Origin of the sequence: Pseudomonas syringae, assembly GCF_000737245.1 — a bacterium.
Lineage (GTDB): Bacteria > Pseudomonadota > Gammaproteobacteria > Pseudomonadales > Pseudomonadaceae > Aquipseudomonas > Aquipseudomonas syringae_J.
On record NZ_JPQU01000033.1, the window covers coordinates 1 to 57,671 of the forward strand.

The window sequence follows — 57,671 nt, forward strand, 5'->3', positions numbered from 1 at the left end:
AACCCAGTCCACGGTAGCCTAGCCAACTGCTGTCCAACTTTTGGGGCGCACTTCATTCAACTGTAGGAGCGCGCTTGCCCGCGAAGAATGATGACGCGGTGTATCTGAAGCATCGCAGTGCCTAATTCGCGAGCAAGGTGGAGCGCCACCCCGGTCGCTCCCACAGAAGATCAACGAACCCGTGGGAGCGAATTCATTCGCGAAGGCTATGGATCAAACAAAAAATACAGCGAGGCATGCACACAAAAAAACAGGCCGGCTCTCAGGCCGCCTCGCGCGCTTTTGATCTTAGGCGCCCCATCAAACCACGCTGGCCGGAAGCCGATATTGATTTGGCGGGCAAACCGGCATGGATGCCGGTTTAGCCGCGCTGGGCCAGGGATGGCCCTTCGCGGCGGGCCCGCCGAATCAATGTCGGATTACGGGTATGCCGAGCGACAGCGAGGGACCGAGTGGTGGGGCAAGAGCGTTTTGCTTACTTTTGCGCTTTTTGTATAGACCGGAGACATCGCTCACACAAGGACTGCGTAAATCCTTAAAACCTCTTAATGCCCGCTCCCAGCCGCAGGCCCCGCCTTCGCCGTAAACGGCGGCTTCGCCAGCCAGACCAGCAGAATCAAGCCCATGAACACCCAGCCCATCAGGTGAAAGTAATCCACCGTGGACATCATGTACGCCTGGCTGTTGAGCGTCTGCTCCAGCTGCGCATACGCCTGAGGCCCGGCGCCGCCCAGGTTGTTCAGCGCCTCCCGGGTCGCCGGGTCGTAGGCGCTGATGTTTTCACTCAGATACGCGTGATGCTGATCCGCCCGGCGAATCCAGATCCAGGTGGTCAATGAGGCAGCAAAACTACCTCCCAACGTCCGCAGGAAGGTAGCCAGCCCGGAGCCGTCGGCAATCTGGTTCGGCGGCAGGTCCGACAGGAGGATGCTCAGGGTCGGCATAAAGAACAGCGCTACACCCGCGCCCATGAACAATTGCACCAAAGCAATGTGCTCGAAGTCCACTTCATTGGTAAACCCGGCGCGCATGAAACAACTGGTGCCAATCGCCAGAAACGCCAGCCCGGCCAGCAGCCGCAGGTCGAACTTGTGAGCGTATTTGCCCACGAACGGCGACATCAAGACTGGCAAAATCCCGATCGGTGCTACCGCCAACCCCGCATAAGTGGCGGTATAGCCCATCTGCGTCTGTAGCCACTGCGGCAGCAACAGGTTTATGCCGAAGAACCCGGCATAGCCGCCGACCAACACCATGGTGCCGATACGAAAGTTGCGGAACGCGAACAGGCGCAAATTGACGATGGGATGCTTGTCGGTCATTTCCCAGATGACGAACACCGACAACGCAATGGCGGAGATCACGGTGCCAATGATGATGAAGTTGGATTCGAACCAGTCCAGGTCATTGCCCTTGTCGAGCACCACCTGCAAGGCACCAACGCCGATGATCAGGGTGATCAACCCGACATAGTCCATCGGCTGATAACTGGTGACCACCGGACGCTTGGCCATTTGCATGCGCACTACCAACACAGCGAACAGACCAATGGGAATGTTGATAAAGAAAATCCACGGCCAGCTGTAACTGTCGGTAATCCAGCCGCCCAGAATAGGCCCGGCAATCGGCGCGACCACTGTGACCATCGCCAGCAATGCCAATGCCATCCCCCTTTTCGCCGGAGGATAAACGGCAATCAGCAAGGTCTGTGTCATCGGATACAAAGGTCCCGCCACCACTCCCTGCAATACGCGAAAGCCCACCAGTTCGGGCATGGATTGGGAGATCCCGCACAGGAAAGAAGCTACGACGAACAGAATCGTTGCCCAAAGAAACAGCTTCACCTCACCAAACCGACGGCTCAGCCAGCCCGTCAATGGCAAGGCAATGGCATTGCTCACCGCGAACGAGGTGATCACCCAGGTGCCCTGCTCCGAGCTGACGCCGAGGTTGCCGGAGATGGTCGGCAAGGCGACGTTGGCAATCGTGGTGTCGAGGACCTGCATGAAGGTTGCCAGCGACAGGCCGATGGTGCAGAGCAACAAGCTGGGCGGCGTAAATGAAGCGGGTGCGTTGGCGCTCATCGCGAATCCCCGAAAACTTGACGGCGCCTCAGCAAAGGCCGAGGCACGTGGATTGGCGGATCAGCGCTGGGCGGTCTTGCCGGTGGCTGCGCTGTTTTCCTGAATCAGACGAGCAATCAGAGCATCCGCATCGGCCAGCTGCTGTTCGTAGACATTGGTGCTGAACGAGGCCTTTTTCGGCGGTTGTTGCGCCAGCACCGGCCCGCTCTGATCATGCAGATTGACGTTGACCACGGTGGACAGGCCGATGCGCAAAGGGTGTTCAGCCAGTTCATCGGCATTGATATGAACGCGCACCGGAACCCGCTGAACGATCTTGATCCAGTTGCCCGTGGCGTTCTGTGCAGGCAGCAACGCAAAAGCGCTGCCGGTGCCTGCGCCAAGGCTGTCGATGGTGCCGCTGTACTTCACATCGCTGCCGTACAGGTCGGATTCGATCTCCACTGGCTGACCAATACGCATGTTGCCCAGCTGGGTTTCCTTGAAGTTGGCGTCGATCCACAGCTCATTGAGTGGGATCACGGCCATCAACGCGGTACCCGGCTGGACGCGTTGTCCCAGCTGTACGGTGCGCTTGGCCACGTAGCCGGTTACCGGCGCGATCAAGGTGCTTCGGGCATTGGCCAGGTAAGCCTGACGTAACTGCGCGGCGGCGGCTTTGACGTCTGGATGGGACGAGACTTCGGTGTCATCCACCAACGCGACGCTGCTGGCCAATTGTTGTTGCACGTTGTTCAAGGCGCTCTGGGCGCTGATCAGATCGTCATGAGCGTGAGACAGCTCTTCCTGGGAAATCGCCCCGCCTGCCGCCAGATTCTTGCGTCGGTTGTAGTTGTCCTGAGCCTTTTTGACTTCGGCACGCTGGGCCGCCAGTTGGGCCTTCATGCCATCGACATTGCTGTACAGGCCGCGCACCTGACGCACAGTCTTGGCCAGATTGGCTTCGGCGCTCTGCAGACCAACTTCGGCATCACTCGGGTCAAACTGCAGCAGGACCTGACCAGCGCGGACCAGGTCGCCATCATCAGCGCCAATGCTGGTCACTGTGCCGGTCACCAACGGCGTGATCTCTACCACGTTGCCATTGACGTAGGCGTCGTCGGTGCTTTCATTCCAGCGGCCATACAGCTCGTGCCAGGCCCAAACGCCCAGCCCGCCGAGGATGACGATCAGCGCCAGACCGATCAGCAGGACTTTACGTTTGCGCGGGCTGCTGTCCTTTTTTGCGGCGTCTTGTTTGGAGGTATCTGTGTTTTCGCTAGCGGCAGTGGCCATGACGATTACCTTGAGTTAGTCAGCGAAGCAGTTGATGGGGTGGTTTCAACCGGGCTTTTGCCCTCGAAACCACCACCCAGGGCCTGCATCAACTGGATCGACAAATCGATTCGTTCGGCGTTGAGATCAGCCAATTGGCGTTGTGACTGGAGCAACTGCTGCTCGATGGTCAGCACGTCCAGGTAGTTACCGATGCCCGAGCCGTAGCGCTGGGTCACGGTATTGAAGGATTGCTGGATCACATCGGTAGCGTGCTGCCGGGCCTGAATCTGCCCGTCAATCTCGCGCAGCTGACCGATGTTGTCGCTGACATCGCCCAGCGCCCGGACCAGACTCTTGTTGTATTGCGCCACGGCCAGGTCGTAATCGGCATCCCGGGCATCCAGATCAGCGCGCAGACGACCGCCGTCGAACAACGGCAGGGAAATGGTGGGCGCAATATTGAAGAAGCGACTGGCCGAACCGAACAGCGCATCACCCAGCAGTGACTGGGTGCCGGCTGCAGCGCTGAGGTTCAGGTTCGGATAGAAATTGGTCTTGCCGGCGACGATATTCTTGCTCGCAGCCTCCACTCGCCAGCGCGCTGCGACGATGTCCGGACGACGGCCCAGCAACTCGGCAGGCAGCTGCGACGGCAATGCAACCACAGCAGGTTTGAGCAGGTTCGGTCGGGCAATTTCCTGACCGCGATCCGGTCCTTTGCCCAGCAACACCGCCAGAGCGATTTTCGCACTGCGCAGGCGCTTGTCCGCATCAATCAAGGCTTCCTGGGAGTTGGCTTCCAGGCTTTCGGTCTGTTGATATTGATACTGGCTGTCGATCCCGGACTTCAGGCGCTGGCTACCCAGATCCAGCAGCTGGCGGGTGCGTTTGAGGTCTTCGCTCGCCAGATCGTGGACGATATAAGCCTGACCCAGATCGCTGTAAGCCCTGGCAACGTCAGCCGCCAGGGTCAGGCGTGCGGCCTGCTCGTCGACCTCAGCCGCGCGAGCCTGGCCCAGCGCAGCTTCCCAGGCAGCCCGCTGGCCGCCCCACAGATCGAAGTTGTAATTGAAATTCACCGCCATACTGCGCAGGGTGCTGTAACGCCCGCCCGCCCCTTGCGGGTCTTGGTCGCGGGCCAGTCGGGAGCGGCTAACGCTGGCATCGGCGTCCAGGGTGGGCATGCGCGCCGCATCGGCAGCATAGGCCGAAGCCATGGCCTGGTGGGTACGCGCGTTGGCGACTTGCATGTCCGGGCTGTCGCGCAGGGCTTCGTTGATCAGACCGTCGAGTTGCGGATCACCGAGGTTTGTCCACCAGTCGCGCTTCGGCCAGGCCGCCGGAGACAGGTTGATGCCTTGCAGGCTTTGTTCGCTGTGCAGGCTTTTCGGATCAAGACGTGTGCCCTCAGTGGTCAGGCCACTGTAGTTGGCACAACCGGCAAGGCTCAGGGCGATCATCAGCAGGCTGTAGCGCGCCTGCAAAATCGAAGGGTTCATTCTGCACCTGCGTTTTTGAAGCTCAAGCGGGCGATGGTGATGGGGTCGTTGGCGTCGATCAGCACCTTGCTCAGGATCCGTTCCAGGCTGGCGACCTCTCCTGCGTCGAGCACGCTGAGCAAGCCATTCATGGCGTCAGCGCCAATCTGCGGCAGACGGTCGGTGATCGCCTTGCCCGCCGGCGTCAATGCCAGCTGCACCTGACGACGGTCAGACTCAGAGCGAGTGCGCTCGATGAGCTGTTTTTGCTCTAGGCGATCAAGCATTCGGGTCATGGATCCGCTGTCCAGGGACAGGTGCCGACACAATTCAGCAGGCTTGTCTGCCTTGAACTGGGCCACGATGATCAACACCTTGAACTGCGATGAAGTGATGTCGTAAGGCAGCAATTGCTGGTCAAGAAGGCGATCTTTCAGCGAGTTGGTACGACCGATGAGCATACCCATGATCGTCGACTGCTGATTATCGGGAGTGAAATGTTTCATGAATCCACCAAATTAGCTGCCTAGGCAGAGAATGTGGCGATATTACTGCCTAGGCAGCTAATAGCAAAGCTTTTATTAGCTTGCTTGGTATTTGAGTACGAACAGGCGCTAAGTCTGCGGAAAATCGTGCAGTGTCATTGGCACAACGCTGTCGTGTGGAAAACCTGAACCAGTAGGAGCGCGCTTGCCCGCGATAGCGATAATTCAGTCAAAAAATTATTGCCTGAACCACCGCTATCGCGGGCAAGGTGGATCGCCACCCCGGTCGCTCCTACAGGTCTGGGGTCATTCCGGTGGGATTCAAACAAAAACCGGCGTACCGCTGTGAAACCGAAACTCCGGATCCGGGCTTTCGATCAAGTCGCGCTCGGCCAACAGGATCTCTTCGATCTTGGCGTCTACATCCGCCTTGTCGCCGTAGGTATGGGCCAGCTTCAGGTAATCCTGAAAGTGCCGTGCTTCCGACTTCAATAACCCGGCGTAGAACTTGGCCAGCTCTTCGTCCAGATGCGGCACCAGGGCGGCGAAGCGCTCGCAGGAGCGGGCTTCGACAATAGCGCCGACGATCAACGCATCGGTGAGGCGATAGGGGTTGTGGTTACGAACCAGTTTGCGCAATGCCCCGGCATAGCGCGCCGAGCTGACGTTGGCCATCGGTATTTCGCGCTTGCGGATGATGCTCAGCACTTGCTCGAAATGTCGCAGTTCTTCCCGGGCCAGCCGCGACATTTTGCTCAGCAGATCGAACTTGTCGTTGTACTGAAACATGAACTGGAACGCCGCCCCGGCGGCCTTCTTTTCATTGTTCGCATGGTCGATCAGCAGGATATCCAGATTTTGCAAAGCGGCCTGGACCCAGCGGTCGGGGGTGCGGCAAAGGAGGAAGGCTTCGATTTCAGGGATCGGGTACATAGGCTCACAAATGGCCGGATGGGCAGGGCCGGGCATTATACGAGGGTGACCGGGTTGCGGCGACACAAATGCGCTGATCTGCATCAACGTCAGGTTCGGCGCAGTGCAACTATAGTTGTTGCTTGCATCAGGGATGCACGCCCTCAGGAGACACATCATGCAAGCGATTCGCAGCATTCTGGTGGTAATCGAAGCTGACCACGCCGACAGCCTGACGCTCAAGCGGGCGCGACTGATTGCTGGCGTCACGCAGGCGCATCTGCACCTGCTGATCTGCGATAAACAAAAGCATCCGCATACCGCCGTGCTGCTGGAGCTCAAGCGTCGCCTGCATGACGAAGGTTTTTCGGCCACCACTGAACAGGCCTGGCACGACAATCTGCATAACACCATCATCACCGTGCAGCAGGCCGAAGGCTGCGGTTTGGTGATCAAGCAGCACTTCCCGGACAACCCGATCAAGAAAGCGCTGCTCACCCCCGAAGACTGGAAACTGCTGCGCTTGTGCCCAAGCCCGGTATTGATGGTCAAAACCGACCGGCCGTGGACCAACGGCGTGGTGCTCGCGGCGGTGGACGTGGGTAATTCGGACGAGGCGCACAAGGCGCTGCATTACAGCATCGTCGACCATGGGTACGACATCGCTGCCGTGGCCAAGGCCAGCCTGCATGTGATCGCCGCCCATCCGTCGCCAATGCTGTCGGCGGCCAATCCGGTATTTCAACTCAAGGAGACCATTGAGGCGCGTTACCGCGAGCAGTGTCAGGCATTCCAGAGCGAATTTGATATTACTGACGAGCGCCTGCACATCGCCGAAGGTCCGGCCGACGTGTTGATCCCTTATACCGCCCGGCAACTGGGCGCGGCGGTGACGATCATCGGCACCGTCGCCCGCACCGGCATCCCTGCTGCCCTGATCGGCAATACGGCAGAAGTGGTGCTCGATTCACTGGAGAGTGATGTGCTGGTGTTGAAGACCGAAGAGATCATCGGGCATCTGGAGGAGTTGTTGGTGTAGCAATCCTTCCTAGCGGAGCTGCTTCTGTGGGAGCGGTGCTTGCCCGCGATACGTACACCACGGATGTCTGTTAGATCGCGTAGACCTTATCGCGGGCAAGCACCGCTCCCACAGGATCTCATTCCATTCAAAAATCAGGCTTTACGCTTCCCATCCAGCCGACGCAAATGGCAGGTGACTTCTTCCCGGTCGTGATACAGCTGCTTGCAGCCGATTTCGACGCGGATGCCACGGGCTTCAAAACCCTCTTCGATGCGTTGCAGCAAACGGCTGACTTCGGCATAGCGCTGTTTCATCGGCAGTTTGAGGTTGACCACCGCCTCACGACACAGGCCCTCGCCCAGCCAGGTTTCCAGCAAGGCAGCATTACGTGCAGGCTTCTCGACGATGTCGCACACCATCCAGTCCACTGGCTGACGGGGCTTGTAGGTAAAGCCGTCGGCCATCAGGTGTTGAACCAGCCCGGTGTCCATCAGGCTTTCGGCCATGGGCCCGTTGTCGATGGCAGTGACCAGCATGCCGCGACGCACCAGTTGGTAAGTCCAGCCACCCGGTGCAGCGCCAAGGTCGACGCCGGTCATATCACCCGACAGACGCTCGTCCCATTGGTCCCGAGGAATGAAGTGGTGCCAGGCCTCTTCCAGCTTGAGGGTCGAACGGCTCGGCGCTTCCCGGGGGAATTTCAGACGCGGGATACCCATGGGCCACATCGCGCAATTATCGGCTTCGGCCAGGCCAAGGAACACTTCGCGACCGCTTTTGAAGGTCAGCAACAGACGCGGCTTGCGTGGGTCGTCGACCAGCTTGCCCGCCTCGGTCAGGGCCTTGCGCAAGGGGGCTTCGAACTTGCGACAAAAGTTGGAAAGCTCCTTGCCGTCGTTGGTGTCCACCACCTCTAGCCACAGGCTGCCGCAGGTGGCGAAGCTGGCCATGTGCGAGAGGATAACGCTGATGCGGTCGGTTTCCGGCAGGTCCAGGAATACGCCGCGGGCCCATTGCCGAGGGAAGATCAGCTTGGAAAAACGCTGGCCCTTCATCAGCCGCTCGGCGCCGTCGTCTTCGGTGCAGACAAACTCGGCGTACGCCGCACTCGGTTTGGCTTTGGCATAACCGGAAACATTCAGTCGCGCCGCGTGCTCGGCGATCTCCGAACAGACCTCGCCTTCAAAGCCCGGACGGCAGTGCATAAACAGAGTATTCATGGGGTGCTCCTGAACAGCGACCAGCAGCGATCACTAACAGGCGGTCTCGGTGACCTATACCTGAGGGTTAATCTCAGCGACGCAAAAGGCGAGCATGATAGCCGAATCAGGAACCACTGGCTTGGCTAGTGGGTCCAGTATTACAACAGTCATTAATCGCAAGCATCGTCATGACCGGCTCATGTTCCGTAAACAACAGAGCAGATGCCCGCTTGCAAAACCCGGTCCGTACCGTGCGGACGCGTCAAAAGGAGTTACTTCATGTCCTCCCTCGATAGCCTGAAAAGCCTTAAAACTCTAGAGATCGACAACAAGACTTTTCACTATTTCAGCCTGCCCGAAGCCGCCAAATCACTGGGGGATCTGGACAGACTTCCGATGTCCCTCAAGGTCCTGCTGGAAAACCTGCTGCGCTGGGAGGATGACAAAACCGTCACCGGCGAAGATCTCAAGGCCCTGGCCGCCTGGCTGACAGAGCGTCGCTCGGACCGGGAAATACAGTACCGCCCTGCCCGAGTACTGATGCAAGACTTCACCGGCGTGCCAGCAGTTGTCGATCTCGCCGCCATGCGCGCCGCCGTGGCCAAGGCCGGGGGCGACCCGCAGCGCATCAATCCGCTGTCGCCAGTGGATCTAGTCATTGACCATTCGGTAATGGTCGACAAGTTCGGCGACGCCAGCGCCTTCGAGCAGAACGTGGACATCGAGATGCAGCGCAACGGCGAGCGCTACGCATTTCTGCGCTGGGGCCAGAGTGCCTTCGATAACTTCAGCGTAGTGCCACCGGGCACCGGTATCTGCCATCAGGTGAACCTCGAATATCTGGGGCGCACGGTATGGACCAAGGATGAGGACGGCCGCACCTACGCCTTCCCAGACACACTGGTCGGCACCGACTCCCATACCACGATGATCAACGGCCTTGGCGTGCTGGGCTGGGGTGTGGGCGGCATTGAAGCCGAAGCCGCCATGCTCGGCCAGCCGGTGTCGATGCTGATCCCGGAAGTCATCGGCTTCAAATTGACCGGCAAACTCAAGGAAGGCATCACCGCCACCGACCTGGTGCTGACGGTGACGCAAATGCTGCGCAAGAAAGGCGTGGTCGGCAAATTCGTGGAGTTCTACGGCGACGGCCTGGCTGATCTGCCCCTGGCCGACCGCGCCACCATCGCCAACATGGCACCGGAATATGGCGCGACCTGTGGCTTCTTCCCGGTGGACGAGGTGACGCTGGAATATCTGCGCCTCTCGGGTCGCCCAGACCAGACCGTGAAGTTGGTGGAAGCCTACTGCAAGGCCCAGGGCCTATGGCGCCTGCCCGGTCAGGAGCCGGTGTTCACCGACAGTCTGGAGCTGGACATGGACACGGTCGAAGCCAGCCTTGCCGGTCCGAAACGTCCTCAGGATCGGGTGGCGCTACCCAATGTTGCCCAGGCGTTCAGTGATTTCCTGGGTCTGCAAATGAAACCTACCCAGAAAGACGAAGGCCGCCTGGAAAGCGAAGGTGGTGGTGGTGTCGCAGTGGGTAATGCCGATCAAGTCACCGGCGAAGCCGACTATGAATACAATGGCCAGACATATCGCTTGAAAAACGGTGCGGTGGTGATCGCTGCCATTACCTCGTGTACCAACACCTCCAACCCCAGCGTGATGATGGCTGCCGGGCTGGTCGCCAAGAAGGCAGTGGAAAAAGGCCTGAAAACCAAACCATGGGTAAAAACCTCGCTGGCTCCGGGCTCCAAAGTGGTCACCGATTACTACAAAGCAGCGGGTTTGACTCAATACCTCGACGCCTTGGGGTTCGATCTGGTGGGCTACGGCTGTACAACCTGCATCGGCAACTCCGGACCGCTGCCCGAGCCTATCGAAAAAGCCATCCAGCAATCCGATCTGACCGTGGCTTCGGTACTGTCCGGCAATCGCAACTTCGAAGGCCGGGTGCATCCGCTGGTCAAAACCAATTGGCTGGCTTCGCCGCCTTTGGTAGTGGCTTACGCCTTGGCAGGCAGTGTGCGGGTCGACATCAGCAGCGAACCTCTGGGTGAAGGCGCGGATGGTCAGCCGGTTTACTTGCGGGACATCTGGCCTACCCAGAAGGAGATCGCCGAAGCAGTCGAGCAGGTCAATACCGGGATGTTCCATAAGGAATACGCCGAAGTGTTTGCCGGGGACGAGCAATGGCAGGCCATTGAAGTGCCGCAGGCCGCTACTTATGTGTGGCAGGAAGACTCGACTTATATCCAGCATCCACCGTTCTTCGACGAAATTGCCGGACCACTGCCGGTGATCGAGGATGTTCGCGGCGCCCGAGTCCTGGCGTTGCTGGGTGACTCGGTGACCACTGACCACATTTCCCCGGCGGGCAACATCAAGTCCGACAGCCCGGCTGGCCGCTACTTGCGTCAACAGGGCGTCGAGCCACGGGACTTCAACTCCTACGGCTCACGCCGGGGCAATCATGAAGTGATGATGCGCGGCACGTTCGCCAACATTCGTATCCGCAACGAGATGCTCGGCGGCGCAGAAGGCGGCTACACCCTGCACGTCCCCACTGACGAGAAAATGCCGATCTACGATGCCGCCATGCGTTATCAGGCCGAGGGCACGCCGCTGGTGGTGATTGCCGGTCAGGAATACGGCACCGGCTCCAGCCGAGACTGGGCGGCCAAGGGCACCAATCTACTAGGGGTCAAGGCCGTTATCGCCGAGAGCTTCGAACGGATTCACCGCTCCAATCTGGTTGGCATGGGCGTACTACCGTTGCAGTTCAAGAATGGCCAGAGCCGCAAGAGCCTGAACCTGACCGGCAAGGAGACGCTGGAAATCAGCGGTTTGACCCATGCCAATCTGCAGCCGGGCATGAGTCTGCGTTTGACCATTACCCGGGAGGACGGCAGTCAGGAACCGGTTGATGTGCTGTGCCGTATCGACACCTTGAATGAGGTCGAATATTTCAAGGCAGGAGGGATTCTGCATTACGTGTTACGGCAGTTGATCGCGTCGTAGCTATTAAGTGAGCATCTGTGGGAGCGGTGCTTGGCATGGGCGGCATTCCGACGATAGGGGCCTCGCGCTCTAAAGTGAATTGCGTCCAGCCTTATCGCGGGCAAGCACCGCTCCCACAGGATGTCATTCCAATTCAGGTTCAGATTTAGAACACAGGGGCGATAAACGAACAGATTTATCGCCTTGTCTTCCTCTAGGCTCTTCCGCAAAATTAACCATCTGGTACATTTTGCTGAAACCGCATCCTTCGATCCCTGATGCGGCCTCTAATAAGAGCCGATCGCCATGAACGCAACCCGCAAACCGTCCATCCTAGCCGGCCTTATCGGTTCGGGTATTCAGGCCTCACGCACCCCTGCCCTGCATGAACATGAAGGCGATGCCCAAGGCATGCGCTACCTGTATCGCCTGATTGACCTCGACGCCTTGAAGCTCGATATCAGCGCCCTGCCCGAGCTGCTGAACAGCGCCCAGCGCATGGGCTACACCGGGTTGAACATTACCTTCCCCTGCAAGCAGGCCGTGATCCCTCTGCTCGACGACCTGTCGGCAGAAGCCCGGGGGATTGGTGCGGTGAACACCGTGTTGTTCAAGGATGGCAAATGCATCGGGCATAACACCGACTGCCTGGGGTTTGCCGAGGGTTTCCGGCGCGGTTTTAACGATGTATCACGCAAACGCGTGGTGCAGATGGGTGCCGGTGGCGCCGGTGCGGCGGTGGCGCATGCGTTGCTGGCCGAAGGCGTTGAACAACTGAGCATCTTTGAAGTGGACCCGGCGCGGGCACAAGGCTTGGTGGACAACCTGAACGCGCATTTCGGCGCTGATCGGGCAGTGGTGGGTCGCGACTTGGCGGCCGCCATGGCAGCCGCCGATGGGCTGGTCAACACCACGCCGGTGGGCATGAGCAAACTGCCCGGCACGCCGCTGCCGCCCCAGCTTTTGCATTCGGGTTTGTGGGTCGCGGAAATTATCTATTTCCCGCTGGAAACCGAGCTGCTCAAACACGCCCGTGAACTGGGTTGCCGCACCTTGGACGGCGGCACCATGGCGGTGTTTCAGGCGGTCAAGGCATTCGAGTTGTTCAGCGGGCAGACGGCGGATGCGGGGCGGATGCAGGAGCATTTTCACAGCATGAACGGTTGATGCTGTTGGAGCGTGTGGGCGGCATTCCGACTTGCCCGCGAACGGCACACCTTGGAATGGCAGATGGACCGCGTCATCGTTCTTCGCGGGCAAGCCTCGCTCCAACAAACTCCTTCGATTCCAGGCTCCTAAGGCCGCAGGTAACGAGTCACCGAATCACACAGCATCGCCTTGTGGCGTTCTTTTATTTCGTCATTGACCAGCTCAATCTGGAAAATCTCGGAAAAAGTGTGGCGGTTGGAGATGCGGTAGAAACAGAACGAACTGATCATCAAGTGCAGATCAATGGCATCCACGCCTTGGCGGAACACTCCTTCGCGCTCACCTCGACGCAGGATCTTGTCGAGGATGCTGACAATGTTCTGGCTCAACTCGCGTATGGTCGGTGACTGTTTGACGTTCTCGCCGTTGTGGATGTTCTCGATGCAGACAATGCGCACGAAATCGACATTGCGGTCGTGGTGGTCGAAGGTGAATTCCACCAGCCGCTGAATCGCCTGCATGGGCTCCAGCGCATCCAGATTGAGGCCGCTTTCGGTGCGGCGTATGTCGCCATAGAGTTTTTCCAGCACTTCGGCGTACAGCTGCTCCTTGCTGTTGAAATAGTAATAAATCATCCGCTTGGAGGTTTTGGTGCGCTCGGCGATGGCATCGACTCGCGCACCGGACAAGCCCTGGGCGACAAATTCGGCGATAGCCGCCTGCAAAATGTCGTCGCGAGTTTTCTCCGGGTTGTTCTTGCGCCCCGTCGGCGATGCCCGAACCCGAGCAATTACAGCACTGTCGTCGATAGTTTTCATATTCGGATGGGTAACCACGGTCATATCGGGGCGGTGCTGTGTTTTCACACAGTCTCGGATCCGCCCTCGAAACTCAAAACGACTGCGCCAGGTGGGTCAAAGCCTGGCCTGACGCGCCGCGCCGCTGCGTGTCTTGGCCATCGCTGCCAGACGTACAGCAACATTGGCCGCACCGTAACCCACATAGCCATTCTTGCGCTGCAAAATCTCGAAGAAGAACCGGTCATCGAACGGCTCGGTGTAAACGTGAAACAGCTCGCCACCTTGAGCGTCACGGTCATAGAGCACGTTGTAATAGGCCAGTTCGCTAAGGAATTCGTCATCGAAATCAAAGCGCGCGGCCAAATCGTCGTAGTAATTGAGCGGGATGTCCAGCAGCTTCAAGCCAGCATCTTTGGCCCGGCTGACTTCGGCGAAGATATCCTCACAAGCAAAAGCAATGTGATGCACCCCTGAACCGCGGTAACTGGACAGCGCGTGGGAGATCGCCGTGTTGCGGTTCTCCGAGATATTGAGCGGCAAACGCACGGTGCTGCAACGGCTGCGCAGGGCACGGCTTTTCACCAGGCCATAAGGGTCGGGCAGCACCACTTCGTCGTCGGCTTCGAAATCCAGCAGGCTTTTATAGAACAGCACCCAACTGTCGAGACTGTCGGCGGGCAACGCCATGGCCATATGGTCGATGCGCTGCAAGCCACCGTCTGCCTGAGCGTTAGGGTTGATGACAAAATCGGTGTCGTAAATCGACTCACCTGGCGCGGCAGGCTCCACCAGATAAATCAGACTGCCATCCGGTGCCCGGACCGACGGGATTTCCCGCTCATTGGGGCCGACAAGCCCGCGATACGGCTGGCCTTTGAACGCCTGAGCACGCTCCAGCGCCGACGAGCCGTTTTCCACTCTCAACGCGGTGGCACACAGCGAGGGACCGTGAGCTTCGAAAAAACTGTGGGCAAACGAATACGGCTCGGCATTGAGGACAATCTTGATATCCCCCTGCCCCATCAAACTCACGGCCTTGGAACGGTGTTGACCCAGCCTGGCGAACCCGAGGTTGCCCAGCCACCCAGCCAGACGTGCGCGCTGATCGTCATCGACGGCAAACTCGAGAAATTCGACGCCGTTATAGGTGCTCGCCGGCGGCGGACTGAAGAGCAGGTCCTTAGCTACGGGTTGCTTTTCCTGCTCCAGCAACAAGCGGGTTTTTTCCTCCAGATACAACAATGAACGCAGGCCGTCGGCCGCATTGGCGCGGGGCGGCGCGGCACGGAAACCGTCATTGAAGATTTCCAGAGACAGCGGGCCGGTGTAGCCGCTTTTCAGGATCGGCGCCAGGAAGCCCGGCAAGTCAAACTCGCCCTGGCCGGGGAAGCAGCGGAAATGCCGGCTCCATTCCATGACATCCATGGCCAGAATCGGCGCGTCAGCCATCTGTACGAAGAAAATCTTGTCGCCGGGGATCTGTGAGATGGCACTGGGATCGCCTTTGAGGGACAAGGTATGAAAGCTGTCGAGCAACACGCCCAACGCCGGATGGTCGATCTGCCTGACCAGGTTCCAGACCTGCTGCCAGGTATTCACATGCCGCCCCCACGCCAGCGCTTCGTAGCCGATGCGCAGCTGCCGGGCACCGGCCCGCTCCGCCAACGCCGACAAGTCGTCCAGCAGGATGTTTTCTTCGCCCAGGGAGTCGGCGGCGCTGTTGCTGCAGACAAGTACCAGATCGGTGCCTAGCTCCTGCATCAGATCAAACTTGCGTTCGGCACGCTCCAGATTGCGCTGCAGTCGGTCGCGGCGGCAGCCTTCAAAATCCCGGAAAGGCTGGAACAGGGTGATGGCGATTGCCAGGTCCGCGCAGATCTGCCGCACATGCCGCGGGCTGCCATCGTAGTAAAGAAGGTCATTTTCGAAGATCTCGACACCGTCAAAGCCTGCGGCGGCGATGGCTTCGAGTTTTTCCGGCAGGGTACCGCTCAACGAAACGGTGGCAATCGAACGATGCATGTCTGACTCCTGTGAGATCGCGACCTCTGCGGATCGCATGCCTGATGCAGCCAAGGTACCGCTCAGCGAGGGACGGATTTGGGCTGATTGAATTATTCTCTCGCCCATTCCCAACCGCAATTCAAAATGTACCAACCGGTTAGTTTAATGTTCGATAATCGCCCAAAAGCCGGTTTGAGCGATTGACGCTGTCGCTCGGCGTGCGCACCATCTGCCTCACATTGTCGGACAAAATGAACAACCTGAAGTTGAACAGCCGTCGATAACACCCTTTGCAAGCACACCACAATAATTTCAAAAACAGGTCACGCCCATGCCTTCTCACAAAGCCCAATCCCCCGGCCGTCTCACGCCTTGCGGCCATCCTTTACCCGTTTTGTTATCGACAGAAGCCAACTCAGGCTCGCTTTTGTACGAAACGCGTATCGGATTGCCCGCAGCCTGATTAAAATCCAGCCCCTTTCAAATCAGCTCCTTGGGTTTATAGCCCCGTCGTTTATCAAGGCAGTTGAGCTCGCGACCTTCTGACGGTCGCGATAGGAGGCGCTTTTTCAGTTCGATCCAGCTTGCACCCGGATCCTTGAACGGATGGCTTGACCATGATTCACACACACTCGACGTCTGATGCAGCAAAAGAATCAGCAAAAGTCGCCACTCCCCATGCCAGCATGGGTAGCAAATTTCGCGACGCCATGGCGGTGGGTACAACCCGCTGGGGCATGCTGGCGCTGGTGTTTTTCGCCACCACGCTCAACTACATCGACCGCGCAGCCCTTGGCGTGATGCAACCGATTCTGGCCAAGGAAATGAGCTGGACGGCCATGGATTACGCCAACATCAACTTCTGGTTCCAGGTGGGCTATGCCGCTGGTTTCCTGCTGCAAGGCCGGTTTATAGACAAGGTCGGCGTCAAACGCGCCTTCTTCCTCGCGGTACTGCTCTGGAGCGTTGCCACCGGTGCCCATGGCCTGGCCACGTCGGCCACTGGCTTCATGATCTGCCGATTCATTCTCGGCCTGACTGAAGCCGCCAATTATCCAGCCTGCGTCAAAACCACACGGGTGTGGTTCCCGGCCGGTGAGCGGGCCATCGCTACGGGGATATTCAACGCCGGGACCAACGTTGGCGCGATGCTGACCCCAGCACTGCTGCCGTTCATCCTGACCGTCTGGGGCTGGCAGGCGGCGTTCATCTGCATGGGCCTGCTGGGCCTGGTCTGGGTAGTGACCTGGCGTCTGAAGTACTACAACCCGGAAGAACACCCCACCGTCAGCCGGACAGAACTGGACTACATCAACGACAACGCAAAACCCGAGCCGGTCAAGGTCCCTTTCTCGCATATCCTGAAAATGCGCGGTACCTGGGCGTTCGCAGTGGCCTACTCGCTGACCGCACCGGTGTTCTGGTTCTACTTGTATTGGTTGCCGCCGTTTCTCAATCAGCAATACAACCTGGGCATCAGCGTCACGCAAATGGGCATCCCGTTGATCCTGATCTGGCTGACCGCCGACTTCGGCAGCATCGGGGGCGGCATTCTCTCTTCCTGGCTGATCGGCCGAGGCATGCGTGCTACCACGGCAAGGCTGTTGTCGATGCTGATTTTCGCCTTGACCATCTGCAGCGTGGTGTTTGCCGCAAACGCCAGCGGGCTGTGGGTCGCCGTGCTGGCCATTGCCTTGGCAGTTGGTGCGCATCAGGCCTGGACCGCGAATATCTGGAGTCTGGTGATGGATTACACCCCCAAACACCTGATGAGCACCGTGTTCGGCTTTGGCGGCATGTGCGCGGCCATTGGCGGGATGTTCATGACCCAGATCGTGGGTGCAGTGCTGACGGCCACCAATAACAACTACAGCGTGTTGTTCACCATGATTCCAGCCATGTATTTCCTGGCCCTGATCTGGATGTACTTCATGGCGCCGCGGCGGGTCGAACCTCTCAAGGAGTGAAACACAAGCACTGAAACGCCAGCACCGATCCACTGCATGACAAAAGGCCGCTGCCCCGCCAGCGGCCTTTTTATTGCGCCCTGTATTAGGTGCAGAAACATCCCACAAACATTTCCTTCAGCCTGATCCTACAAAACACTGGAATTGCGCGCCCCCAATCAGGGAAGCTTGCCGCCCCACCGCTGGACCCAACTTCAGTGACGAGCTTGTGCAAGCGTAAATGGACTCAATGAACACTCCCATGCCAGCGATACGCTGGATCAGCCTGATCTTGTTAAGCCTGGGCTACGACCTGGCATTGAGCCATGGCGAGCTCACTCTCCCCGCCACAGTCACCTTCGGCCTGCTGATGATGGCTGGCGTCTGCGTGACCCAGTTCAAGCAGCCCGTGGTTGTCTGGTTCGGCCACGGCCTGTTCATTGCCCTGGCGATTGCACTGGCCAGTCATTGGTTGCCCGGTTTCTACAGTGAGCGGGTCATCGCTGCACAACGCTTTTCAGAACACGCAGCCCCCTTCTCGATGTACCTGAACCTCGACAAACCCCTGATTGGTTTGTGGATTCTGCTGGCCTGCCCTTGGGCCCTCAAGGCAGTACGCGCTGGACAAGTCGTGAAAACCTCGCTGCTGACGCTTACGGGCACCGGCCTTCTATGCATTAGCGCTGCAGTGATGCTCGGCATTATCGGCTGGGCACCCAAGTGGCCCGAGCAAAGCATGCTCTGGCTGTTGAACAACCTGCTGTTGGTGACACTGACCGAAGAGCTGCTGTTCCGCGCTTACCTCCAGGGTGGACTCCAGCATCTATTGCGCCGCTTTCAATATGGTGGCGCGCTAGCGCTGGCGTTGGCCGCCGCGGTATTTGGGCTGGTGCATCTAGGCGGCGGGTGGCAGTGGGCGCTGCTCGCGGGCGTTGCAGGTATCGGTTACGGACTGGCATGGCGCTATGGAGGTTTGCCGGCTGCAGTGGCGACCCATTTCGGAGTCAATCTGCTGCATTTCAGTCTGTTCACTTACCCGATGTTCGACCGTTGAGCCATTGTCTGGCGTCAACCAATCGCCATTCATTTGCTATCCCCGCTCAATAAATGGGTTAGTTTGTCGATAACGTCACAAAGCCCCAGCGGATCGGACAGCTCATGCGTAACAACCAGCCCATTACTCAACGCGAACGGACATTTCCTGCACAACAGCGATTGATTTCCACCACCGACGCCAAGGGCGTGATCACCTACTGCAACGATGCCTTTGTAGAAATCAGCGGCTTTCCCCGTGAAGAGCTGCTGAAGGCACCGCACAACCTAGTGCGTCACCCGGATGTTCCGTCCGCTGTGTTCGAGCATATGTGGACCACGCTCAAAAATGGCCTGCCGTGGATGGGTATCGTCAAGAATCGCAGCAAGAACGGCGACCACTACTGGGTCAACGCCTATGTCACGCCGATGTTCGAGAACCAGAAAGTCGTGGGCTTCGAATCCGTGCGGGTCAAACCCACGGCCGAACAGATCAAGCGCGCCGAGGCTTTGTACACCCGCCTGAACAACGGCAAGTCGGCGATCCCGAGCCGCGACAAATGGCTGCCGGTGCTGCAGGACTGGCTGCCGTTCATCCTGGTCAGCCAGCTCAGCTTCTTGATTGGCGTCTGGCTCAATACCAGTTGGGGCTTTGCCCTGGCAGCCGGTTTGTCGGTGCCTCTGGGCCTGCTGGGTCTGAGCTGGCAACAGCGCGGCATCAAACGCCTGCTGCGCCTTGCAGAACAGACGACCTCCGACCCGCTGATCGCGCAGATGTACACCGACAGCCGTGGTCCGCAAGCGCGTCTGGAGATGTCGATCCTCAGTCAGGAAGCACGGATGAAAACCTGCCTGACGCGCCTGCAAGATACCGCCGAACAACTCAACGGCCAGGCGCGGCAGTCCAACGCCCTCGCCAACGCCAGCTCCACCGGCCTTGAGCGCCAGCGAGTGGAAACCGAACAAGTGGCAACCGCCATCAACCAGATGGCCGCCACCACTCAGGAAGTGGCCAGCCACGTTCAGCGCACTGCCGATGCCACCCAGCAAGCCAACCAGCTGACCCGCCGCGGACGAGACATCGCCGGGGAAACCCGCGAGGCCATTCAGCGCCTGTCGACTGCCGTCGGTGAAACCGGCCTGACCGTCACTCAACTGGCCCACGACAGCGACGAAATCGGCGGCGTAGTCGATGTGATCAAAGGCATCGCCGACCAGACCAACCTGCTGGCACTCAACGCCGCCATTGAAGCGGCTCGCGCCGGGGAAATGGGCCGTGGCTTTGCGGTAGTGGCTGACGAAGTTCGTCAATTGGCACAGCGCACCACCGAATCTACCGGGCAGATTCACGGTCTGATCGCCAAGCTGCAAAGTACCGCCAACGCCGCCGTGCAAACCATGAACGCTGGCCATCGCCAGGCCGAGGAAGGCGTTGCCAAAGTTCTGGAGGCCGATCAGGCGCTGATCGGCATCAGCGAAGCGGTGGCCAACATCACCGACATGACCAGCCAGATCGCCGCCGCCACAGAAGAACAAAGCTCCGTGGCCGAAGAAATCAGCCGCAACATCGCCACCATTGCCACCCTGGCCGACCAGACCTCCGACGAAGCCCAGCGCTCTGCCGTCCTGAGCGGCGAACTGACCGATACCGCCAATTCGCAGTATTCGCTGGTGGAGCGATTTAACCGCTAGTTCGCACGCGCTGCAGCAAACCCCGGCAAACCTGGTTTGTCGGGGTTTTTTATTGGCCGCATGGCGGTCTGCCAGATAAACCGCCATCGCTGGCCTCGTAACCTCGGTGAGCTCCTACCGACCGAGGTGTACCTGAGAGAACATAAAACCTGAAGGAGCGCACGAGCAATGCGAGGCCGCGATAGAGGTCTGTCTGACACACCGCCATCGCTGGCCTCGTAACCTCGGTGAGCTCCTACCGACCGAAGTGTGCCTGAGAGAACATAAAACCTGTAGGAGCGCACGAGCAATGCGAGGCCGCGATGGCGGTCTGTCAGACACACCGCCATCGCTGGCCTCGTAACCTCGGTGAGCTCCTACCGACCGAGGTGTGACTGAAAGAACACAGGACTTTTAGGAGCGCACGAGCACCGCGAGGCCGCGATAGCAATCTGTCTGATACACCGTCATCGCTGCCCTCGTAACTTCGGTTAGCTCCTACACGATTGCACTCCAATTCATACAACGTCCTACAAACCCCACGAACTAAATGGAAGCACTGCGTAGGCAACTTCCGAAAGTAGATACCTACAGCAATTTCCATACTTTTCAGCGCCCAAGTGCGTTGACAGCCATATCCAGATCCTATTACTTGAGTTTCAGAAGTAGCGTTACATACAGGATTATTTCTAATTGTAGGACCCTTCCTACAAACTACTTCTGAACACTTAATTAATTGAGATTGCGCTGCATCGCGGCGTGATTCGGAGAACATAATGAACGCATCACAAAAATTCGACTTCGCTGCCCCCTTCGTTTCTGCTGCATCGCCAGAGGACGGCCTGATTCGTACGGTTGATCTGGGCGATTTCCTCGCGGTAGAAATCACTCTTTGGAGCGCCATTCGCCCCGGCTGCTACGTGCAACTGATACTGAATAAGGAACTGGTAGGCGAAGTCTGGACCATGTCCGACATTTATCTGCCGGGAGACATCATCCACCTCAGGCTCGACTCCCGACTGCTGGCCGAAGAAGGCCGCTATGAACTGGGTTATCGGGCGACCAACAGCGTCAACGGGGTATATGATGATTCGCCCACCACCCCCCTGCTCATTGATCGCGCCCCGCCAGGTGCACCGCTGATGGCGCAGATCATTTTTGCCAATGCCAGCTTCGGCGAAGTCCTCAAGGGCCGGATCCCGAGCTATTCCGGGTTGGCTTTGGGGGATTACATCCAGACCGTCTGCAACGGCACGGCCGGACCTGCCTATCGTGTCCGGGCGGAAAATTTGAGCACTACCCCCATCGAGATTTCCTTCACCAAGGAATTGATGGAGGGCTTGTTCAGCGACAAAGTGAACATCACTTACCACGTCACGGATCGCGCGGGAAACCGCTCGCTCCTGGCGCAATCGGCTGAGCTGACCATCCAGCGTTAACACTCCATCCATTTAGATACATAAGCTTTAATCCTGCATGCTTTTGCGTGCAGGATTTTTTTCATTGTTTAGAATGAAAATTCTGACACTTAGGTATTACAACGCCTCAACTTTTAAATTTTATCCCTCCTACAACAAGGGCTGTAGTACACGCCCTACAAAATAGCGAACTACGTGTAAATACGCTATCCCCCGCAAAGCCTTTAAATACGCACCTCTGCGCAGAATCCTGAACAAATCGTCTTCACCTGCAGCTTGCGCATAACCAACTATCGCTCGAACTATTACAACGGTAAGATTCGGATTTGTCCGACTTGACCTGCTCATCACAGATCAATCTAATACGCCCACCTCGCCATGGATCGGCACTGTTTAATTCAATATCAGCTGAGACAATCATTTATTCAGGACGATGAGATGGACGATAACTCCTCTGACGACAAACAACTGAACAAACCCGAGCCAATAGCCGACCTCAGCGAACAGTGCTCAGAACTGGCGCCGAAATACATCCCGGACTTGAATGCAGAGCCTGTAGAAGTGCCCGAACCAGAAAGCGATGACGAATCAGACAACGAGGTCAGAGACCCGCCGATCTGGCACCCGCAGCTGAATATCTCGCGCAGTTTGAAGCCACCCAAACTGGCGCATGTGCGGCCTCATTCCATCACCTATGAACAAGCCCATGGTGGCATCAACGTACAGATCCCTGGCACGACCGCCATGCATTTCAACGATGTGCTGGTGTTTTACTGGGGGCTGAACAAATCGTCGACCCGGTTACTGCTGCGCTCCATTACCAAACAGACCACGGTCCGGGTGCTGTGTATCAGCTACGACCTCATGACCCACCTGCATTACGGACCTGTGGAGGTGTATTACGAGGTTCATCGCGGGCCTTACCTGATGGGCATCTCCCCCATATTGCACGTGACCGTCGGCGAAGACCCAACCCCGCCCAAAGCGACACGGCCGAGAGGTCGCAAGAAAAAAGGGTGATCCGTGGCTCCTCGCCATGAGACGCGCCCAATAAAAACCCCCGATGATTGCGCATCGGGGGGAGTGGGTTGAGCTATTGGATAAAGATTTTTTTCTGTAGGAGGGCACGAGCAGCGCGAGGCCGCGATGGCGGTGTATCAGGCGGACCGCTATCGCTGCCTCGCGCTGCTCGTGAGCTCCTACAGTGACTTGTGGCTGACCTGATCCACCGCGTCATCGTTCATCGCGGGCAAGCTCGGTCCCACAAAAGATCACTGAACCGTGGGAGCGAATTCATTCGCGAAGGCAATGTTAAGACCGATAAAAATGCACTGGATGTACCGGCCTCTTCGCGAATGAATTCGCTCCCACAGATCCGACGTCAGCTAAGAATTCTATGTGTGTCCAGAATCCTTGCAGTCAGACATCGACTGGCAAATGCCCGGGGCCTCAAAACGCCAGCTTCAACCCCACATTAGCCCCCCACGGCTGCTCGACGCCTTTGCCCTTCATATAGTCAAAATCAGCATGCAGTTGCAGACGCTCGGACAGCGACACCGAAACACCGGCCCCCACTTCACCTCGGGAACCTGACAGCTGGTTGTCAAAGCGGGTTTTATTAACCTCGACCTGGTTGTTGCGGGAGAACTCGTGCGCTGCTGCCACTCGCAGATAGGGTTGCAGCACACCGCCATCCTTCAATGCGATGCTGCGACCTGCCGAAGCCCCGACTTTGCCCAGCACTGACTGGGTGCGGTTATTGTCGGCGCGCATGCCGTTGTCGAGGGTGTAACTGTCGCCCCGCACCCATACGCTGGACAGCTGCGTGAACGGCTCCAGGAAATAGCCATCGGCGAACTTGATGTGTCGCCCGAACTCCAGCGAGCCACCGATACCGGTACTTTCGTAGTTGCCCTTGGCCCTGGCCCCATCGCTCATGGCAACTTTTGATTCGTTGCGGAAGCGGTTGAGCTTCAGCACCCCGTCCAGGTAGTAGCCATCGTCCAGCAGCCAGGTGCCGTATCCACCCACGTAATAGCTGCCGACTTTACCACTGGTTCCGCGACCGATATCCAGATCGTTTTTGCTGTAACCGGTCATCAAGCCCACCGACAACTGACCGACACTCACCGGTAGCGGTGCATCGGCACCCAGCGACAGCCCGCTCTGATTGTTGCGGTAATCCACGCCTTCACTGGTGCTGGCATTGAACCGGCTGCCATAGGCGCGAATCCATCCGCCCGCCTGCTCCTTGCCACGCACCTCCCCCATGCGGCTGCGCAAGGTACTCAGCTCGCTGTTCCAGATATTCGGCGCAGCGTTGAACAAGGCCAGCACGCTCTGGGTGGAAGGGCTAATGATCTTGCCGGAACCGACGATGAACCAGTCATCCCCCTGTTGCTCCAGCTCATAGGAGTACACCCCCAGATCAGCCCGCGCACCCGCCAACGAGAACCGTGCATCACCGCCGTTGGTGTCCACCAACAAATACGGCTGCATATCCGGCGCAACCACTTCCACGCCGGTGTTTTTGACCCGCAACTGGTGATCACCGTTGGCCGTGCCATTCACCTTCAGCAAATCCCCCTCGCGTTCATCCAGATTAATGCGCATGTCGAAGGTGCCGTTGCCCGACAGCGCGTTCAGGTTCAAGGTCTTGAACGCTCCGTCCCCAGCATCCCCAAAACTTAACCGCCCACCATCCAGGCTAAGGGAATTGATCTGGGCATCCTCTACCAGCGTCCACTGCGCGCCGGAATTGATCGCTAGTTGCTTGCTGTTGACCATATTGCCGGTCAGCTGCGCGTTGTTTTGCAGGGTAATGTCCAGGTTCGTGGTGTCGTCAGCGATGAGGTTGCCTGTGAGATTGCTGTTATCCACGGTAAAGTTTGTCAGGCCTGAGCCGTCGACTTCCAGCAGTGTGTTATTGCTGGACATGAGGTTAGCGCCGTTGCGGATTTGGATATCAGTGTCGACCCTAGCAGTGGTCTCGACAAAAATCGCTGAACCGTTCAGCCCTCTGACAATGGAGCTATCAATGACGAGCTTGTTAGCCTCTTTATAGGCCGTAGGCGTCGTTTCGAACATCCGAATTGCTTGATTGGCACCCTCAATATAACTTCCTTGACTAACATTAAGCTCACCACCCACGACCGTAGCTCCAACACCAAGAAAACTGGGGTCATTTCCCCCAGCAGCTATCACAGTACTATTAGATAAGCTAATCACAGCTAGCGTCCCTGTCAGCACGCCTATATTAGCAGCTGTTATTGAACTATTACCCAAATTGACGACTGACGGATTGGGATGATCTTTAAGCGCCAACCCAACACTCAACCCCACGGACTCTCCAGGAGAGCCATTTATCACCGTATTATTTATAGTGGCAAATGCGTTCTTAACATTCACACCATCATTAACCACAGAATTATCCAGATTTAGAATGCCACGCGACAGCACTTGAACCAGCCCGAGCGTTGCTCCTTGAGCATTCAATACTCCCTTGTTTCTGACCACATAATCATCTTGTGCAACAGACCCATCAATATTCAGTTCCCGACCGTCAACCACCAGTGCATTTATCTGATTATCATTGATCAATACATCTTCACGCGGTGGACTAGGCTCACTCCGCAAGCTTTTTTCGACAGACAGGTAGCGCAGTCGATTCCCTTCAACGGCGCCAACATCTGACACCCCGCCTACAATTAATGCGATAACACTTAACGAGAAACCGCATACCGATCTAGCATCCCTTCTGAACATCTATATTTGCCTCAAAAAAAACTGAAGAGCCGAGACTTAATATTTTCACCCTTTACAAAATATTACTTCCCACCTTCCTCAAGCCTTTTGTCAGAGAAGACTCAGGCATTTGCAAGAAACGTCCTACGTACTACAGGCTCGTGTAGGAAAATATTTCTAATTGATTCAGGGCTATCTTGAGCGCATTAACCACCCATCTGAGCTGCAACCCCCGTGTTATCGGGGCCAAAACAAATTTTCCAACTTACGCTTGACACGTTTTTCAAAACCCGATTAGTTAGAAATGGAGACGACGGCAGAAGCCTTGTCTTAAAAACTTGCAGGAATAACCTGCCAAACCAAATCAGTAGGCCCCAACCTACGGACTGTGGCTCACGCTCACTTTAGTAGCGCGGCTGCTCACAGCTATCCTTACAAGAGATTGAACGCAATGAATTCATCAAAAAAATATCCAACCATTAACTTCACCCGTACATTTCCTGACAGCACCAGAGAGTTGGATGTGCCCTTTGTTCCGGCGGCGTTTCATGACGAGGACAATGAGGGCTTGTTGCCTGTCAGCGCACTGACACAACCAGTCCGGGTTGAATTGGAAGTGTGGGACGTAGCAGCACCTGGAAATACCTACCAGATATTCTGGAACACTGGCGTGATAGGTACGAAAAAGACCATCACTCAAGATCATCAACCGGGAGATCCACTGTTTCTCGAAATCCCGGTAGAAAACTTGACTGAAGGCGTACACGCCCTTGCCTATCAAACTACCAATCATGAAAACAATACGTCAGTAGAGTCGCCTTTCGTCACTGTCGAAGTGGATTTGACCCCGCCAGGTCGCCCGCAACTGGGGCCGATCAAGCTACCACCCGAGGTGGAGGGCGGCTTGACCTCGGCGGAATTGACCGAGATGGGTAATCAACTCGATGTAGAGATTGGTAGTTACACCGGGATGGCCAAGCATGATGTGGTGCGGACATTCTGGGGTGATGTGGAAGGCCCAGGCGCCGTGGTGAATGCGGACGATATGGGGCTGCAGCGGGTGATCATCTCTTACAACAGAGCCTTTCTCGAAAGCCTCGGCGACTTTAATGGGGTCGTGGGTTATTCGGTTACTGACCGTGCTGGTAATACTTCCGCACGCTCTCTGGGAGTATTAGTGCGCCTGCTGCTGAAAGATGTACCCAAGGATTTTCCCGCTCCTATTATCGACACTACGCTAGGCGACCTGATTGACTACGCAGAAGCAAAGGCTGGGGTGAATGTCGATATCCCGCATTATCCGGATGCAGCCGCACTGGATTTGATCACCCTGCATTGGGGCGACGGTAACTCTTCGTTGCCACTACCATTGCCGGCGGGTAATGAAGATGAGGATATCGTGCTGTCCGTTACCGTACCATATGACACGATTGCGGTGATCCCCGAAGGACGACCCAATATCACCTACAGTGTAAATCGTGCTGGTACAGAAGTGGGCAGCTCGCTGCCGAGCAGTATTGATGTATTTTTGACGCTACCTATTATCGAGCCATTGGATGCAATCATTATTCAGGGCACCAGCATCACCAACCCGAACCTAGATGACAACTTCATTGATGAAGACGATTACGAGCTTAACAGCAGAGCTATTATTAAATGGAGTACGGAATTTCAGATCAGCGATGACTTGGACCTGTACTGGGGTCAAGAACACATTCCCCAGTGGTATCAGGTAAAAAACACCGACGTGACTGCGCAACGGGATTTGATAATCCCGATTCCGAATGAAATCATGAAAGAACAGGGAACTGGTGTAGCGATTCCTGTACGCTATACGGTGAGCCGCTTCGGCAACCCGAATCTCGTAACTTCGCCTATGGAAAATGTCACCGTCCGTTCGAAGGAAGAAACCCCTGGGGGAGTTGAGGGTTTAGAGGGTCCGACATTCCTTACTACTGACAATGGAGTGGTCGGCCCAATTGAGAATCCGGACGGTGCACCGGTGACAATTGCGCCGTATCTCAACATTCTGCGCCACCAGATTCTGCAATTTCATTTCATTGGTTTTGATAACGATAATAACCCGGTGGAGGCGGCTAGCTTTTACGACGAGCGGGAACTGGACGCCAATGATGTCATCAATGGCTACACGTTCAAGGTACCGGGGGCTAATCTGAAGCGCATCTGCGTGGGCTGGGGTGAAGCACACTTTAAAGTAATTCCCCCTGAAGAAAGTAATCAGAGCCCGGCAACTTCACAGGTCACTCGGGTTCGGATCAACATGAGTTATTCAGACACCCACTGCAACTGGATCTAACTAACAACCCACTGACCCGTCCGCACCTTGGGTGCGGACGGACTGAAAATCAAGATAGAGAACATCAATGCTTAACCATAATGAACTACTTCAGCCCGCGACACTTTTCCAAAGCGAGTTCCTAGTACCGCCAACAGTCGCCATCAGCCTGAATGACGAAGGACTACTCCCAATCGACGCACTGACATCCCCCGTTACTGTCGCTTTTCCAGCGTGGGACGCCATTGCGCTGGATACCAGTTATCAACTGCTATGGGATGGTAATCCTATCGGCGACATCAAGCTGGTTGCAGAAGATGACAAACCGGGGGATATCCTGACCCTGGAAATACCTGTTGATGCACTTATCAATGGTGATCACAGGCTAGCCTATAGACTGGTCAATCTGGAGAACGGCGTAATCAGCGACTCCCAAACCACCCCCATCCAAATCGACCGCACCGCCCCCGGCAACCCCCTGATCGCGCCGATCATTTTCCCCACCAGCATCCAGAACGGCCTGACCTCTGCCGAGCTGGAAGACATGGGCAATGTGCTCATGGGCTTGATCGCCAGTTACAACGACATGAAAGAAGGCGATGTGGTGCGCAGTTACTGGGGCGCTGTTGAGGGGCCGGTAGCGATTGTCGATAAAGACGACATGGGCTTGAAGCGTGTGGAATTGGAGTTTTCCCGGGAGTTTTTGGAAAGCATCGGCGATATCGAGGCGGCGGTTTACTACACGGTGACCGACCTGGCGGGCAATCTGTCGATGGACTCACAGGCGATTCAGGTCAAGCTACTGCTATTGGTGCTGCCGGAACTGCCGCTGCCAGTGGTGAAGGAGGCCAATGGCGATCTGCTGGACCCGGCAGATGCGGTCAATGGCGCGACCGTGCTGATTGGCGCAAGCGCGGAGTTGCGTAGCGGTGACCGGGTGATCGTGCAATGGAATGGTCCGCGAGGCAGCGACAGCAAAGAGAAGGTGATTACTGCTCCCGATGCGGGCAAAGACCTTGAGGTGCTGTTCTCGGCGGTGTTGGTCGACGCCAATAGCGGTCAAACCGTCAGCATCGACTATCGCCTGATCCGCGCGAATGGCAGCGAGCAGGCCTCGGCGGCACTGGCATTGAAGATTCAGCCAGGGCTGGCGCAACTCCCCGCGCCGCAGATGGACAGCGTAGGCCCCGACGGCATTCTCATCCCATCCAACATCCCCGAATCCGGCGCAACCGTGCGGGTTCGCTATGAAGGCATGAGCAGCGGTGACCATGTCTTTGTCAGTTGGCAGGGTGCCGACGCTTACCAGACGCCTGGCCAGGTGGTCGGCGCAGAGGTGGAGCTGTTATTCAATGTGCCAAAGGTGTTCATCAATCAGAGCATCGGTGGTTCAGCGAGTGTGACCTACACCGTGACTCGCGCAGGCACCGGGCTGGTCTCAACACCGCTGTTTTTGCAGGTTAGCCAGGGGCTGACGCTGGATCCTTCGCCAGTCACGCTCAGTGGCAAGATTTACCTGATTCCAGCTTCTCCGGAGCTGATGCCCGCGTTCCCGGCTGGCACGACGGTAAAACGCACGGCCAGCGGTGGCCAGGCGCCGTACAGCTATCGCTCCAGCAATCCTCTGGTGGCGCAGGTTGATCACGAAGGCCTGGCCTCGGTGCGCGGCAATGGGACAGCGACGATTTCCGTATCCGACGCCACGGGCGAGACAAGGAGTTATCAGGTCATTGTGACGGGGGTGATTCATTGTGTCGGGCTGGGTAACGACAAGTTCTCGCAGACCAGTGCGGCGGCGGCGAGTCAGGGCTTACGGATTCCGTCCGCTGATGAGTTGAATCAGATCTACAACACTTACGGCAATCGCTGGCCTATGGGCAATGCTATTTACTGGTCTTCCACGGCGTTGGCGCAGAATCTGGCAGGCATGAAGTGGTATTCCACCAAGAACCTGGTCACCGGGGCGAATTTCAAGGTGTTCGAGCATAAAACTGCGCTAGGTGTCGGTATCCGCTAAACCAGATCCCGGCATTCCAACCAAGCCGAAAAACACCAACTTTCGGGGCACCGTACCTGTCCGTGCGGCGCCCCCTCGAATACCCGCCAGGAGCAAGGTTCATGAGCATGTCTTCCATGTCCCGCAAACAGTTGATTCAGTCACAGCCTTGCGCGGGTCATTTCCGGGCGCTGGTTACCCGGCAACCCTTGATCGTCACTTCGGTGCTGGCCCGCCTTACGATGCGCCTGGAGCTGGGCGAAGTGCCAAACCACTGGATCTGGAAAGTCATTGCCGAGGGCAAGATCGGCCAGACCCGAACCTGCATCGGCCTGTTTATCGATCAGGGTTTGCCGCTGGGTACTTACGAGATCCCGTCTGAGCCGCGGATCAAAGTGGTCTATAACCAGACGCCGCGCTGGAAAAACATCGTCTATCACTCGGCAAATTTTCAGGCAGGCCAGCTCACGTTACTGGAGGCCGACGTGGCCTCGCGGCGGCTCAGAGGTGAGTTTGGGTTCAGTATCTCGGCCATCGATTTTGAAGTCAGCGATGGCTCGTTCGATCTGCACTGCCAGCCCTGTTAAGCCAGCAAACCGGCAATGCGTTGCGCGGTATCCGCCAGGCATTGGTCATAACTGATGCCTGCCGACTTCAACGGTTTCAGGTCGTGGTTAGCCGCAGGTATCCACAGGATATCGATGGCTGATGACAGCTCGTAAGCCTCCACGGCCTCTTTATTACCCAATGCGTCACGCTCGCCCTGGACGATCAGGGTCCGGGTTTTCAGATCCGCCAGGTGCGCGACGCGAGGTTTTTCCGGTTTGCCTGCTGCGTAAAACGGATAACCCAGACACACCAGCGCATCCACTTGCAGCTCATCTGCGACCAGGCTGGCCATGCGCCCCCCCATGGATTTGCCGCCAATGGCCAGGCATCCAGTGACATGAGGTCGCACGCTGGCATACACCTGCCGCCAGCAGTCCAGCAACTGCGCCTGAGGATTGGGCGGCCGGCGCCGACCGTCAACCCGCCGCTGCGCCATGTAGGCGAACTCGAAACGCAAAACGTTGATGCCTTGATCCGCAAGGCGTGCCGCCATGTCGTTCATGAAGTCGCTGTCCATGGGCGCGCCTGCCCCATGGGCCAAAATCAAAGTCGCCACCTTGTCTTGCCGGCCGCCGAGTGCCTGATTCCATAGCCAGCCGTTGTCCTGCGCCAGCTTGTCCAGGTCCGCCCATTGATCCCCGTCAATACCGACTTGTCGCCCATTGCTCATGCTTGCCTCGCTTCTGATGAGTCTGCCAATAACCCGGCGCTAAACCTGCGCGTAACGCCCCGACCTAGCCTGGATGGGAAATATAACTAAATGAACACCACTAACAGCACCGCCTACAACTATCAGGTGGTCCGCCAGTTCGTCATTATGACGGTGATCTGGGGGATTGTCGGGATGGGACTCGGCGTCTTCATCGCCGCCCAACTGGTCTGGCCTGAACTCAACTTCGATTTACCCTGGACGAGCTTTGGTCGCTTGCGTCCGCTGCACACCAACGCGGTGATTTTCGCGTTTGGTGGCTGTGCGCTGTTTGCCAGCTCTTATTACTCGGTGCAGCGCACCTGCCAGACCACCCTGTTCCTGCCGAAACTGGCGGCGTTCACGTTCTGGGGCTGGCAACTGGTCATCCTCCTGGCAGCGATTACCTTGCCACTGGGTTACACCAGCTCCAAGGAATACGCCGAGCTGGAATGGCCGATCGACATCCTGATTACTGTGGTCTGGGTGGCCTACGCGATCGTGTTCTTCGGCACCCTCGCCAAGCGCACGACCAAGCATATCTACGTCGGCAACTGGTTCTTCGGTGCGTTCATCCTCACTGTGGCCGTGCTGCACATCGTGAACAACCTGGAATTGCCGGTCAGCCTGACCAAGTCCTACTCGATCTATTCAGGCGCGACCGATGCCATGGTTCAGTGGTGGTACGGGCACAACGCGGTAGGTTTCTTCCTGACCGCAGGCTTCCTGGGGATGATGTATTACTTCGTGCCAAAACAGGCCGAACGTCCGGTGTATTCCTATCGGCTGTCCATCGTGCACTTCTGGGCGCTGATCACCCTGTACATCTGGGCTGGCCCTCACCACCTGCACTACACCGCGCTGCCCGACTGGGCGCAGTCACTGGGCATGGTGATGTCGCTGATTCTGCTGGCGCCAAGCTGGGGTGGCATGATCAACGGCATGATGACCCTGTCGGGTGCCTGGCATAAGTTACGCAGCGACCCGATCCTGCGCTTTCTGGTGGTGTCGCTGGCGTTCTACGGCATGTCGACTTTTGAAGGTCCGATGATGGCGATCAAGACCGTCAACGCCCTCTCCCACTACACCGACTGGACCATCGGCCACGTGCACGCCGGTGCGTTGGGCTGGGTCGCGATGATCTCCATCGGGGCCCTGTACCACATGATCCCGAAAGTCTTCGGCCGGCCACAGATGCACAGCATCGGCCTGATCAACGCGCACTTCTGGCTGGCAACCATCGGCACTGTCTTGTACATCGCCTCGATGTGGGTCAACGGCATCACCCAGGGCCTGATGTGGCGCGCAGTCAATGAAGACGGCACCTTGACCTACTCCTTCGTCGAAACCCTGGTGGCCAGCCATCCAGGCTTCATCGTGCGACTGGCGGGTGGCTCGATCTTCCTCTTCGGCATGTTGCTGATGGCTTACAACACTTGGCGCACCGTGCAGGCTTCAAACCCTGTGGACGCTGCTGCCGCCGCGCAGATGGCCTGAGGAGCTCGCCATGAAACATGAAGTCATCGAGAAAAACGTCGGCCTGCTGATGATCCTGATGGTTCTGGCCGTCAGCATCGGCGGCCTGACGCAGATCGTCCCGCTGTTCTTTCAGGACGTGACCAACAAGCCGGTAGAAGGCATGAAGCCTTACACCGCGCTGCAACTGGAAGGTCGCGACATCTATATCCGTGAAGGTTGCGTCGGTTGCCATTCGCAGATGATTCGTCCATTCCGCGCTGAAACCGAACGCTACGGTCACTATTCGGTGGCGGGCGAAAGCGTCTGGGATCACCCGTTCCTGTGGGGTTCCAAACGTACCGGTCCGGACCTGGCCCGGGTCGGCGCACGCTATTCGGATGACTGGCACCGCGCGCACTTGTACAACCCGCGCAACGTCGTGCCCGAATCGAAAATGCCGGCTTACCCCTGGTTGGTCACCCAGCCTGTGGACAGCAGCCACACCGAAACCAAGATCAAGGCGATGCGCACTTTCGGTGTGCCGTACACCGACGCGGATGTCAGCGGCGCGGTCGCTTCCCTCAAAGGCAAGACCGAGATGGACGCGCTGGTGGCCTACCTGCAAGTGCTCGGCACTGCCATCAAGAGCAAGAGGTGAGCCATGGATATTCAGGATCTACGCGGCCTCGGCACGCTGGTGGTAGCCATCGCATTCATCGGTCTGTCGCTGTGGGTATTCAGCAGCAAGCGTAACGCTGAGTTTGCCGAAGCCCGCCTGGCGCCATTCGCCGACGAACCGTTGCCCGCTCCCGCCAAAGAGCAGCTTCAAAATAAGCTCCATCAAGAAGAACAGCCTGCTGTACGGAGTAACCAGCCATGACCACTTTCTGGAGCACCTATATTTGCGTGCTGACCATCGGCAGCCTGATCGGCCTGACCTGGCTGTTGGTCGGCACACGCAAAGGCGAAACCAAAGGCAGCACCGACCAGACCATGGGTCACAGCTTCGATGGCATCGAGGAATATGACAATCCGCTGCCCAAATGGTGGTTCATGCTATTTGCCGGCACCCTGGTGTTCGCCGTGGGTTACCTGATCCTTTACCCGGGACTGGGCAATTGGAAAGGGGTTCTGCCTGGCTATGAGAACGGCTGGACCGGCGTCAATGAATGGCAGAAGGAAATGGACAAGGCGGATGCTCGTTTTGGTCCGATCTTCGCCAAATTCGCGGCGATGCCGGTGGAAGATGTCGCTCGTGATCCACAAGCGTTGAAAATGGGCGGCCGGTTGTTCGCCTCCAATTGCTCGGTGTGTCACGGCTCCGACGCCAAAGGCGCTTATGGCTTTCCGAACCTGACCGACAGCAACTGGCGCTGGGGCGGCAATGCCGAAACCATCAAGACCACCATCATGGGCGGCCGGATGGCGGCGATGCCGGGCTGGGGCACGATCATCGGCGAAGAAGGCGTGAAAAACGTCGCCGCTTACGTGCGTCATTCCCTCGCCGGGCTGCCATTGCCTGCCGATGACAACGCCGATCTGGCCGCCGGACAGCAAGTGTTCAGCTCCACCTGTGTAGCCTGTCATGGCGCAACGGGTAAAGGCACCGAAGCAATGGGCGCTCCAAACCTCACACAGCCGGGCGGTTTCATCTACGGCACCAGCCTGGCGCAGTTGCAGCAGACCATTCGTCTTGGTCGCCAAGGTCATATGCCTGCTCAGGCCGATTTATTGGGCAATGACAAAGTACAGTTGCTGGCCGCTTATGTTTACAGCCTGTCGAAGGGTCCTGATCAACTCGTCGACAACAGCAAAGCCGCGCAGTAACAGCCAAGCCGTTTTGAGCAACACCGAGCATCACTGTGGACCCCTTCAACCCCGCACCCTGCAACAGGGTGCGGTGGTCCCTTTTCCTCCAATAAAACGAAATTAACTGACCTGGAGTGCGATCTCCTGTGGGAGCGGTGCTTGCCCGCGATAAGGCCGCCGCAGATATCAGGCCTATCGTGTTGATCTTCATCGAGGGCAAGCACCGCTCCCACACGGGGTACCGCGTCAACTTCACAACCCACCCGACCAAAGCGCAACACCGTCCTTTCCTCACCGGACTTTCACGACTAAGCTTGCCCGTTAGTGGACTGGCGATGGCAGGCCACAGGCCAAGTGAAAGGAAAGTGCCCGACATGTGTGCTGAGCAGATTCTCGCCCGGATTCTCGCTCGATCCCCAGCAAAATGTCCGCCACTCACGCGCCCTATCACACGTCCTGTTCCCTCCAATATTTTTCTGTCCACCCGGACAGGTTTTTCCTTTACGCTTGGCGTCGGAATTTGCCTGGAACGACCGCAGAGCATGCCTGCGCGCGGTTTTCATACTCTAATAAATATTCAAACCGTGGAACCTGACAATGAGCACAGCAATCGGTCCGACCGCTTATAACTATAAGGTGGTTCGCCAGTTCGCCATCATGACGGTGGTCTGGGGCATCCTCGGCATGGGTCTTGGCGTTTTCATCGCCGCGCAACTGGTGTGGCCTGACCTGAATATGGGTCTGGAATGGACAACATTCGGTCGATTGCGACCGCTGCACACCAATCTGGTGATTTTCGCCTTTGGTGGCTGTGCCTTGTTCGGGACTTCGTATTACGTGGTGCAGCGCACTTGTCAGACCCGACTGATCTCCGACGGTATGGCGGCGTTCACATTCTGGGGCTGGCAGGCGGTGATTCTCAGCGCGGTGATTACGCTGCCGCTGGGTTACACCACCACCAAGGAATACGCTGAGCTGGAATGGCCGATCGCTATTTTGCTGGCGATAGTCTGGGTCACTTACGGCGCAGTGTTCTTCGGCACCATCGTCAAACGCAAAACCAAACACATCTATGTCGGCAACTGGTTCTACGGCGCATTCATCGTCGTCACCGCCATGCTGCACATCGTCAATCACATGTCGCTGCCGGTCAGCCTGTTCAAATCCTACTCGGCCTATTCCGGTGCCACTGACGCGATGATCCAGTGGTGGTATGGCCATAACGCGGTGGGCTTTTTCCTGACCACGGGCTTTCTGGGCATGATGTATTACTTTGTGCCCAAGCAGGCCGAGCGGCCGATTTACTCCTACCGGTTGTCCATCGTGCACTTCTGGGCGCTGATCACCCTGTACATCTGGGCCGGCCCGCACCATTTGCACTACACCGCCCTCCCCGACTGGGCGCAATCGTTGGGTATGGTGATGTCTATCATTCTGCTGGCACCGAGCTGGGGCGGCATGATCAACGGCATGATGACCCTGTCCGGGGCCTGGCATAAATTGCGCACCGACCCGATCCTGCGGTTCCTGGTGGTTTCTCTGGCGTTTTACGGCATGTCGACCTTCGAAGGCCCGATGATGGCGATCAAGACGGTCAACTCCCTGTCGCACTACACCGACTGGACCATCGGCCATGTGCACGCAGGAGCCTTGGGCTGGGTGGCGATGATCTCCATCGGCGCGGTGTATCACATGATCCCGAAAGTCTTCGGTCGGCCCCAGATGCACAGCATCGGCCTGATCAACGCGCACTTCTGGCTGGCGACCATCGGCACCGTTCTGTATATCGCATCCATGTGGGTCAACGGCATTACTCAAGGCCTGATGTGGCGTGCAATCAATGATGACGGCACCCTGACTTACTCTTTTGTTGAAGCCCTGCAAGCCAGCCATCCGGGTTACATCGTGCGCATGGTCGGCGGCGCATTCTTCGCCAGCGGCATGCTGTTCATGGCTTACAACGTATGGCGCACCGTGCGCGCTTCGGACCCTGTAGAAGCTGAGGCCGCTGCCCAGATCGCTACCGTTGGAGCTCACTGATGAAGCATGAAGTCCTTGAGAAGAATATTGGCCTGCTGGCCTTCTTCATGGTCATTGCCGTGAGCGTCGGCGGCCTGACTCAGATCATCCCGCTGTTTTTTCAGGACGTGACCAACAAGCCGGTTGAAGGCATGAAGCCACGCACTGCGCTGGAACTCGAAGGCCGCGACGTGTACATCGCCAACGGCTGCGTGGGTTGCCATTCGCAGATGATCCGCCCGTTCCGCGCTGAAACCGAACGTTACGGCCACTACTCGGTAGCCGGGGAAAGCGTCTGGGATCACCCGTTCCTGTGGGGTTCCAAGCGCACCGGACCGGACCTGGCCCGGGTCGGCGGCCGCTATTCCGATGACTGGCACCGCGCGCACTTGTACAACCCGCGCAACGTCGTGCCGGAGTCAAAAATGCCGGCTTACCCGTTCCTGGTCGAGAAGCGACTAGACGGTAAAGAGACCGCGAAAAAAATGCAGGTCTTGCGCACCCTCGGCACGCCTTACACCGACGAAGACATCGCCGGTGCGCAGGATGCAGTCAAGGGCAAGACTGAAATGGATGCACTGGTGGCCTATCTGCAAGGCCTTGGCACCATCATCAAAAGCAAACGGTGATCTTGATGGATATCGGGATGATTCGTGGCCTTGGCACCCTGGTGGTGATGGTGGCCTTTATCGGTCTGGCGCTCTGGGTGTTCAGTCCGCGGCGCAAGTCAGAATTTGACGACGCAACCCTGCTGCCCTTCGCGGACGATCCGGAAGCCATCAAAAAGGTCGAGCAAGAACAAGCGTCCAGGAGCAGGAAATGAGTATTTTTTGGAGTCTGTACGTCACGGTCCTGACCCTCGGCACTATCTTCGCCCTGACCTGGCTGTTGCTGTCGACCCGCAAAGGCCAGCGCGACGAAGCCACCGAAGAAACCGTCGGCCACTCATTCGATGGCATCGAGGAATACGACAACCCGCTGCCCAAGTGGTGGTTCATGCTGTTTGTCGCCACCATCATCTTCGCTCTGGGCTACCTGGTCCTCTACCCCGGCCTGGGCAACTGGAAAGGCCTGTTGCCGGGCTACAGCTACATGGATAACGAGAAGAAAATCGAGTTTTCCAATGGCGAGCAAGGCTGGACCGGCGTCCATGAGTGGGAAAAGGAAATGGCCCGCTCGGAAGCGCGCTTTGGGCCGATCTTCGCCAAATTTGCATCGATGCCCATTGAAGAGGTCGCTAAAGATCCACAAGCGCTGAAGATGGGTGGGCGTCTGTTCGCTTCCAACTGCTCGGTATGTCATGGGTCGGATGCCAAGGGTGCCTATGGCTTCCCCAATCTGACCGATGCCGACTGGCGCTGGGGCGGCGAGCCGGAAGTCATCAAGACCACCATCATGGGCGGCCGCCACGCGGTAATGCCTGCCTGGGCTGAAGTGGTCGGTGAGCAAGGCGTGCGGGATGTCGCGGCTTATGTGCTCACCCAACTGGACGGCCGCAAGTTACCGGAAGACGCCAAAGCTGATGTAGCGGCCGGGCAAAAAATCTTCGCCGCCAATTGCGTCGCCTGCCACGGTCCGCAGGGCAAAGGCACCCCGGCCATGGGCGCTCCGGACCTGACCCATCCCGGCGCTTTTATCTACGGATCGAGCTTCGCGCAACTGCAGCAAACCATCCGCTACGGCCGCCAGGGCCAGATGCCCGCTCAGGAAGCGATTCAGGGTAATGACAAAGTGCATATCCTGGCGGCGTATGTTTACAGCTTGTCTCATGGGGAGAAGGCTCAAGAAGCCGAGTAAATTTTGTTGGAGCGAGGCTTGCCCGCGAAAGACCCGCTGAGATGTTTCAGGCATACCGCGTAATCGTTCTTCGCGGGCAAGCCTCGCTCCAACAGTTCAGCAGCACAAACCTAACCCCCCATCCACAAGTCAATTGACCCGGATCAGCACCCTCTACACTTGTTTACATTAAGATCCGTCGCGACCCCGGCCGGCATGCACTGACCGAGGCATTTTTCCACTGCCGTGGGACATACCGATGAGCAATAACATTCCTGTCGTCAACGTCACGCCGCCGCCCAAGAACGATAACAACACGGTCGACCTTTACGCCTCGCGAGAAAAAATCTACACCCGCGCATTCACTGGCCTGTTTCGCAATCTGCGCATGGTCGGCGGCGCCCTGCTGTTTCTGATTTACTTTGGAACGGTCTGGTTGAACTGGGGCGGGCATCAGGCGGTGTGGTGGAACCTGCCGGAGCGCAAGTTCTACATCTTCGGTGCAACCTTCTGGCCGCAGGATTTCATCCTGTTATCCGGCATCCTGATCGTCAGCGCCTTCGGCCTGTTCTTCATCACCGTGTACGCCGGGCGTATCTGGTGCGGTTATACCTGCCCGCAAAGCGTCTGGACCTGGATATTCATGTGGTGCGAAAAAGTCACCGAAGGCGACCGCAACCAGCGCATCAAGCTCGACAAAGCCCCCATGAGCGCCAACAAGTTCGTGCGCAAGCTGGCCAAGCACAGCCTGTGGCTGCTGATCGGGCTGGTGACCGGCCTGACGTTTGTCGGCTATTTCTCACCGATCCGCGACCTCATCACTGAACTGGTCACTGGCCAGGCCGATGGCTGGGCGTATTTCTGGGTGGGTTTCTTTACCCTGGCCACTTATGGCAACGCCGGCTGGCTGCGCGAGCAAGTGTGCATTTACATGTGCCCCTACGCGCGCTTCCAGAGCGTGATGTTCGACAAGGACACCCTGATCGTGTCCTACGACCCGCGCCGAGGGGAGAAACGTGGCCCGCGTAAAAAGGACCTGGACTACAAAGCGCAGGGTTTGGGTGATTGCATCGACTGCACAATGTGCGTTCAGGTCTGCCCGACCGGTATCGACATCCGTGATGGCCTGCAGATCGAATGCATTGGCTGCGCGGCCTGCATTGACGCCTGCGACACCATCATGGACAAGATGAACTACCCCCGCGGCCTGATCAGCTACACCACCGAACACAACCTTTCGGGGCAGGTCACTCACAAGCTGCGCCCGAGGCTGATCGGTTATGCGCTGGTGCTGTTACTGATGATCGGACTGCTGGTTTCGGCGTTCTTCATGCGCTCTTTGGTAGGTTTCGATGTCAGCAAGGATCGTGTGCTGTATCGGGAAAACGCCGAAGGTCGGATCGAGAACGTCTACAGCCTGAAGGTCATGAACAAGGATCAGGTCGATCACACCTACGTGCTCGACGCCACTGGTCTGCCCGACCTGAAGCTGCAAGGCCGCCGTGAATTCCGGGTGCCAGCCGGAGAAATCTTCAGCATGCCGGTGGAGCTGTCCATCGCTCCCGAGAAGCTGCCGTCGAGTACCAATGAGGTGATGTTCATCCTCAAGGACGCCGACGGTGACACTCATGCTGAAACCAAGAGCCGGTTCATCGGCCCACAAGTGCGCTAACCGCCCGGTAAAGAGAACCGCCCATGTCCGTCGCAACTGCTCAAAGCCCGTGGTACAAGCACATCTGGCCATGGATCCTTATCGGCATCCTGACCTGCTCAGTGACACTGTCACTGACCATGGTCACCATCGCCGTCAAGAACCCGGACAATCTGGTCAACGACAACTATTACGAAGCGGGCAAAGGCATCAACCGCTCCCTGGACCGCGAGTTACTGGCTCAGACCCTGAAGCTCAAAGCCAGCGTCCATCTGGACGAAGTGACCGGTGAAGCCGACCTGCGCCTGAGCGGCAACAGCAATCCTGCAACCCTGGAGCTGAATCTGATTTCGCCGACCCAGCCGCAAAAGGATCGCCGGATAATGCTCACCCAAAGCCGCTCCGAGCCGGATCGTTACATCGGCCAATTGACCGATAGAGTTGAAGGGCGGCGTTTTGTGGAGCTGCTTGGCAACGAGGGCGGGCAGACCTGGCGGCTGTTCGAAGAGGAACAGATCAGCCCCGACAACCGCCTGACACTGGGCGACGAAGCGATTCAAGGTGCGGAAGATTTGAAAAAGTGATGCGATGCATCTCTTGGAGCGAGGCTTGCCCGCGATGGGAGCGACCCAATTTATCTGATAAAACGCGGTGCCTGTATCGCGGGCAAGCACCGCTCCCACAGAGACGGCGCTCGCCATCAGCACACCGAAAAAGCCAATGACCACACCCACCCCCTGCTACCACTGCGCCCTGCCCGTCCCGGCAGGCAGCCGCTTTACCGCCGTCGTGCTGGGGGAAACCCGCGAGCTGTGCTGTCCGGGGTGTCAGGCGGTAGCAGAGGCGATCGTCGCTGGCGGGCTGGAAAGCTATTACAGCCATCGCAGCGAAGCCTCGGCCAATCCGGAAACCTTGCCGGTGCAACTGGTGGATGAACTGGCGCTGTACGACCGTCCCGACGTGCAAGCCCCTTTTGTCCGCCACGAGGGTGAGCTGTCGGAAACCACGCTGTTGATGGAAGGCATCAGCTGCGCGGCTTGCGGCTGGCTCATCGAACGGCACTTGCGCAGCCTGCCCGCGGTGGCTGAAGCCCGGCTCAATCTGTCCAACCATCGCCTGCATGTCAGCTGGAACGACAGCCTGTTGCCACTGAGCGAAGTCCTCGCCCAATTACGCAGCATCGGCTACGTCGCTCATCCGTATCAGGCCGATCGCGCTGCCGAAACTCTGGCCAATGAAAACCGTCTGGCCTTGCGCCAACTGGGCGTGGCAGGGCTGCTGTGGTTTCAGGCAATGATGGCGACCATGGCAACCTGGCCGGAATTCAATATCGACCTCAGCCCGGAAATGCACACCATCCTGCGCTGGGTTGCGCTGTTTCTGACAACACCCATCGTCTTCTACAGCTGCGCACCGTTCTTTCGTGGGGCTATGCGCGATCTGCGCACCCGCCATCTGACCATGGATGTTTCCGTGTCCCTGGCCATTGGCGGTGCTTATCTCGCCGGCATCTGGACCGCGATAACTGGCAGCGGCGAGCTGTATCTGGACGCGGTAGGCATGTTCGCCCTGTTTTTGCTGGCCGGGCGCTATCTGGAAAGACGGGCAAGAGAACGTACCGCCGCCGCTACCGCGCAGTTGGTCAACCTGCTGCCCGCTTCCTGCCTGCGGCTGGATGAGCACGGGCAAAGCGTGCGCATCTTGCTTGGGGAACTGCAACTGCGTGACCGGGTACTGGTCCAGCCAGGCTCGGTGATCCCGGCCGACGGACGCATCGTTGAGGGGCAGTCGAGCATTGATGAATCCTTGCTGACCGGCGAGTACCTGCCGCAGCGACGCCGTGCGGGGGATGCCGTGACAGCGGGAACCCTGAACGTCGAAGGCGTCCTGACGGTTGAAGTGACAGCGCTGGGCCATGACACGCGGCTCTCGGCCATCGTTCGCCTGCTGGAGCGCGCGCAGGCCGAGAAACCTCGCCTGGCGGAAATCGCCGACCGTGCCGCCCAGTGGTTTCTGCTGGTTTCGCTGATCCTGGCCGCTGTCATCGGCATCGTGTGGTGGCAACTCGATTCATCTCGGGCGTTGTGGATCGTCCTGGCGATGCTCGTCGCCACCTGCCCCTGCGCGCTATCACTGGCAACGCCGACAGCGCTGACCGCCGCCACCGGCACGCTGCACAAACTCGGCCTGCTGTTGACGCGAGGCCATGTACTTGAAGGCTTGAATCAGATCGACACAGTGATCTTTGACAAGACCGGCACCCTGACCGAAGGGCGCCTGGCGCTACGCAACGTCAAAACCCTCGGCACCTTGGACGCCGATCGCTGCCTGAGTCTGGCCGCCGCGCTGGAAAACCGCTCGGAACACCCCATCGCCAAAGCGTTCGGTCGCGCCCCCATCGCAGCAGAAGACGTCATCAGCCAACCGGGGCTGGGGCTTGAAGGTGTGGTTGGTGGACAACGGCTGCGCATTGGTCAGCACGGATTCGTCTGTGCCCTCAGCGCCAGCGCCGTTCCGCGAGCACCTGAACAGGCCGGACAGCACTTGTTGCTGGGCGACACCCATGGGCCCTTGGCCTGGTTGATCCTTGATGACCGGCTACGCGCCGATGCGTATGAGCTGCTGCAAGCCTGCAAGGCCCGAGGTTGGAAAACCCTGCTCCTCTCGGGCGACAGCTCGCCCATGGTGGCCGAAATCGCCAAGGAACTGGGGATTGATGAAGCCCGTGGCGGCCTGCATCCAGACGAAAAGCTGGCGGCCCTGCAAGCACTGCATCGCCAGGGCCGCAAGGTGTTGATGCTGGGGGACGGCGTCAACGACGTGCCGGTTCTGGCGGCTGCCGACATCAGCATCGCCATGGGCTCAGCTACCGATCTGGCAAAAACCAGTGCTGATGCCGTCTTGTTGTCCAATCGCCTGCAAACCCTGGTGCAAGCCTTTGGTCTGGCGCGTCGTACCCGCAGGGTGATCATCGAAAACCTGTTGTGGGCCGGCCTGTACAATGGCCTCATGTTGCCGTTCGCGGCGCTGGGTTGGGTGACCCCGATCTGGGCGGCGGTCGGCATGTCCATCAGTTCCCTGACCGTGGTGCTCAATGCCTTGCGCCTGACCCGTGTGCCGTCTCCCCCCAGCGTCACTCGCCAGCCCCTTTCGGAGGCTTTATGCCAGCGCTCTACATCATGATCCCCGCGGCGCTTCTACTGGTCGGCGTCGCGATCTATATCTTCTTCTGGGCGGTGGACAGCGGCCAGTACGACGATATGGAAGGTCCGGCGCACAGCATCCTGTTCGATGATCAGGATCCCAAGCATCAGGCGGCGGTGGATGAAGCCATACGCAAGCCAGGGAAAAAAGAAGGGCCTGATGTGTGAATACAATCCTGTGGGAGCGGTGCTTGCCCGCGATAAGGGCACCGCGAATATCAGGTCTATCTCGTCCTGCCTTATCGCGGGCAAGCACCGCTCCCACAGGGGTCTGGATCCGTCTGGACATCCATGACTGACCTCCTCCCTCTATTAATCTCCGCCCTGATCCTCGGCCTGCTGGGCGGCGGGCATTGCCTGGGCATGTGCGGCGGTTTGATGGGCGCGCTGACCCTTGCGATTCCCAAGGAGCAACGCAACCGACGCTTGCGCCTGCTGCTGGCTTATAACCTTGGGCGGATTCTCAGTTACGCAACGGCAGGCCTGTTGATCGGTCTGGCAGGCTGGGCGGTGGCCAACAGCCCGGCAGCGACTTTCATGCGAGTGATAGCGGCGTTACTGCTGATCACCATGGGCTTGTATCTGGCAGGATGGTGGAGCGGCCTGACCCGTATTGAGCGCCTGGGTCGCGGCTTGTGGCGCTACATTCAGCCCGTTGCTAACCGTTTGCTGCCGGTTTCCAGCACTCCTCGCGCCCTGCTGCTGGGTGCGCTGTGGGGTTGGTTACCCTGCGGTCTGGTCTACAGCACCCTGCTCTGGTCCGCCAGCCAAGGCAACGCGATCGACAGTATGCTGCTAATGCTCGCGTTCGGCCTCGGCACCTGGCCGGTGTTGCTGGCCGCCGGGATCGCGGCTGAGCGCACGACAGCGCTCCTGCGCAAACGCGGCGTGCGCATGGCCGGCGGAGTGGCGGTGATACTGTTCGGAATCTGGACGCTGCCTGGTCCGCATCAGCATTGGTTGATGGGCCATTGACCCACATCAACAGACGTTACAGAGCCCTTCCCTAGACTGACCGCCACTGCCAGCCTATCCGGGGAACGCCAACATGCTCGACGCCATTCGTTGGGATTCTGATCTGATACGCCGCTACGATATGGCCGGGCCACGCTACACGTCCTACCCAACTGCGGTGCAGTTTCAGACACAGGTCGGAGCCTTCGACCTGCTCCACGCACTGCGCGACAGCCGCAAGGCCGTGCGCCCGCTCTCGCTTTACGTGCACATCCCGTTCTGCGCAAATATTTGCTATTACTGCGCCTGCAACAAAGTCATCACCAAGGATCGCGGCCGGGCCCAGGCCTACCTGCAACGCCTGGAACACGAAATCCAGATGATCGCCTGCCATCTCGACCCCGGCCAAGTGGTCGAACAACTGCACTTCGGCGGTGGCACTCCGACCTTTCTCAGCCATGACGAATTGCGCCAGCTGATGGGCCAGCTGCGCCAGCATTTCAATCTGCTGGACGATGATTCCGGTGACTACGGCATCGAGATCGACCCTCGCGAGGCCGACTGGTCGACCATGGGTCTGTTGCGTGAACTGGGTTTCAATCGGGTCAGCATCGGCGTACAAGACCTCGACCCGCAGGTGCAGCGTGCGGTAAACCGCCTGCAAAGCCTGGAAGAAACCCAGGCGATCATCGAAGCCGCCCATACCTTGCAGTTTCGCTCGGTCAACATCGACCTGATCTACGGGCTGCCAAAGCAGACTCCGGAAGCCTTCGCTCACACCGTGGATGAGATCATCGCCCTGCAGCCGGATCGATTGTCGGTGTTCAACTACGCCCACTTGCCGGAACGCTTCATGCCCCAGCGACGAATCGATAGCGCTGACCTGCCGGCACCGGAAGCCAAGCTGCTGATGCTCGAACGCACCATCGAACAACTGACCCAGGCGGGTTATCGCTACATTGGCATGGACCACTTCGCACTGCCCGATGACGAACTGGCAATTGCCCAGGAAGAATCGACCCTGCAGCGCAACTTCCAGGGCTACACCACCCACGGACATTGCGACTTGATTGGCCTCGGCGTTTCGGCCATCAGCCAGATCGGAGATCTGTACACCCAGAACAGCAGCGACCTGAGCGACTACCAGAGCCTGCTGGGCAGCGATCAACTGGCGACCAAGCGCGGTCTGCTATGTAACCAGGACGACCGAGTGCGACGAGCAGTCATTCAGCAGCTGATCTGTCATTTCAGCCTGGATTTCGCCGCTATCGAAGCAAGTTTCGGGATTGATTTCCGCGCGTACTTCAGCGAACTATGGCCGCAACTGGCAAGCATGGCCAGCGATGGCCTTATCGATCTGGATACCAAAGGCATTCGGGTTTCGCCAGCGGGGCGACTGCTGGTCCGCTCGATCTGCATGGTATTTGACGCCTACCTGACGCAGCAGAGTCGCGAGCGGTTTTCTCGAGTGATCTGAGGACGCCGGGTTACATTTTGGCCAGCACCAGCATGCTGGCCTTGGCTTTGTCTGCGGACGGCAACCCGTTCATGGCCGACGCCAGGTCACGGCTGGAGTCGCTGACCTGACGCTGATAAATGCCGGACATTGATTGCAGGGTAGACAATTTCACCTGACGCATCTCGGCAGTCAGCGACTTGTCGCTGATAACGGCTTGCAGTTGATCATTCATCTGCTGCAGCCCCTTCTGAGAGAGCCGCACCGAGGTGAGGATTTTCTGTACCGAATCCGGCAGACCACTTTGTTTGATGTCTGAATTGGCCGAACCCGCCAGCGCAGCCCTGGCCAGGCCTGCCGCTGAAAGGCTGACCTGGGAGCTCGGGCCAGAGCTTTGACTAACGCTCTGGGCGGGATTGGCGCCGGATGTACCTTCAGGGGCTGTTTTGTCTGCGGCGCTTTTTTGCGCAGCTGCATTGGCAGTCAAAAACGCTCGGCTGATTGCGGTGAGACTGGGTGACCACATGAGCGGCAACCTCTTGAAGAAAGGATGATTCCTGAGTTGTTATCGACCCACATCAGTAAAACTTGATCGCTTGGTGTGTTGATGCGGCTGGCAGGAAGCCATGCCCGTGGGTTACCCTTATGACTTATGTGTGTTTACCACAAGGAATCCAGTCATGTCAGAGCCAGTCAAGTCGCGTGCTCACACCCAGGCCCACTGCAAGGATTGCAGTCTGGCTCCACTGTGCCTGCCACTCTCCTTGAACCTCGAAGACATGGAAGCTCTGGATCAGATCGTCAAGCGCGGTCGCCCGTTGAAGAAAGGCGAATTCCTGTTCCGCCAGGGCGATACCTTTGCCTCGGTGTATGCGGTACGTTCTGGCGCGCTCAAGACTTTCAACATCAGTGACGGCGGCGAAGAGCAACTCACCGGTTTCCACCTGCCAAGTGAATTGGTCGGCATGTCGGGCATGGACGCCGAAGCCTATCCGGTGTCTGCTCAGGCGCTGGAAACCACTTCTGTGTGCGAAATCCCGTTCGAGCGGCTGGACGAGCTGTCTGTGCAGCTGCCTCAGCTGCGCCGCCAGTTGATGCGCGTGATGAGCAGGGAAATCCGCGACGATCAGCAGATGATGTTGCTGTTGTCGAAGAAAACCGCCGACGAGCGGATCGCTACCTTTCTGGTCAATCTGTCGGCCCGTTTCCGGGCCCGTGGATTCTCTGCCAACCAGTTCCGCCTGAGCATGTCGCGCAACGAAATCGGCAACCATCTCGGGCTCGCGGTTGAAACCGTCTCCCGGGTGTTCACCCGATTCCAGCAGAACGAACTGATCTCGGCCGAGGGCAAGGAAATCCAGATTCTCGATCCAATCCAGCTCTGCGCCCTGGCTGGCGGCGCTATCGAAAGCTGAGGGTGCGCAGCAGAGCCCAGGCCTTTAGACTAGCGCTCATACCGCCTACTGCCATGGATCACTCTGATGTCCCTAGACACTCAAAGCTTCGATGAACACAACCTCAAAGCCCTGATCCGTCCGGTCGTGGATTTCCCCAAGCCGGGCGTCATTTTTCGTGACATCACGCCGCTGTTTCAATCGCCCAAGGCCACTCGCCTGGTGATGGACAGTTTCGTTCAGCGTTATATCGAAGCCGACTTCAGCCACGTTGGCGTGATGGATGCCCGGGGCTTTCTGATCGGTTCGGTCGTTGCCTATGAGCTTAACAAGCCGCTGATCCTGTTTCGCAAGCAAGGCAAACTGCCCGCCGATGTGCTTTCGCAAGCCTACAAGACCGAATACGGCGAGGCGTTTCTGGAAGTCCACGCGGACAGTCTGTGCGACGGCGATTCAGTAGTGATGTTCGATGACCTGATTGCTACCGGCGGCACTTTGATCGCCGCCGCGAACCTGATTCGCCGCATGGGCGCAAAGATCCACGAAGCCGCCGCCATCATCGACCTGCCAGAGCTGGGCGGCTCAGAGCGCCTGCGAGATCTGCAGATCCCGACGTTCTGCCTGACCAGTTTTGGGTTGACGGAGTAGGAGCCCGGTTCGGCATTGCTTCTCTGTGGGCGGTGCTTGGTCTGGGCGGCATTCCGACGATAAGGCTGGACGCGATAGACCCGATATCCGCGGTACCCTTATCGCGGGCAAGCACCGCTCCCACCAAAGCCCACATACCGCGTAGGAGCGCGCTTGCCCGCGATGAAAGATAACGCGGTGGCCCAGACAGAACTCGATCCCTGTAGGAGCCAAGCTTGCTCGCGATAAGAACACCTCGGTGAGCCAGACAGTCCGCGTCGCCTTCATCGCCGGCACGCACCGCTCCCACATAAGCAGCGCGCCCACAGGCGAATGCACAAACCTTACAACGCTATAGGCTTACGCCCCGCAAACGAATGCGCCAGCGTGCCGCCATCCACCAGCTCCAACTCGCCACCCAATGGCACGCCATGGGCAATGCGTGAGGTGATCAGGCCTTTGTTGGTCAACAACTGCGCGATGTAATGGGCCGTGGCCTCGCCTTCAACCGTCGGATTGGTGGCCAGAATGACTTCGGTGAAAGTGCCTTGCCCGTTGATTCGCTCCAGCAGTTGCGGAATCCCGATGGCTTCCGGGCCAAGCCCGTCCAGTGGCGACAAATGCCCCTTGAGCACGAAGTAACGACCGCGATAACCGGTCTGCTCTACCGCGTAGACATCCATCGGCCCTTCCACCACGCATAACAACGTATCGTCACGGCGCACGTCCGAGCACTGCGGGCAGAGATCGTCTTCAGTCAGGGTGCGGCACAACCGGCAGTGCCCTACCCCTTCCATGGCCTGGCTCAATGCGAGCGCCAGCCGTGAACCGCCGCTGCGATCACGCTCCAGCAGTTGCAGCGCCATGCGTTGCGCAGTTTTCTGACCCACGCCCGGCAAGGTGCGCAGGGCATCGATCAATTGGCGAATCAGTGGGCTGAAGCTCATGGAGAAAGGTCCGACAAAAACACAAGACGCGGTTTATACCCGCGCCCTGCGTATAGCGTCAATTCAAGGAACACCGCTCGGGCGTTTTTCCTACGAAACGCGCACCACCAACTTACCGAAATTGCGACCTTCGAGCAGGCCGATAAAGGCTTCAGGGGCGTTTTCCAGCCCTTCAACCATGTCCTCGCGGAATTTGATCTTGCCCTCGGTCACCAGCGGCGTCATCTCGGTCATGAACTCTTCACGACGATGGCCGTACGCCTCAAACACGATGAAACCCTGCATAAGGGCGCGCTTGGTCAGCAGAGTGCGCATCAACAGTGGCAGATGATTCGGCCCTTCCGGCTCGCCCTGGGCGTTATACATGGCGATCAGGCCACATACCGGAATGCGCGCGCCCGCGTTGAGCAGTGGCAACACTGCATCAAACACCTTGCCGCCCACCAGCTCGAAATAGATATCGATGCCATTGCCGCAAGCCGCGGCGAGCTCTTCGGCAAACTGTTCGCTTTTATGGTCGATGCATTCATCAAAGCCCAGCTCGTCGACAACATAACGACATTTGTCAGGCCCGCCAGCAATACCCACGACCCGCAGGCCATTCAATTTCGCCACCTGCCCGACCACAGAGCCCACAGCGCCCGAAGCGGCCGCGACCACCAGGGTTTCCCCTGTGGTCGGCTTGCCGATGTCCATCAAGCCCATGTAGGCGGTCATGCCCGGCATACCCAGCACGCCGACAGCCATGGATTCACTAGGCAAGCCTTTGGGCACTGACTGCAATGCAGAGCCATCGCTGATGCTATGGGTCTGCCAACCGGTCTGGCCGACCACCAGATCCCCAACCTTGAAGTCCGGGTTGCGGGATTGCTCGACGACGCTGACCGCCCCGCCCTCCATCACGTCATCGACGGCCACCGGATCGGCGTAGGACGGGGCGTCACTCATGCGACCGCGCATATAAGGGTCAAGGGACAGATAAAGGGTGCGCAGTTGCACCTGACCTTCTTGCAGGTCCGGCAGCGCTTCGCGTTCCAGGCGGAAGTTTTCCGGAGTTGGCGCGCCGGTGGGACGCGAAGCCAGAACAATGCGCTGGTTGAGAATCAATTCTTGGGTCATCAAAGCGGCTCCTTGGAGGAATTCTGCGGGTATTCAGAGCAGACCGTCTTGAGGCGCTGGCGTTCGGTTAAATGTAAGAGCGAGCTTGACCGCAATGAACGATGACGCACTCTTGCTGGCACACCGCGCTTCCCTGTGGGAGCGAATTTATTCGCGAAAGCAGTATTAAGACCAATAACGATGCGTCGGATGTATTGGCCTATTCGCGAATGAATTCGCTCCCACAGGTGAGGAACGTTCCGTAGGAGTGCGTATCCACACACAAAAATGCCAGGCACTAAGGCCTGGCATTTTGTGATCAACCGCTGTTCTTAGAACGGCATTTTCATGCCTGGCGGCAGTTGCATGCCAGCGGTCATGCTGGCGGTTTTTTCCTGGCTGGCCTGTTCGATCTTGCGCACGGCGTCGTTGACGGCGGCGGCGATCAGGTCTTCCAGCACTTCCTTGTCTTCCTGCATCAGGCTGTCATCCAGATTGATACGCTTGACGTCGTGACGACCGGTCATGACCACGCTGACCAGGCCTGCGCCCGATTGGCCGGTCACTTCGGCATTGGCCAGTTCTTCCTGCATCTTGGCCATTTTTTCCTGCATTTGCTGAGCCTGCTTCATCAGGCCTGCCATGCCGCCTTTCATCATGGGATATCTCCTCGAAAGTTGATTGTTTCGCCTGGCGCGACCCGTCTGGCGTCGCGCCGTCAGTTAATGAGTTTGAGCGACCGGGGCGTCCACGGGTTTAATCGTATCCTCCCGGATCACTGCGCCAAACTGTTGCAGCATCTGCTGGATGAACGGATCAGCATGAATCGACGCTTCCGCCTGCAACTGCCGCTCGGCTCGCAGGCGCGATGCCGCTTGAGCCGGGGTTTCCTGCTCCGGCTTGATCAGCTCGATACTCAGGTTGATCGTACGCCCGGTGAATTGGTTCAAGGCATCGTTGATACGGCGCTGCTGGGTCGAGTTGAACAACGCGCTATGCCCCGGATCCAGATGCAGCAACCAGGCGTCACCCTGCATGGAAATCAAAGTGCAGTTAGAGGCGATGCTGCTGGTCATGCCGGAGATCGGCAGTTTGTTAAACATCTCCAGCCACTCTGCCGCCAGACCCGTGGCAGGCTTCGCAGCCGGAGCCGGCTCAGCCTCGACCACTTCGGCCACGCTCTCGTGGGCCAGTTCGTCCAGATAGCTGTAGGACGCAGGATCGATGTCCACATCAGGCTCGACGTAATCGTCATCCGGTGGCGGCTCGTCTTCGCGATCCATGGGCGCAGGCACATAAGCCGCGTCAGGGACACGTTCAAGCATGGCGGGGGTTACGGCCTGTTCAGGCTCAGATTCGGTTGGTGGCGACTCGACCTCTGGCGCAGGGGGCACCGGGCTGGCGGGCGCGGGCGCTGGCATGGGCGTGAGTTCGGGCTGCTCGCCGTCGGTGTCGAGCACCGGCTCAGGCACTGGCTCAGCAACAGGTTCGGGTTCGGGCTCGGCATCGATAACCGGCGGCAACGGCATGGGCTCGTTCCACGGCAGATCGACGTCGGCAACCGGCTCGGGGACCGGCTCCGGCGTGACAACTGGCGCAGGTTGAATGGACGCGGCTTCGACAGCCGGGTTTACAGCTGCTGGGGCAATTACCGGTGCAACTGCTGCTGCACCGGCCACTGGATTTGAGGAATCAACTGTGGCCGGGTTGATTCCCACTGTCTTTAGCGGCTGCCTCGGGGCGTCGCTGCTGTCGGCGGGACGAAACGCCAGCATGCGCAGCAGAACCATCTCGAAGCCGCCACGGGGATCAGGTGCCAGCGGCAAATCGCGACGCCCGATCAAACCCATCTGGTAATAAAACTGTACGTCTTCGGCAGGCAGTGCCTGCGCCAACGCCAAGACCCGATCACGGTCGCCATGACCGTTATCGACCCCTTCGGGCAGCGCCTGGGCGATTGCCACACGGTGCAGCACGTTGAGAATTTCCGACAGCACGCCATTCCAGTCAGGCCCCTGCTCTGCCAGATGGCGCACGGCCTCCAACAGGCTGCGGGCGTCGCCGTCGATCAGAGCAGTAAGGACGTCGAACACCTGACCATGATCCAGGGTGCCGAGCATTGCCCGCACATCGGCGGCCATGACCTTGCCTTCACCGAAGGCAATGGCCTGATCGGTCAGGCTCATGGCGTCGCGCATCGAACCATCGGCGGCGCGACCCAACAACCACAAGGCATCGTCTTCAAACGGGACGTTTTCGACCCCCAGCACATGGGTCAAGTGCTCGACCACACGCTCTGGCGTCATGTTCTTAAGGGAGAACTGCAGGCAGCGAGACAGAATGGTCGCCGGCAGCTTTTGCGGATCGGTGGTCGCCAGGATGAACTTGACGTAAGGCGGCGGCTCTTCAAGGGTCTTGAGCAAGGCGTTGAACGAGTGGCTGGAGAGCATGTGCACTTCGTCGATCAGGTAGACCTTGAAGCGCCCGCGACTCGGGGCGTATTGCACGTTGTCCAGCAGCTCGCGGGTATCCTCGACCTTGGTGCGGCTCGCGGCGTCGATCTCGATCAGGTCAACAAAACGGCCTTCGTCGATTTCGCGACATACCGAACAGGTGCCGCACGGCGTCGACGTGATGCCGGTCTCGCAGTTCAGGCATTTGGCGATGATCCGTGCAATCGTAGTCTTACCCACCCCTCGGGTGCCGGTAAAAAGATACGCGTGATGCAGGCGCTGACTGTCCAGCGCATTGATCAGGGCCTTCAGCACATGTGTCTGGCCGACCATTTCGCGGAACGAGCGCGGACGCCATTTACGTGCAAGAACCTGATAACTCATCGAAAACCGTCGCAACTGGGAAGCGGAAGACCGCTAATGCTAGCCGAGCAGGGGCAAAATTGCATCTGGTGTACTTGTCTATTGTGTTTAAGCTGTGCAAATGAATTAACGGGCACACGCTATTCGGGTCTTTAAGAGCTGCTTATGCATTGCTGTAGTGAGGGACTGATGCGTCGATGCCAGATAGTGATGATTGTTTTACTCCTGCTCAGCCAGGCTAGCGCTTCCGCCGAACCGCCCCTGCGATTTTCGGTAGCCGACAGTTGGTCGATGCCATTGATTCAGCTTGATGAGGGCGAACCCACGTCAGGGATCCTCTTCGACATCATGCAAAGCCTTGCTCGCCAGTCAGGCCTGCGAGCTGAATATCACGTGCTTCCACGTCTGCGGGTTCAGGCGGCGCTGGAACGTGGCGAAGTGGATATACGCTGCTATGCCGCGCAAGCCTGGGTACCGAACCTGTCAGGGGATTATTTCTGGAGCCTGCCCATTCTGTACCAACGTGACTTGCTGATTGCCTCAGCCGAAACCGCAGCCGGCCCCTACCCCAGCCAATTCGAGAACGAAACCGTCGGCACCGTGCTGGGCTACAGCTATCCCGAACTGCAACACCTGTTCGACAATCACCAACTGGTACGCGAAGACGCCCGCAATCAGGAACAGACACTGCGCAAGCTGGTCGCCGGGCGCTACAACTATGCTGTTTCCAGCGAGTTGGCGCTGGACTGGGTCAATCGCGACCTTCCTGCTGGCCAGCGGATGAAAGTCATTTCTATGGTCAGCGATCAGCCGGCCGGCTGCATCATCCGCAACGATCCCGGCCTGCCGACGCAGAAAATCCTCCGTACGCTGGTTCGCATGAGAGTGTCGGGTGAGATCCAGCAAATAGTGGATCAATACACTGCGCCCAGGAGCTGATTATTCGGTGTGCGTAACAAACTCTGCCCGAAGCCCTGACTGACGCAAAGACGTCATAAAGCACCGCTACCCTCGCCTGAAATCTTTGGTAACACTTAATCAGGCGGGCCATTCCAATGAGCGACAAACCAGACGACGTATCGCAAACCGATCCTAGCCGGCGGCGTTTTCTGGGGGGGATGGCGGCATTAGGCGCTGGCATGACCCTCGGCGGTTACGCAACGGCCCAAGACAAGCCCGCACCCGCAGCCCTACCCGCCTTGACGGGTGCAGCGCTGGATAAAGCCCTGCGCGACAACGTCAAAACCGTCGTGGTGATCTACGCCGAAAACCGCAGTTTCAATAATCTGTTCGGGAATTTTCCCGGCGTGGAAAAGCCCCTGGCGTCTCTCCAGCCCGCTGATTATCAACAGCGCGACCGCGATGGCGGTCTGCTGGATAACCTTCCGCCCGCCTGGGGCGGTGTGTTGCAGGTCGGGCCGCAAACCGTTGACGGCGTGAGCTACCCCGCCGGTGGTCAATTTCAGGAAAATCTGCCCAACGCCCCCTTTCCGCTAAAAGGCATGAATGGCGAAGATCTGCCCCTGAGCCTGGTGACCCGTGACCTGTGGCACGTGTTCTATCAGAACCAGATGCAGATCAACGGGGGTAAGAATGACCGTTTCGTCGCCTGGGCCGATGCCGGGGGGCTCACGATGGGGTATTACGCCCAGAGCCAGTACTCCCTGCGCCTGTGGGATGTCGCCAAGGAGTTCGTGCTGTGTGACAACTTCTTCCAGGGGGCCTTTGGCGGCTCATTTCTCAACCACCACTACCTGATCGCCGCGACAGCACCCGTCTACCCCAATGCGCAGACCTCCCCAGCCAAATCGCAGATCGCCACTCTGGAGAGCGACAACCCTCGGGATCCGCGCCTCAAGCCCCTGGAAAAATCTCCAGCCAGCGCCATGACCGGCCCGCCGCAGTTCGGCCCAAGCGCCCTGACGCCCGATGGCTTTGCCGTTAACACCTTGGCCCCACCGTACTGGCCGACCTGGCTGCGCGACCCGCAGAGACCGGATTACTCAAAACCTGATCTGCCCAACGTGCTGGTACCGCAAACCCATGAACACATTGGCGACAAACTGTCGAAGAAGGATGTCGACTGGGCCTGGTACGCCGGCGCATGGCAGGTCACGCTTGATCAGTTCAAGGACTCCACCGGCATCCCGAAAATCCCCAATTTCCAGTACCACCACCAGCCGTTCAACTACTTCGCCCAGCAAGGCCCGGACAATCCGAAGGAACGTCACAAACGCCTGCGCGACGGCGGACTGGGTGATGAAGCCAGCACCAACAAATTTCTCGCTGATGCCGAAGCCGGCAAGTTACCGGCCGTCACCTTCTACAAGCCGCAAGGCAACCTGAACATGCACGCCGGTTACGCTGACGTCGCCGCTGGGGACCGCCACATCGACCGTACAATCAAAGTGCTACGCAACAGCCCGCAATGGGAAAACATGGTGGTCATCATCACCGTTGATGAAAACGGCGGTTGGTGGGACCACGTGGCACCACCCAAAGGTGATCGCTGGGGTCCGGGCACACGCGTCCCGACGCTGGTGGTCTCGCCGTTCGCCCGCAAAGGCACCGTCGATCACACGGTTTATGACACCGCCTCGATCCTGCGCCTCATTACCCGGTTGCATGGCCTGGAAAAGCTCGACGGCCTCAAAGAGCGGGATAACGCCATGATTGCTCGCGGCCAGCAGCCAATGGGCGACCTGACCAATGCGCTGCAGTTTCCTGCTTAGATTGTGGAAAACGCAGCAAGAACGGCTGGCGACTCAGCTCGCCAGCACCACTTGATCGCGACCCTGCCGCTTGCCTTGATACAACGCTTGATCGGCACGTCGCAGGGCGCTTTCAAAACTCTCGCCTTGACGGATCTGACTGACCGCCAGGGTCGCGGTGACCATGACGGGCGAATGGTCGGTATTGCCTGCAGTCTCGCGAATCCCCAGCAGGATCCTCTCGGCAACCGCACACGCTACTTGCTCTGAAGTGTCAGGCATCAACACCAGAAACTCCTCGCCCCCCCAGCGCGACGCCACATCGGTTGCACGAACATTGCTACTGATTGCTTTGGCAACACGCTGCAGAATCACGTCGCCCCGATCATGGCCCAGGCTGTCATTGATCTGCTTGAAATGGTCGATATCCAGCAGAATGATCGCCGACGTCGCGGGACTACCCAGTTGGCGAACGCCTTCGATGATCCTGCGGCGAGTGTATAGATTGGTCAGGCTGTCGTGGCTTGCCATGTGAAACAGGCTGAGCTGCATAGAACGAGTGAAACGCACCGACAGGGCCGTGCCATGCACCAGCAACGCCGTGGCGGTTAGCACGTTTACGATGCCGAACGCCTCGCGCAACGGCGCAGCCACACCTGAGTTCAGCCCCATCCGCTCACGCAGGACGTAGCTCCCCACCACTACCGTGATGATCGTCAGATTGAACGACATCCGTACCATGCGCCGATCCTGAAAACTGAAGGCGATGATCGGAATCAGGCAATACAGGTAAAAGTGAAAGTTGCTGCTCCAGCCAAGTACCCAGTTGGCCAGCAGCGCATGAAGAATAATCTCCACACTCATCAAAACCCCGGCAAAGCTGTAACGCTGGGCGCGGATCGCTTTGAGACATGCCACGTAAACCCCGATGCTCAACGCGTTGGCAACGGCCAGCAAAGGCAGTTTCAACAACAGAAAGAGGATGAACAACACCACGTGAATGCCGAAGGCGATCTGTACAACAGGCACAATGTGCTTCCAGAACTGCGCCGTGGCTTCGCGCAACAGGTGAGCGCGATCACTGGCGGAAAGGACGTTCATCGACAAGTCTCGTGTGAGTCGGTAGTGGGCTGGAATACAGCAAAAGTGGGAGTTCAGCTGATGCCTTGCTATCGGCAGAAAATGAATGAGGATCACGCCGGTGGTCAGGGCACCGCGGGGTTGGACAACGACCGACTGGATATGATCGCAGCGTCTTCAAGAACACTGCCCTGTAGGAGCCCACGAGCGAAGGGAGGCAGCGATAGCGACCTGTCTGATACACCGCAATCGCGGGCCTGGTAACCTCGGTGCGCTCCTACAGGACCGAGGTGTGTCTGAAAAAACACAGCCATCTCTTTAGAGATTCGCAATAAGCGCCAGTAAATCCGTAGACCCCACATCAACCCCCGCCTGACTGAGCAGCGTGGTGGCTTGCCCGCGGTGGTGGGTCTGATGATTGAAGAAGTGAATCAACAGCCCGTAAAAGTCCCGCTGGGCCTTGATGCCAGCCGTATTGGCGTAATGCAGTGTCACATCCAGATCAGCTTCGCGCAGCTCGGCAGTCCACTCAATGATTGCCTTGTCGAGTAATTGCCGTCGCACCACTAGCTCGCCGAGGTCGCTGAACATCTGTTGACTCAAGGCCTGCGGGTCCGCGAGTTCGCGAATCGGCTCCAGAGCTTCGAACCCTGCAGGGTGCGCCGCAAATCGCTTGAGCCAGATGGTATCGCCCACGATGAGATGATTCAGCGTCCCCATTATCGAGCCGAAAAACGCTTTGCGATCCATGCTGAGTTCTTGTGCAGGCAACGTGGCCGCTGCGGCGCAGAGCTTTTCGTTCATCCACTGGTTGTAGCTAGCCATCAGGCTGAGGTGGTCGAGGCGGTTCACATGAGCCTGCGATAAGAGGATTAGACGTGGAAATTAGCGCTTGCCGGAAGTTCTGTCGATGCCTGACGAGCAATTCAACAGACCTGCCGCTATTGGCAGCCTGCGCACCCCCTGCCCATATCGCGCATAGCGTTAACTATGTAACGCAGTACGCAGCGCACCCGATGCTAGCTTGAAATTCAATCAATGCAGCACAGGAAAATGCGCATGTACAGCATCGACTACAACAGTTATCGCTCAATCAAGAGCTTCAACCGCAGGACCCGCTTCCTGGTCCTGCACTACACCGCCGTCAACTTCAAAGGCTCCGTCACCGCCCTGACGGGCCCGTCGGTGAGCTCACATTATCTGGTCCCGGATCCTAGCGACCCCACCTACATTGCGGCCGGGTTCAACGACCTGCGCATTTTCAATCTGGTAGATGAAAGTGAGCGGGCCTGGCATGCCGGCCTCAGCGCCTGGGCAAAACGCTACAACCTGAATGACACCGCCATCGGGGTCGAAATCGTTTATCTGGCTACCGAGGATAAAGGGGTCTTTACGTTCCCACCTTACAACCCGGTGCAAATCCAGGCCGTCAAAGAGCTGGCTGCAAACATCATTCAGCGTTATCCAGACATCACCCCCACCCACGTCGTCGGGCACAGCGATATTGCCATCGGCAGAAAAAGCGATCCGGGAGCGGCCTTCCCGTGGAAAGAGCTATACGAGGCGGGCATTGGCGGCTGGTATGACGAGGCGACCAAGCAGCGTTACGAGCAACAGTTCAGCAGCGGACTGCCATCCAGGGCGGATGTTGTCGCCAAACTGGGCCAGTATGGGTACGACCCAAGACCGGCAAGCACCGATGCCGGATATAAAAATCTGCTCCGGGCATTTCAACTGCATTTCCGCCCGCAGAGGTACGATGGCGTGCTGGACGCTGAAACTGCGGCAGCCTTGTATGCGTTGGTGGATAAATATTTTCCGACAAGGACGGCTTAGCAACTGCAGGCCTGGCCTGAGACGCATACGGCTACGATCGG

Annotated in this window: 47 protein-coding genes; 30 read left to right on the top strand and 17 right to left on the bottom strand. The window is 58.1% G+C overall.

From position 1 onward, the window contains the following. Window positions 1–545: 545 nt before the first annotated feature. From IV01_RS13875 to IV01_RS13855, 5 genes are all read right to left on the bottom strand, one after another. On the bottom strand, window positions 546–2,084 hold the full coding sequence (locus IV01_RS13875) for a DHA2 family efflux MFS transporter permease subunit (RefSeq protein ID WP_032628331.1): 1,539 nt from the start codon (window positions 2,082–2,084) through the stop codon (window positions 546–548). Between the two features lie 60 nt (window positions 2,085–2,144). Further along, the gene (locus tag IV01_RS13870) at window positions 2,145–3,359 is read right to left on the bottom strand and encodes an HlyD family efflux transporter periplasmic adaptor subunit (RefSeq protein ID WP_032628332.1); all 1,215 of its coding nucleotides are present in this window, start codon (window positions 3,357–3,359) and stop codon (window positions 2,145–2,147) included. 5 nt (window positions 3,360–3,364) lie between these two features. After that, on the bottom strand, window positions 3,365–4,840 hold the full coding sequence (locus IV01_RS13865; protein WP_032628333.1) for an efflux transporter outer membrane subunit: 1,476 nt from the start codon (window positions 4,838–4,840) through the stop codon (window positions 3,365–3,367). After that, the gene (locus IV01_RS13860) at window positions 4,837–5,325 is read right to left on the bottom strand and encodes a MarR family winged helix-turn-helix transcriptional regulator (RefSeq protein WP_032628334.1); all 489 of its coding nucleotides are present in this window, start codon (window positions 5,323–5,325) and stop codon (window positions 4,837–4,839) included. The genes IV01_RS13865 and IV01_RS13860 overlap by 4 nt, the downstream gene beginning before the upstream one ends. A 300-nt stretch (window positions 5,326–5,625) precedes the next feature. After that, the gene (locus IV01_RS13855) at window positions 5,626–6,237 is read right to left on the bottom strand and encodes a tRNA-(ms[2]io[6]A)-hydroxylase (RefSeq protein WP_032628336.1); all 612 of its coding nucleotides are present in this window, start codon (window positions 6,235–6,237) and stop codon (window positions 5,626–5,628) included. Between the two features lie 157 nt (window positions 6,238–6,394). On the opposite strand from IV01_RS13855, the gene IV01_RS13850 reads away from it, so the two are divergent. Beyond that, complete coding sequence (locus IV01_RS13850; protein WP_032628338.1) at window positions 6,395–7,255, top strand: universal stress protein; 861 nt, start codon at window positions 6,395–6,397, stop codon at window positions 7,253–7,255. Window positions 7,256–7,389: 134 nt separating this feature from the next. Here IV01_RS13850 and rlmM read toward each other — a convergent pair whose 3' ends face one another. Continuing rightward, window positions 7,390–8,457 carry a 23S rRNA (cytidine(2498)-2'-O)-methyltransferase RlmM gene (rlmM, locus tag IV01_RS13845; RefSeq protein ID WP_032628340.1) on the bottom strand — a complete coding sequence of 356 codons (1,068 nt, stop codon included), beginning with the start codon at window positions 8,455–8,457 and terminating at the stop codon, window positions 7,390–7,392. A 261-nt stretch (window positions 8,458–8,718) separates the two neighbouring features. Between rlmM and acnA the strand changes: the two genes are divergently transcribed. Both acnA and IV01_RS13835 read left to right on the top strand, forming a co-directional pair. Further along, window positions 8,719–11,463 carry an aconitate hydratase AcnA gene (gene acnA / locus IV01_RS13840; RefSeq protein ID WP_032628342.1) on the top strand — a complete coding sequence of 915 codons (2,745 nt, stop codon included), beginning with the start codon at window positions 8,719–8,721 and terminating at the stop codon, window positions 11,461–11,463. Window positions 11,464–11,748: 285 nt separating this feature from the next. Next, complete coding sequence (locus IV01_RS13835) at window positions 11,749–12,609, top strand: shikimate dehydrogenase (RefSeq protein ID WP_032628343.1); 861 nt, start codon at window positions 11,749–11,751, stop codon at window positions 12,607–12,609. A 128-nt stretch (window positions 12,610–12,737) separates the two neighbouring features. Here the strand turns inward: IV01_RS13835 and IV01_RS13830 are convergent, their stop codons facing one another. Then, entirely contained in the window at window positions 12,738–13,409 is a 672-nt protein-coding gene (locus IV01_RS13830) for a TetR/AcrR family transcriptional regulator (protein WP_032628425.1), read from the bottom strand. 96 nt (window positions 13,410–13,505) lie between these two features. Further along, window positions 13,506–15,413, bottom strand: coding sequence for a 3-dehydroshikimate dehydratase QuiC (gene quiC / locus IV01_RS13825; protein WP_032628344.1), 1,908 nt, complete (start codon window positions 15,411–15,413; stop codon window positions 13,506–13,508). Window positions 15,414–16,012: 599 nt separating this feature from the next. On the opposite strand from quiC, the gene IV01_RS13820 reads away from it, so the two are divergent. The 5 genes from IV01_RS13820 to IV01_RS13800 all read left to right on the top strand — a co-directional run bounded on the left by IV01_RS13820 (window position 16,013) and on the right by IV01_RS13800 (window position 22,482). Next, window positions 16,013–17,362: an MFS transporter gene (locus tag IV01_RS13820; protein ID WP_032628346.1), complete on the top strand. Its 1,350-nt coding sequence runs from the start codon at window positions 16,013–16,015 to the stop codon at window positions 17,360–17,362. 241 nt (window positions 17,363–17,603) lie between these two features. After that, a complete protein-coding gene (locus IV01_RS13815; protein ID WP_032628347.1) occupies window positions 17,604–18,395 on the top strand; it encodes a CPBP family intramembrane glutamic endopeptidase in 792 nt (263 codons plus the stop codon). Between the two features lie 104 nt (window positions 18,396–18,499). Next, complete coding sequence (locus IV01_RS13810; protein WP_032628348.1) at window positions 18,500–20,065, top strand: methyl-accepting chemotaxis protein; 1,566 nt, start codon at window positions 18,500–18,502, stop codon at window positions 20,063–20,065. A 755-nt stretch (window positions 20,066–20,820) separates the two neighbouring features. Next, window positions 20,821–21,483 carry a hypothetical protein gene (locus IV01_RS13805; RefSeq protein WP_050507481.1) on the top strand — a complete coding sequence of 221 codons (663 nt, stop codon included), beginning with the start codon at window positions 20,821–20,823 and terminating at the stop codon, window positions 21,481–21,483. A 417-nt stretch (window positions 21,484–21,900) separates the two neighbouring features. Next, window positions 21,901–22,482, top strand: a complete 582-nt coding sequence (locus IV01_RS13800; RefSeq protein ID WP_050507483.1) for a hypothetical protein — start codon at window positions 21,901–21,903, stop codon at window positions 22,480–22,482. A 429-nt stretch (window positions 22,483–22,911) separates the two neighbouring features. Here the strand turns inward: IV01_RS13800 and IV01_RS13795 are convergent, their stop codons facing one another. Next, entirely contained in the window at window positions 22,912–24,804 is a 1,893-nt protein-coding gene (locus IV01_RS13795; RefSeq protein WP_229636119.1) for an autotransporter outer membrane beta-barrel domain-containing protein, read from the bottom strand. A gap of 853 nt (window positions 24,805–25,657) precedes the next feature. On the opposite strand from IV01_RS13795, the gene IV01_RS13790 reads away from it, so the two are divergent. From IV01_RS13790 to IV01_RS13780, 3 genes are all read left to right on the top strand, one after another. Further along, window positions 25,658–27,523: a hypothetical protein gene (locus IV01_RS13790; protein ID WP_032628349.1), complete on the top strand. Its 1,866-nt coding sequence runs from the start codon at window positions 25,658–25,660 to the stop codon at window positions 27,521–27,523. A gap of 67 nt (window positions 27,524–27,590) precedes the next feature. Further along, window positions 27,591–29,519 (top strand): hypothetical protein, encoded by a 1,929-nt coding sequence (locus tag IV01_RS13785; RefSeq protein ID WP_050507487.1) that lies wholly within the window; start codon window positions 27,591–27,593, stop codon window positions 29,517–29,519. 101 nt (window positions 29,520–29,620) lie between these two features. Further along, window positions 29,621–30,085: a hypothetical protein gene (locus tag IV01_RS13780; protein ID WP_032628351.1), complete on the top strand. Its 465-nt coding sequence runs from the start codon at window positions 29,621–29,623 to the stop codon at window positions 30,083–30,085. Here the strand turns inward: IV01_RS13780 and IV01_RS13775 are convergent. Then, a complete protein-coding gene (locus IV01_RS13775) occupies window positions 30,082–30,777 on the bottom strand; it encodes an alpha/beta family hydrolase (RefSeq protein WP_032628353.1) in 696 nt (231 codons plus the stop codon). The two genes, IV01_RS13780 and IV01_RS13775, sit on opposite strands and share 4 nt — an antisense overlap. A gap of 90 nt (window positions 30,778–30,867) precedes the next feature. Between IV01_RS13775 and ccoN (IV01_RS13770) the strand changes: the two genes are divergently transcribed. The 14 genes from ccoN (IV01_RS13770) to hemN all read left to right on the top strand — a co-directional run bounded on the left by ccoN (IV01_RS13770) (window position 30,868) and on the right by hemN (window position 45,142). Further along, a complete protein-coding gene (gene ccoN, locus IV01_RS13770) occupies window positions 30,868–32,292 on the top strand; it encodes a cytochrome-c oxidase, cbb3-type subunit I (RefSeq protein WP_032628356.1) in 1,425 nt (474 codons plus the stop codon). A 10-nt stretch (window positions 32,293–32,302) separates the two neighbouring features. After that, window positions 32,303–32,911: a cytochrome-c oxidase, cbb3-type subunit II gene (ccoO, locus tag IV01_RS13765; protein ID WP_032628358.1), complete on the top strand. Its 609-nt coding sequence runs from the start codon at window positions 32,303–32,305 to the stop codon at window positions 32,909–32,911. Between the two features lie 3 nt (window positions 32,912–32,914). Continuing rightward, on the top strand, window positions 32,915–33,133 hold the full coding sequence (locus IV01_RS13760) for a CcoQ/FixQ family Cbb3-type cytochrome c oxidase assembly chaperone (RefSeq protein WP_032628361.1): 219 nt from the start codon (window positions 32,915–32,917) through the stop codon (window positions 33,131–33,133). Beyond that, window positions 33,130–34,080, top strand: coding sequence for a cytochrome-c oxidase, cbb3-type subunit III (ccoP, locus tag IV01_RS13755; protein WP_032628363.1), 951 nt, complete (start codon window positions 33,130–33,132; stop codon window positions 34,078–34,080). The genes IV01_RS13760 and ccoP (IV01_RS13755) overlap by 4 nt, the downstream gene beginning before the upstream one ends. Window positions 34,081–34,659: 579 nt before the next feature. Further along, window positions 34,660–36,102 (top strand): cytochrome-c oxidase, cbb3-type subunit I, encoded by a 1,443-nt coding sequence (gene ccoN / locus IV01_RS13750; protein WP_032628365.1) that lies wholly within the window; start codon window positions 34,660–34,662, stop codon window positions 36,100–36,102. Further along, on the top strand, window positions 36,102–36,710 hold the full coding sequence (gene ccoO, locus IV01_RS13745) for a cytochrome-c oxidase, cbb3-type subunit II (protein WP_032628367.1): 609 nt from the start codon (window positions 36,102–36,104) through the stop codon (window positions 36,708–36,710). The genes ccoN (IV01_RS13750) and ccoO (IV01_RS13745) overlap by 1 nt, the downstream gene beginning before the upstream one ends. Window positions 36,711–36,715: 5 nt before the next feature. Further along, window positions 36,716–36,904: a CcoQ/FixQ family Cbb3-type cytochrome c oxidase assembly chaperone gene (locus tag IV01_RS13740; protein WP_032628430.1), complete on the top strand. Its 189-nt coding sequence runs from the start codon at window positions 36,716–36,718 to the stop codon at window positions 36,902–36,904. Beyond that, window positions 36,901–37,878, top strand: a complete 978-nt coding sequence (gene ccoP / locus IV01_RS13735) for a cytochrome-c oxidase, cbb3-type subunit III (protein ID WP_032628369.1) — start codon at window positions 36,901–36,903, stop codon at window positions 37,876–37,878. The genes IV01_RS13740 and ccoP (IV01_RS13735) overlap by 4 nt, the downstream gene beginning before the upstream one ends. A gap of 238 nt (window positions 37,879–38,116) precedes the next feature. Further along, window positions 38,117–39,529 (top strand): cytochrome c oxidase accessory protein CcoG, encoded by a 1,413-nt coding sequence (ccoG, locus tag IV01_RS13730; RefSeq protein WP_032628370.1) that lies wholly within the window; start codon window positions 38,117–38,119, stop codon window positions 39,527–39,529. Window positions 39,530–39,552: 23 nt separating this feature from the next. Beyond that, window positions 39,553–40,092 (top strand): FixH family protein, encoded by a 540-nt coding sequence (locus IV01_RS13725; RefSeq protein ID WP_032628372.1) that lies wholly within the window; start codon window positions 39,553–39,555, stop codon window positions 40,090–40,092. 136 nt (window positions 40,093–40,228) lie between these two features. Further along, window positions 40,229–42,691 carry a heavy metal translocating P-type ATPase gene (locus tag IV01_RS13720; RefSeq protein WP_032628373.1) on the top strand — a complete coding sequence of 821 codons (2,463 nt, stop codon included), beginning with the start codon at window positions 40,229–40,231 and terminating at the stop codon, window positions 42,689–42,691. After that, window positions 42,670–42,879 (top strand): cbb3-type cytochrome oxidase assembly protein CcoS, encoded by a 210-nt coding sequence (ccoS, locus tag IV01_RS13715; RefSeq protein WP_032628375.1) that lies wholly within the window; start codon window positions 42,670–42,672, stop codon window positions 42,877–42,879. Before IV01_RS13720 ends, ccoS begins: the two co-directional genes overlap by 22 nt. A 123-nt stretch (window positions 42,880–43,002) precedes the next feature. Further along, window positions 43,003–43,686 carry a sulfite exporter TauE/SafE family protein gene (locus tag IV01_RS13710; RefSeq protein ID WP_032628377.1) on the top strand — a complete coding sequence of 228 codons (684 nt, stop codon included), beginning with the start codon at window positions 43,003–43,005 and terminating at the stop codon, window positions 43,684–43,686. Between the two features lie 73 nt (window positions 43,687–43,759). Then, on the top strand, window positions 43,760–45,142 hold the full coding sequence (hemN, locus tag IV01_RS13705; RefSeq protein WP_032628379.1) for an oxygen-independent coproporphyrinogen III oxidase: 1,383 nt from the start codon (window positions 43,760–43,762) through the stop codon (window positions 45,140–45,142). Window positions 45,143–45,152: 10 nt separating this feature from the next. On the opposite strand, the gene IV01_RS13700 is transcribed toward hemN, so the two are convergent. Next, window positions 45,153–45,647, bottom strand: a complete 495-nt coding sequence (locus IV01_RS13700; protein ID WP_032628381.1) for a hypothetical protein — start codon at window positions 45,645–45,647, stop codon at window positions 45,153–45,155. Window positions 45,648–45,801: 154 nt separating this feature from the next. Between IV01_RS13700 and fnr the strand changes: the two genes are divergently transcribed. Together fnr and IV01_RS13690 are read left to right on the top strand one after the other, a co-directional pair. Beyond that, window positions 45,802–46,536 (top strand): fumarate/nitrate reduction transcriptional regulator Fnr, encoded by a 735-nt coding sequence (fnr, locus tag IV01_RS13695; RefSeq protein ID WP_032628383.1) that lies wholly within the window; start codon window positions 45,802–45,804, stop codon window positions 46,534–46,536. Window positions 46,537–46,602: 66 nt separating this feature from the next. Beyond that, entirely contained in the window at window positions 46,603–47,163 is a 561-nt protein-coding gene (locus tag IV01_RS13690; protein ID WP_032628385.1) for an adenine phosphoribosyltransferase, read from the top strand. Between the two features lie 323 nt (window positions 47,164–47,486). On the opposite strand, the gene recR is transcribed toward IV01_RS13690, so the two are convergent. From recR to dnaX, 4 genes are all read right to left on the bottom strand, one after another. Beyond that, complete coding sequence (gene recR / locus IV01_RS13685; protein ID WP_032628387.1) at window positions 47,487–48,089, bottom strand: recombination mediator RecR; 603 nt, start codon at window positions 48,087–48,089, stop codon at window positions 47,487–47,489. A 90-nt stretch (window positions 48,090–48,179) separates the two neighbouring features. Next, window positions 48,180–49,208, bottom strand: coding sequence for an NADP-dependent oxidoreductase (locus IV01_RS13680; protein ID WP_032628389.1), 1,029 nt, complete (start codon window positions 49,206–49,208; stop codon window positions 48,180–48,182). A 311-nt stretch (window positions 49,209–49,519) separates the two neighbouring features. Continuing rightward, entirely contained in the window at window positions 49,520–49,846 is a 327-nt protein-coding gene (locus IV01_RS13675; protein ID WP_032628391.1) for a YbaB/EbfC family nucleoid-associated protein, read from the bottom strand. Between the two features lie 63 nt (window positions 49,847–49,909). Beyond that, window positions 49,910–52,024, bottom strand: a complete 2,115-nt coding sequence (dnaX, locus tag IV01_RS13670; protein WP_032628393.1) for a DNA polymerase III subunit gamma/tau — start codon at window positions 52,022–52,024, stop codon at window positions 49,910–49,912. A 189-nt stretch (window positions 52,025–52,213) separates the two neighbouring features. Here dnaX and IV01_RS13665 point away from each other — a divergent pair, with 189 nt between their 5' ends. Both IV01_RS13665 and acpA read left to right on the top strand, forming a co-directional pair. Beyond that, entirely contained in the window at window positions 52,214–52,942 is a 729-nt protein-coding gene (locus IV01_RS13665) for a substrate-binding periplasmic protein (RefSeq protein WP_229636117.1), read from the top strand. 116 nt (window positions 52,943–53,058) lie between these two features. Continuing rightward, window positions 53,059–54,735 carry an acid phosphatase gene (acpA, locus tag IV01_RS13660; protein WP_032628396.1) on the top strand — a complete coding sequence of 559 codons (1,677 nt, stop codon included), beginning with the start codon at window positions 53,059–53,061 and terminating at the stop codon, window positions 54,733–54,735. Window positions 54,736–54,768: 33 nt separating this feature from the next. Here acpA and IV01_RS13655 read toward each other — a convergent pair whose 3' ends face one another. Continuing rightward, window positions 54,769–55,815, bottom strand: coding sequence for a GGDEF domain-containing protein (locus IV01_RS13655; protein ID WP_032628397.1), 1,047 nt, complete (start codon window positions 55,813–55,815; stop codon window positions 54,769–54,771). Between the two features lie 297 nt (window positions 55,816–56,112). After that, the gene (locus IV01_RS13650; protein WP_032628399.1) at window positions 56,113–56,646 is read right to left on the bottom strand and encodes a DinB family protein; all 534 of its coding nucleotides are present in this window, start codon (window positions 56,644–56,646) and stop codon (window positions 56,113–56,115) included. A 207-nt stretch (window positions 56,647–56,853) separates the two neighbouring features. Here IV01_RS13650 and IV01_RS13645 point away from each other — a divergent pair, with 207 nt between their 5' ends. After that, entirely contained in the window at window positions 56,854–57,630 is a 777-nt protein-coding gene (locus IV01_RS13645) for an N-acetylmuramoyl-L-alanine amidase (RefSeq protein ID WP_032628401.1), read from the top strand. Window positions 57,631–57,671 lie beyond the last annotated feature (41 nt).

Coding starts and splice junctions, on each gene's coding strand:
- IV01_RS13645 (WP_032628401.1), top strand. CDS start 56,854: ATGTACAGCATCGACTACAACAGTTATCGCTCAATCAAGAGCTTCAAC.
- IV01_RS13740 (WP_032628430.1), top strand. CDS start 36,716: ATGGATATCGGGATGATTCGTGGCCTTGGCACCCTGGTGGTGATGGTG.
- IV01_RS13725 (WP_032628372.1), top strand. CDS start 39,553: ATGTCCGTCGCAACTGCTCAAAGCCCGTGGTACAAGCACATCTGGCCA.
- ccoN (WP_032628356.1), top strand. CDS start 30,868: ATGAACACCACTAACAGCACCGCCTACAACTATCAGGTGGTCCGCCAG.
- IV01_RS13655 (WP_032628397.1), bottom strand. CDS start 55,815: ATGAACGTCCTTTCCGCCAGTGATCGCGCTCACCTGTTGCGCGAAGCC.
- IV01_RS13865 (WP_032628333.1), bottom strand. CDS start 4,840: ATGAACCCTTCGATTTTGCAGGCGCGCTACAGCCTGCTGATGATCGCC.
- ccoG (WP_032628370.1), top strand. CDS start 38,117: ATGAGCAATAACATTCCTGTCGTCAACGTCACGCCGCCGCCCAAGAAC.
- acpA (WP_032628396.1), top strand. CDS start 53,059: ATGAGCGACAAACCAGACGACGTATCGCAAACCGATCCTAGCCGGCGG.
- IV01_RS13820 (WP_032628346.1), top strand. CDS start 16,013: ATGATTCACACACACTCGACGTCTGATGCAGCAAAAGAATCAGCAAAA.
- IV01_RS13780 (WP_032628351.1), top strand. CDS start 29,621: ATGAGCATGTCTTCCATGTCCCGCAAACAGTTGATTCAGTCACAGCCT.
- IV01_RS13700 (WP_032628381.1), bottom strand. CDS start 45,647: ATGTGGTCACCCAGTCTCACCGCAATCAGCCGAGCGTTTTTGACTGCC.
- IV01_RS13810 (WP_032628348.1), top strand. CDS start 18,500: ATGCGTAACAACCAGCCCATTACTCAACGCGAACGGACATTTCCTGCA.
- IV01_RS13690 (WP_032628385.1), top strand. CDS start 46,603: ATGTCCCTAGACACTCAAAGCTTCGATGAACACAACCTCAAAGCCCTG.
- IV01_RS13760 (WP_032628361.1), top strand. CDS start 32,915: ATGGATATTCAGGATCTACGCGGCCTCGGCACGCTGGTGGTAGCCATC.
- IV01_RS13665 (WP_229636117.1), top strand. CDS start 52,214: ATGATTGTTTTACTCCTGCTCAGCCAGGCTAGCGCTTCCGCCGAACCG.
- fnr (WP_032628383.1), top strand. CDS start 45,802: ATGTCAGAGCCAGTCAAGTCGCGTGCTCACACCCAGGCCCACTGCAAG.
- IV01_RS13830 (WP_032628425.1), bottom strand. CDS start 13,409: ATGAAAACTATCGACGACAGTGCTGTAATTGCTCGGGTTCGGGCATCG.
- IV01_RS13805 (WP_050507481.1), top strand. CDS start 20,821: ATGAACGCATCACAAAAATTCGACTTCGCTGCCCCCTTCGTTTCTGCT.
- quiC (WP_032628344.1), bottom strand. CDS start 15,413: ATGCATCGTTCGATTGCCACCGTTTCGTTGAGCGGTACCCTGCCGGAA.
- rlmM (WP_032628340.1), bottom strand. CDS start 8,457: ATGAATACTCTGTTTATGCACTGCCGTCCGGGCTTTGAAGGCGAGGTC.
- IV01_RS13815 (WP_032628347.1), top strand. CDS start 17,604: ATGCCAGCGATACGCTGGATCAGCCTGATCTTGTTAAGCCTGGGCTAC.
- IV01_RS13870 (WP_032628332.1), bottom strand. CDS start 3,359: ATGGCCACTGCCGCTAGCGAAAACACAGATACCTCCAAACAAGACGCC.
- IV01_RS13855 (WP_032628336.1), bottom strand. CDS start 6,237: ATGTACCCGATCCCTGAAATCGAAGCCTTCCTCCTTTGCCGCACCCCC.
- IV01_RS13775 (WP_032628353.1), bottom strand. CDS start 30,777: ATGAGCAATGGGCGACAAGTCGGTATTGACGGGGATCAATGGGCGGAC.
- dnaX (WP_032628393.1), bottom strand. CDS start 52,024: ATGAGTTATCAGGTTCTTGCACGTAAATGGCGTCCGCGCTCGTTCCGC.
- IV01_RS13785 (WP_050507487.1), top strand. CDS start 27,591: ATGCTTAACCATAATGAACTACTTCAGCCCGCGACACTTTTCCAAAGC.
- acnA (WP_032628342.1), top strand. CDS start 8,719: ATGTCCTCCCTCGATAGCCTGAAAAGCCTTAAAACTCTAGAGATCGAC.
- IV01_RS13680 (WP_032628389.1), bottom strand. CDS start 49,208: ATGACCCAAGAATTGATTCTCAACCAGCGCATTGTTCTGGCTTCGCGT.
- ccoO (WP_032628367.1), top strand. CDS start 36,102: ATGAAGCATGAAGTCCTTGAGAAGAATATTGGCCTGCTGGCCTTCTTC.
- IV01_RS13720 (WP_032628373.1), top strand. CDS start 40,229: ATGACCACACCCACCCCCTGCTACCACTGCGCCCTGCCCGTCCCGGCA.
- IV01_RS13800 (WP_050507483.1), top strand. CDS start 21,901: ATGGACGATAACTCCTCTGACGACAAACAACTGAACAAACCCGAGCCA.
- IV01_RS13675 (WP_032628391.1), bottom strand. CDS start 49,846: ATGATGAAAGGCGGCATGGCAGGCCTGATGAAGCAGGCTCAGCAAATG.
- ccoP (WP_032628363.1), top strand. CDS start 33,130: ATGACCACTTTCTGGAGCACCTATATTTGCGTGCTGACCATCGGCAGC.
- hemN (WP_032628379.1), top strand. CDS start 43,760: ATGCTCGACGCCATTCGTTGGGATTCTGATCTGATACGCCGCTACGAT.
- IV01_RS13790 (WP_032628349.1), top strand. CDS start 25,658: ATGAATTCATCAAAAAAATATCCAACCATTAACTTCACCCGTACATTT.
- IV01_RS13850 (WP_032628338.1), top strand. CDS start 6,395: ATGCAAGCGATTCGCAGCATTCTGGTGGTAATCGAAGCTGACCACGCC.
- IV01_RS13710 (WP_032628377.1), top strand. CDS start 43,003: ATGACTGACCTCCTCCCTCTATTAATCTCCGCCCTGATCCTCGGCCTG.
- IV01_RS13875 (WP_032628331.1), bottom strand. CDS start 2,084: ATGAGCGCCAACGCACCCGCTTCATTTACGCCGCCCAGCTTGTTGCTC.
- IV01_RS13860 (WP_032628334.1), bottom strand. CDS start 5,325: ATGAAACATTTCACTCCCGATAATCAGCAGTCGACGATCATGGGTATG.
- ccoP (WP_032628369.1), top strand. CDS start 36,901: ATGAGTATTTTTTGGAGTCTGTACGTCACGGTCCTGACCCTCGGCACT.
- ccoO (WP_032628358.1), top strand. CDS start 32,303: ATGAAACATGAAGTCATCGAGAAAAACGTCGGCCTGCTGATGATCCTG.
- ccoS (WP_032628375.1), top strand. CDS start 42,670: ATGCCAGCGCTCTACATCATGATCCCCGCGGCGCTTCTACTGGTCGGC.
- IV01_RS13835 (WP_032628343.1), top strand. CDS start 11,749: ATGAACGCAACCCGCAAACCGTCCATCCTAGCCGGCCTTATCGGTTCG.
- ccoN (WP_032628365.1), top strand. CDS start 34,660: ATGAGCACAGCAATCGGTCCGACCGCTTATAACTATAAGGTGGTTCGC.
- recR (WP_032628387.1), bottom strand. CDS start 48,089: ATGAGCTTCAGCCCACTGATTCGCCAATTGATCGATGCCCTGCGCACC.